General features: G+C 47.4%; 47 protein-coding genes, 1 pseudogene and 2 riboswitches (1 of these 50 running past the window's edge). Of the genes and pseudogenes, 44 read left to right on the top strand and 4 right to left on the bottom strand.

Going from position 1 to position 57,671, the window contains the following annotated elements:
* From plsX to D081_RS00130, 23 genes and pseudogenes are all read left to right on the top strand, one after another.
* A protein-coding gene (gene plsX, locus D081_RS00245) for a phosphate acyltransferase PlsX (RefSeq protein WP_085022133.1) crosses the window boundary here: on the top strand, positions 1-730 show its 3' portion. The gene continues 299 nt to the left of window position 1, outside the view; the window shows 730 of its 1,029 coding nt (coding positions 300-1,029); its start codon lies off the left edge, out of view; its stop codon occupies positions 728-730.
* On the top strand, positions 711-1,715 hold the full coding sequence (locus D081_RS00240) for a beta-ketoacyl-ACP synthase III (RefSeq protein WP_085022132.1): 1,005 nt from the start codon (positions 711-713) through the stop codon (positions 1,713-1,715). Before plsX ends, D081_RS00240 begins: the two co-directional genes overlap by 20 nt.
* A 1-nt stretch (position 1,716) precedes the next feature.
* Positions 1,717-2,664: an enoyl-[acyl-carrier-protein] reductase FabK gene (gene fabK / locus D081_RS00235; protein ID WP_085022131.1), complete on the top strand. Its 948-nt coding sequence runs from the start codon at positions 1,717-1,719 to the stop codon at positions 2,662-2,664.
* A gap of 42 nt (positions 2,665-2,706) precedes the next feature.
* Complete coding sequence (fabD, locus tag D081_RS00230; RefSeq protein ID WP_085022130.1) at positions 2,707-3,648, top strand: ACP S-malonyltransferase; 942 nt, start codon at positions 2,707-2,709, stop codon at positions 3,646-3,648.
* 1 nt (position 3,649) lies between these two features.
* On the top strand, positions 3,650-4,393 hold the full coding sequence (fabG, locus tag D081_RS00225; protein WP_085022129.1) for a 3-oxoacyl-[acyl-carrier-protein] reductase: 744 nt from the start codon (positions 3,650-3,652) through the stop codon (positions 4,391-4,393).
* A 42-nt stretch (positions 4,394-4,435) separates the two neighbouring features.
* Positions 4,436-4,666 carry an acyl carrier protein gene (locus D081_RS00220; RefSeq protein WP_085022128.1) on the top strand — a complete coding sequence of 77 codons (231 nt, stop codon included), beginning with the start codon at positions 4,436-4,438 and terminating at the stop codon, positions 4,664-4,666.
* A gap of 95 nt (positions 4,667-4,761) precedes the next feature.
* On the top strand, positions 4,762-5,706 hold the full coding sequence (locus D081_RS00215; RefSeq protein ID WP_085022127.1) for a nitronate monooxygenase family protein: 945 nt from the start codon (positions 4,762-4,764) through the stop codon (positions 5,704-5,706).
* 17 nt (positions 5,707-5,723) lie between these two features.
* On the top strand, positions 5,724-6,968 hold the full coding sequence (fabF, locus tag D081_RS00210) for a beta-ketoacyl-ACP synthase II (protein ID WP_085022126.1): 1,245 nt from the start codon (positions 5,724-5,726) through the stop codon (positions 6,966-6,968).
* Positions 6,969-6,986: 18 nt separating this feature from the next.
* Positions 6,987-7,703 carry a ribonuclease III gene (gene rnc, locus D081_RS00205; RefSeq protein ID WP_085022125.1) on the top strand — a complete coding sequence of 239 codons (717 nt, stop codon included), beginning with the start codon at positions 6,987-6,989 and terminating at the stop codon, positions 7,701-7,703.
* Positions 7,704-7,821: 118 nt separating this feature from the next.
* Positions 7,822-8,631 carry an MBL fold metallo-hydrolase gene (locus D081_RS00200; protein ID WP_085022124.1) on the top strand — a complete coding sequence of 270 codons (810 nt, stop codon included), beginning with the start codon at positions 7,822-7,824 and terminating at the stop codon, positions 8,629-8,631.
* Positions 8,632-8,987: 356 nt separating this feature from the next.
* A complete protein-coding gene (locus tag D081_RS00195; protein ID WP_233127371.1) occupies positions 8,988-10,157 on the top strand; it encodes an efflux RND transporter periplasmic adaptor subunit in 1,170 nt (389 codons plus the stop codon).
* Positions 10,158-10,169: 12 nt separating this feature from the next.
* Positions 10,170-13,376, top strand: coding sequence for an efflux RND transporter permease subunit (locus D081_RS00190; protein ID WP_085022122.1), 3,207 nt, complete (start codon positions 10,170-10,172; stop codon positions 13,374-13,376).
* 242 nt (positions 13,377-13,618) lie between these two features.
* A complete protein-coding gene (gene recA / locus D081_RS00185) occupies positions 13,619-14,662 on the top strand; it encodes a recombinase RecA (RefSeq protein ID WP_085022121.1) in 1,044 nt (347 codons plus the stop codon).
* Positions 14,655-15,125: a regulatory protein RecX gene (locus D081_RS00180; protein WP_085022120.1), complete on the top strand. Its 471-nt coding sequence runs from the start codon at positions 14,655-14,657 to the stop codon at positions 15,123-15,125. Before recA ends, D081_RS00180 begins: the two co-directional genes overlap by 8 nt.
* Positions 15,126-15,396: 271 nt before the next feature.
* Entirely contained in the window at positions 15,397-16,929 is a 1,533-nt protein-coding gene (guaA, locus tag D081_RS00175) for a glutamine-hydrolyzing GMP synthase (protein ID WP_085022394.1), read from the top strand.
* Between the two features lie 403 nt (positions 16,930-17,332).
* Positions 17,333-19,207: a hypothetical protein gene (locus D081_RS00170; RefSeq protein WP_143272043.1), complete on the top strand. Its 1,875-nt coding sequence runs from the start codon at positions 17,333-17,335 to the stop codon at positions 19,205-19,207.
* A 238-nt stretch (positions 19,208-19,445) separates the two neighbouring features.
* Positions 19,446-22,904: a hypothetical protein gene (locus tag D081_RS00165; protein ID WP_085022118.1), complete on the top strand. Its 3,459-nt coding sequence runs from the start codon at positions 19,446-19,448 to the stop codon at positions 22,902-22,904.
* 114 nt (positions 22,905-23,018) lie between these two features.
* Positions 23,019-23,249, top strand: coding sequence for a hypothetical protein (locus D081_RS00160; protein ID WP_085022117.1), 231 nt, complete (start codon positions 23,019-23,021; stop codon positions 23,247-23,249).
* Positions 23,224-23,649: a PIN domain-containing protein gene (locus D081_RS00155; protein WP_085022116.1), complete on the top strand. Its 426-nt coding sequence runs from the start codon at positions 23,224-23,226 to the stop codon at positions 23,647-23,649. Before D081_RS00160 ends, D081_RS00155 begins: the two co-directional genes overlap by 26 nt.
* A gap of 120 nt (positions 23,650-23,769) precedes the next feature.
* Entirely contained in the window at positions 23,770-24,438 is a 669-nt protein-coding gene (locus D081_RS00150; protein WP_233127370.1) for an alpha/beta hydrolase, read from the top strand.
* 122 nt (positions 24,439-24,560) lie between these two features.
* On the top strand, positions 24,561-25,409 hold the full coding sequence (gene fliD / locus D081_RS00145) for a flagellar filament capping protein FliD (RefSeq protein ID WP_085022114.1): 849 nt from the start codon (positions 24,561-24,563) through the stop codon (positions 25,407-25,409).
* Between the two features lie 83 nt (positions 25,410-25,492).
* The gene (gene fliB, locus D081_RS00140) at positions 25,493-26,353 is read left to right on the top strand and encodes a flagellin lysine-N-methylase (protein ID WP_085022113.1); all 861 of its coding nucleotides are present in this window, start codon (positions 25,493-25,495) and stop codon (positions 26,351-26,353) included.
* A gap of 134 nt (positions 26,354-26,487) precedes the next feature.
* Positions 26,488-28,074, top strand: a pseudogene (locus D081_RS00130) (C69 family dipeptidase).
* A 63-nt stretch (positions 28,075-28,137) separates the two neighbouring features.
* Here D081_RS00130 and D081_RS00125 read toward each other — a convergent pair.
* Positions 28,138-29,415 carry a serine dehydratase subunit alpha family protein gene (locus D081_RS00125; protein WP_085022110.1) on the bottom strand — a complete coding sequence of 426 codons (1,278 nt, stop codon included), beginning with the start codon at positions 29,413-29,415 and terminating at the stop codon, positions 28,138-28,140.
* Positions 29,416-29,611: 196 nt separating this feature from the next.
* Between D081_RS00125 and D081_RS00120 the strand changes: the two genes are divergently transcribed.
* The 10 genes from D081_RS00120 to thiC all read left to right on the top strand — a co-directional run bounded on the left by D081_RS00120 (position 29,612) and on the right by thiC (position 42,151).
* Positions 29,612-31,699, top strand: a complete 2,088-nt coding sequence (locus tag D081_RS00120) for a translation factor GTPase family protein (RefSeq protein ID WP_085022109.1) — start codon at positions 29,612-29,614, stop codon at positions 31,697-31,699.
* Positions 31,700-31,931: 232 nt separating this feature from the next.
* The gene (gene eat / locus D081_RS00115; RefSeq protein WP_085022108.1) at positions 31,932-33,311 is read left to right on the top strand and encodes an ethanolamine permease; all 1,380 of its coding nucleotides are present in this window, start codon (positions 31,932-31,934) and stop codon (positions 33,309-33,311) included.
* A gap of 3 nt (positions 33,312-33,314) precedes the next feature.
* Entirely contained in the window at positions 33,315-34,745 is a 1,431-nt protein-coding gene (locus D081_RS00110) for an ethanolamine ammonia-lyase reactivating factor EutA (RefSeq protein ID WP_085022107.1), read from the top strand.
* Positions 34,746-34,758: 13 nt separating this feature from the next.
* Complete coding sequence (locus D081_RS00105) at positions 34,759-36,156, top strand: ethanolamine ammonia-lyase subunit EutB (RefSeq protein ID WP_085022106.1); 1,398 nt, start codon at positions 34,759-34,761, stop codon at positions 36,154-36,156.
* Positions 36,153-36,926, top strand: a complete 774-nt coding sequence (eutC, locus tag D081_RS00100; RefSeq protein ID WP_233127369.1) for an ethanolamine ammonia-lyase subunit EutC — start codon at positions 36,153-36,155, stop codon at positions 36,924-36,926. Before D081_RS00105 ends, eutC begins: the two co-directional genes overlap by 4 nt.
* Positions 36,927-36,938: 12 nt before the next feature.
* The gene (locus D081_RS00095) at positions 36,939-37,970 is read left to right on the top strand and encodes a nicotinate-nucleotide--dimethylbenzimidazole phosphoribosyltransferase (protein WP_233127368.1); all 1,032 of its coding nucleotides are present in this window, start codon (positions 36,939-36,941) and stop codon (positions 37,968-37,970) included.
* Positions 37,971-38,006: 36 nt separating this feature from the next.
* On the top strand, positions 38,007-38,579 hold the full coding sequence (locus tag D081_RS00090) for a histidine phosphatase family protein (protein WP_085022105.1): 573 nt from the start codon (positions 38,007-38,009) through the stop codon (positions 38,577-38,579).
* Positions 38,540-39,193 (top strand): uridine kinase, encoded by a 654-nt coding sequence (locus D081_RS00085; RefSeq protein ID WP_143272041.1) that lies wholly within the window; start codon positions 38,540-38,542, stop codon positions 39,191-39,193. Before D081_RS00090 ends, D081_RS00085 begins: the two co-directional genes overlap by 40 nt.
* A 382-nt stretch (positions 39,194-39,575) precedes the next feature.
* Positions 39,576-40,598 carry an anthranilate phosphoribosyltransferase gene (trpD, locus tag D081_RS00080; protein ID WP_085022103.1) on the top strand — a complete coding sequence of 341 codons (1,023 nt, stop codon included), beginning with the start codon at positions 39,576-39,578 and terminating at the stop codon, positions 40,596-40,598.
* 46 nt (positions 40,599-40,644) lie between these two features.
* A riboswitch (TPP riboswitch) is annotated at positions 40,645-40,750 on the top strand.
* Between the two features lie 87 nt (positions 40,751-40,837).
* Positions 40,838-42,151, top strand: coding sequence for a phosphomethylpyrimidine synthase ThiC (thiC, locus tag D081_RS00075; protein WP_085022102.1), 1,314 nt, complete (start codon positions 40,838-40,840; stop codon positions 42,149-42,151).
* Between the two features lie 99 nt (positions 42,152-42,250).
* On the opposite strand, the gene D081_RS00070 is transcribed toward thiC, so the two are convergent.
* Positions 42,251-42,619, bottom strand: a complete 369-nt coding sequence (locus D081_RS00070; RefSeq protein WP_233127367.1) for a metalloregulator ArsR/SmtB family transcription factor — start codon at positions 42,617-42,619, stop codon at positions 42,251-42,253.
* Between the two features lie 191 nt (positions 42,620-42,810).
* Between D081_RS00070 and D081_RS00065 the strand changes: the two genes are divergently transcribed.
* Positions 42,811-43,032, top strand: coding sequence for a cation transporter (locus D081_RS00065; protein ID WP_085022101.1), 222 nt, complete (start codon positions 42,811-42,813; stop codon positions 43,030-43,032).
* Between the two features lie 39 nt (positions 43,033-43,071).
* On the top strand, positions 43,072-44,973 hold the full coding sequence (locus D081_RS00060) for a heavy metal translocating P-type ATPase (protein WP_085022100.1): 1,902 nt from the start codon (positions 43,072-43,074) through the stop codon (positions 44,971-44,973).
* Here D081_RS00060 and D081_RS00055 read toward each other — a convergent pair.
* Entirely contained in the window at positions 44,970-45,479 is a 510-nt protein-coding gene (locus D081_RS00055; protein WP_085022099.1) for a hypothetical protein, read from the bottom strand. The genes D081_RS00060 and D081_RS00055 overlap by 4 nt on opposite strands.
* A gap of 84 nt (positions 45,480-45,563) precedes the next feature.
* Entirely contained in the window at positions 45,564-47,663 is a 2,100-nt protein-coding gene (locus D081_RS13055) for a methyl-accepting chemotaxis protein (protein WP_085022098.1), read from the bottom strand.
* Between the two features lie 235 nt (positions 47,664-47,898).
* Here D081_RS13055 and D081_RS00045 point away from each other — a divergent pair, with 235 nt between their 5' ends.
* The 9 genes from D081_RS00045 to rpmB all read left to right on the top strand — a co-directional run bounded on the left by D081_RS00045 (position 47,899) and on the right by rpmB (position 57,629).
* Entirely contained in the window at positions 47,899-49,947 is a 2,049-nt protein-coding gene (locus D081_RS00045; RefSeq protein WP_085022097.1) for a methyl-accepting chemotaxis protein, read from the top strand.
* A 149-nt stretch (positions 49,948-50,096) separates the two neighbouring features.
* The gene (gene tsaA / locus D081_RS00040) at positions 50,097-50,780 is read left to right on the top strand and encodes a tRNA (N6-threonylcarbamoyladenosine(37)-N6)-methyltransferase TrmO (RefSeq protein ID WP_085022096.1); all 684 of its coding nucleotides are present in this window, start codon (positions 50,097-50,099) and stop codon (positions 50,778-50,780) included.
* Between the two features lie 220 nt (positions 50,781-51,000).
* Positions 51,001-52,350 carry a branched-chain amino acid transport system II carrier protein gene (brnQ, locus tag D081_RS00035; protein ID WP_085022095.1) on the top strand — a complete coding sequence of 450 codons (1,350 nt, stop codon included), beginning with the start codon at positions 51,001-51,003 and terminating at the stop codon, positions 52,348-52,350.
* Between the two features lie 109 nt (positions 52,351-52,459).
* Positions 52,460-52,575, top strand: a riboswitch (FMN riboswitch).
* Between the two features lie 48 nt (positions 52,576-52,623).
* Positions 52,624-53,778, top strand: a complete 1,155-nt coding sequence (gene ribD / locus D081_RS00030; RefSeq protein WP_085022094.1) for a bifunctional diaminohydroxyphosphoribosylaminopyrimidine deaminase/5-amino-6-(5-phosphoribosylamino)uracil reductase RibD — start codon at positions 52,624-52,626, stop codon at positions 53,776-53,778.
* 66 nt (positions 53,779-53,844) lie between these two features.
* On the top strand, positions 53,845-54,483 hold the full coding sequence (locus tag D081_RS00025; protein WP_085022093.1) for a riboflavin synthase: 639 nt from the start codon (positions 53,845-53,847) through the stop codon (positions 54,481-54,483).
* Positions 54,484-54,494: 11 nt separating this feature from the next.
* Complete coding sequence (locus tag D081_RS00020) at positions 54,495-55,700, top strand: bifunctional 3,4-dihydroxy-2-butanone-4-phosphate synthase/GTP cyclohydrolase II (RefSeq protein ID WP_085022092.1); 1,206 nt, start codon at positions 54,495-54,497, stop codon at positions 55,698-55,700.
* A 20-nt stretch (positions 55,701-55,720) separates the two neighbouring features.
* The gene (gene ribE / locus D081_RS00015) at positions 55,721-56,191 is read left to right on the top strand and encodes a 6,7-dimethyl-8-ribityllumazine synthase (protein ID WP_085022091.1); all 471 of its coding nucleotides are present in this window, start codon (positions 55,721-55,723) and stop codon (positions 56,189-56,191) included.
* Between the two features lie 16 nt (positions 56,192-56,207).
* On the top strand, positions 56,208-57,083 hold the full coding sequence (gene hslO, locus D081_RS00010) for an Hsp33 family molecular chaperone HslO (protein ID WP_085022090.1): 876 nt from the start codon (positions 56,208-56,210) through the stop codon (positions 57,081-57,083).
* A 354-nt stretch (positions 57,084-57,437) separates the two neighbouring features.
* Positions 57,438-57,629: a 50S ribosomal protein L28 gene (rpmB, locus tag D081_RS00005; RefSeq protein WP_027396446.1), complete on the top strand. Its 192-nt coding sequence runs from the start codon at positions 57,438-57,440 to the stop codon at positions 57,627-57,629.
* The last annotated feature ends 42 nt before the right edge of the window (positions 57,630-57,671 follow it).

Here is a 57,671-nt window from a genome sequence, read left to right as displayed (position 1 = left end):
AGCCGGCAGTACCGGGGCGGCCACAACAGCGGCAACCCTTTTCCTCCGTACCATAAAGGGCGTGGACAAGCCTTCCATTGCTACTCCGCTTCCTACAAAGGATGGTCTGGTACTTCTTTTGGATTCCGGTGCCATCGTGGACAGCAAGCCGAAGGATTTGACCGAGATGGCCCTCATGGGCTCCATCTACAGCCAGTATGTATATGGTATAGATAATCCAAAGGTCGGTCTCCTGAATGTTGGTGAAGAGGAGACCAAGGGCAACAAAAAGGTTCAGGCCACCTATCCGATGCTTAAGGGCATGAACTCCATAAACTTCATCGGAAACGTGGAAGGCCGTGATATTCCAACGGGTATGGCAGATGTTGTAATTTGCGATGGATTTGTTGGAAATATTGTGTTAAAATTTGCTGAGGGTTTGGCAGTAACATTATTGGAACTGATCAAGGACGCCATCAAAAATGGCGGTATCTTTGCCAAGCTGGGTGCGGTGCTGGTTATGCCGGCCCTTAAGAAGCTGGGCAAAAGACTTGATGTTACCGAGTATGGTGGAGCACCTTTACTTGGTGTTAATGGCTGCTGTATAATATGCCATGGTTCTTCCGATGCCAAGTCAATTTGCAGTGCAATTAATGTTGCCAACGAATATGTTAAACATAATGTAGTTGACCGTATTAGGGATAGCATAGAGAAGGAGGAGATGCTGGCGAATGACAACGAAGAAAACTAACGCAGGCATCCTGGGAACAGGATTTTACGTTCCTGAAAAGATACTGACCAATGATGATTTGGCCAAGATTGTTGATACCAGTGATGAGTGGATCACAGAACGCACTGGTATTAAGGAACGCCGCATAGCCGCCGATGATGAGGCAACCTCTGATTTGTCCTTGAAGGCAGCAGAGCAGGCCCTGGCGGATGCCGGTGTATCTCCTGAGGAGCTGGACCTTATTATCGTATGTACCCTTACATCCGATAGAATTATTCCATCTACAGCTTGTATGCTTCAGACCCGTTTGGGGGCCAAGAAAGCGGCTGCCTTTGATTTGTCAGCGGCATGCTCCGGCTTTGCCTATGGCCTCAGTGTGGCAGCTCAGTTTATTGAAAACGGTGCTTACAAGAAGGCACTGGTTGTAGGTGCAGAAACCCTTTCCAAGTATATTAACTGGGAAGACCGCAACACCTGTGTACTCTTTGGTGACGGTGCAGGGGCGGCAGTACTGGGACAGGTTGAAGAGGGCTATGGAATCCTTAGCTTTGATCTGGGCAGTGACGGCTCCGGCGGTGACGCAATTCAGATTCCTTCCAGCGGCAGCCGTTTGCCGGTGAGCAAGGAAACCATTGACCAGCGTTTGAATCTCATTCACATGAATGGCAAGGAAGTCTTTAAATTCGCTGTTAAGGCCATGGGCAATACTGTAAAGCATGCCCTTGAAAAGATTGACATGCCTCAGGAAGAGATTGATTGGCTGGTACCTCATCAGGCCAATATCCGCATTATCCAGTCCGCAGCCAAGCGATTGGCTATGCCTATGGATAAGGTAATATTGACCGTCGCAAAATATGGAAATATGTCAGCGGCTTGTATACCGATTGCATTGGCCGAGGCCGCTGCTGAGAAGCGCTTTAAAAAAGGCGATATAATAGCACTGTCTGGTTTTGGCGCAGGCCTGACCTGGGCATCATGCATAATCAGATGGTCTAAGGAGGATTAACATGTTTGAGGAAAATCCAATTTGTAAATTATTGAATATCAAGTACCCTATATTTCAGGGTGGTATGGCCTGGATAGGTACTGCTGAGCTGGCTTCTGCTGTATCTAACGCTGGCGGTCTTGGTATTATTGGTGCAGGCCACATGCCTCCGGATATCTTAAGAGCAGAGATTCAGAAGGCCAAGAAGTGGACTGACAAGCCATTTGGTGTGAATATAATGCTCATGTCTCCTTTCGTTAAGGAGGTTATGCAGGTAGTTGTTGACGAGCGTGTAGCTGTAGTTACCACTGGTGCCGGCAACCCTGCTGAATATCTGCCAGCCCTTAAAGAGGTTGGTACCAAGGTTATTCCTGTAGTTGCTTCTGTAGCTCTGGCTAAGCGTCTGGTTCGTTCCGGTGTTGATGCAGTCATTGCTGAGGGCACTGAGTCCGGCGGTCATATTGGTGATATTACCACTATGGCTCTGGTTCCACAGGTTGTGGATGCTGTTGATGTACCAGTTATTGCTGCCGGCGGTATTGGTGATTCCCGTGGTATTACTGCTGCCATTGCACTGGGTGCTTCCGGTGTTCAGATGGGTACCCGTTTCGTAGTATCTGAGGAGTGTATCGCTCATGAAAACTACAAGAATCTGGTATTGAAGGCAAAGGACCGTTCCACTGTTGTTACCGGCCGTTCCACTGGTCACCCTGTTCGTGTTATCAGCAACAAGATGACCCGTGAATATGCTGAGATGGAAGCAAGACAGGCCAGCATTGAAGAGCTGGAGAAGTTCGGTGCAGGCCGCCTGAACATGGCAACCCACAAGGGTGACGTGGACAATGGTTCCGTTATGATTGGCCAGATTTCCGGCATGATGGAGGACATCAAGCCAGTTGCTGTTATTATGGAAGAGCTGGTTTCCGGTCTGGCAGCAGTAAAGGAAAGAGTAGTGGCTTTTTCCAAGTAATGTAAGTAATATAGTACGAAGTTGAAAAATGGAGAATATAAAATGAGTAAACTTGCTTTTGTTTTCCCTGGACAGGGTGCACAGAAGGTTGGTATGGGCAAGGACTTCTACGACCACTATGATGTGGCCAAGAAGCTCTTCAAGGAAGCTGATGAGGCACTGGGTTATTCCATTATGAATATGTGCTTCGAGGGTCCTGAGGATGATTTGAAGCTGACTGCAAATACTCAGCCTGCTATTCTTACCATCAGCTGCATTGCCAACGAGATTTTGAAGGAAAATGGCATTCAGCCGGAGATTACCGGTGGTCACTCCCTTGGTGAGTATTCCGCTCTGGTAGCTGCCGGCGTGCTGAAGTTCCAGGATGCAGTAGCACTGGTACACAAGCGTGGCCAGTTCATGCAGGAGGCAGTTCCTGTAGGTGAAGGCGGCATGGCTGCCATCATCGGTGTTGACCGCGACGAGATCATTGAGATCTGTGAGTCCATCAACTCCGAGAGCCCAGTACAGGCTGTAAACCTTAACTGCCCTGGCCAGACCGTTATTGCCGGTGCAACCCTGGGTGTTGAGAAGGCAGTAGAGGAGCTGAAGGCAGCTGGTGCCAAGAAGGCAGTTATCCTGCCAGTAAGTGCACCATTCCACAGCACGCTCATGAAGCCTGCTGCTGAGAAGCTGGCAGTAGAGCTGGACAAGGTTACCATGTCCGATGCCAAGATTCCTGTAGTAGCAAATGTAAATGCTCATATTCTCACCAATGCGGATGAGATTAAGAATGCTCTGGTAGCACAGGCAGCCAGCCCTGTTCTTTGGGAGGACTGCGTAGCCCAGATGCAGGCATTTGGTGCTGATACCCTGCTGGAGGCTGGCCCTGGCAAGACCCTCTGTGGCTTTAACCGCAGAATTGACAAGGCCATCAAGAGCCTGAATGTTGAAGATGTTGAGTCACTGGAAAAAACGCTTGACTATTTCAAGGAGGTTCGCTAATATGCTTTTAGATGGAAAGTCTGCCCTTATTACAGGCGGTTCCCGCGGCATAGGCCGTGCCATTGCAATCAAGCTTGCGTCTGAGGGCGCTGCTGTTGCTATTAATTATGCAGGCAATGCAAAGGCTGCTGAAGAGGTAAAGTCCATTATTGAAGCAGCTGGCGGCAAGGCTATGATTGTCCAGGCCGATGTATCCAACGGTGAGGCCGTTGACGCTATGATCAAGGAAGTAGTTGATACATTCGGTGGTATTGATATTCTCGTAAATAATGCAGGCATCACCCGTGATGGTCTCCTCATGAGAATGAAGGAAGAGGACTGGGATGCAGTAATGAATACCAACCTTAAGGGCGTGTTCTACTGCACCAAGGCTGTTTCCAAGCTCATGATGAAGAAGCGGGCTGGCCGCATTGTTAATATGGCTTCTGTTGTAGGTCTTACCGGTAATGCCGGTCAGGCAAACTACTCCGCAGCCAAAGCCGGTGTTATTGGATTTTCCAAGACCATGGCCAAGGAGCTTGCCTCCCGTGGCATTACTGTAAACATGGTAGCACCGGGCTATATAGATACCGACATGACCTCCGTACTTCCAGATAATGTACGTGAGGCTATGGTAGCCGGTATTCCACTGGGCAGAGTTGGCGCTCCTGAGGATGTTGCCAATGCAGTTCTGTTCCTGGTGTCTGATAATGCATCTTATGTTACTGGCCAGGTCATCAATGTTGATGGCGGTATGGTTATGTAACATAGTCTATAGATGAAACTTGATGGAGGAGGTGAACCATTCATGTCTACTTTTGAGAAAGTAAGAGATATCGTTGTTGAACAGCTGAGTGTAGATGCAGATGATGTTGCAATCGAGTCCACTTTTATCGATGATTTAGGCGCTGATTCTCTTGATATTGTTGAGCTCATCATGGCTTTTGAGGAGGAGTTCGGCATCGAGATTCCAGATAGCGCAGCAGAAAAGATTAAGACCGTTCAGGACGTTGTAACTTTCATTGACCAGAACAAATAAGCTTTTTGCGTCTTACCTTTAAGAAAGTCCCGTGAAGTTACTTCGCGGGATTTTCTAAAGAAGGTAAGTACCACCCCATGAATGGAGGAGTAATTTTGAAGCTTCCTGAACTTAAGATTGGCGATAAGATTGCCAAGATGCCAATTATTCAAGGTGGCATGGCGATCCGTTTGTCTACGGGCAGACTGGCTGCAGCTGTTGCAAACCAAGGCGGTATCGGCCTGATTGCTGCATCTGGTATGACCAATGATGAGCTTCGTTATGAAATCAGGATGGCCCGTGCACTTTCCAAGGGCATTATCGGCATCAATATCATGTTTGCCGCAAAGAAATTTGCTGAAATCGTAAACACTGCTATTGATGAAGGCATTGACCTGGTTGTGGCTGGTGCAGGCTTTTCCCGTGATATATTTGGCCTTGGCCAGAAATCCGGAACCCCGGTTGTTCCAATCGTTTCGTCAGTAAAATTAGCGAAAATTTCTCAGCGTCTTGGCGCCGCAGCTATTATAGTTGAAGGCAAGGAGGCAGGCGGTCATCTGGGAACTGACCAGTCTATCAAGACTATCATTCCAGATATCGTTGATGCAGTAGACATCCCTGTAATTGCTGCAGGTGGTGTTCTCCACGGCCAGGATATTGCTGATTTAATAAAAATGGGCGTAAGTGGTGTCCAGATGGGCTCCCGCTTTGCTGCCAGCGTTGAGGCCAACAGTGCCCCAGCATTGAAAGAGTATTATCTTAAGGCAAAGCCTGAGGATGTTGTGGTTATTCACAGTCCTGTAGGTCTGCCGGGCCGTGCAGTAAGAAATCCATGGGCCGCAAGAATCATGGAGGGTCCTGTACCGCCAACCAAGTGCGATAACTGTCTGAAGGCTTGTAAGCATAACTTCTGTATTATCAGAGCCCTTAGCCGTGCTCAGCAGGGTGATGTGGAAACAGGTCTTGTGTTCACTGGTGAATATTTGCCGACTATAGATAAGATATTGACTGTAGAAGAAATTTTCCAGCAGCTTAAGGCAGAACTTGCTGCTATTAATTGAATTGTGAGGTGTTAATTTTGTCTAATCGTGTTGTAATTACCGGCCTTGGTGTAATCAGCCCAGTTGGTACCGGCAAGGATGTATTTTGGAAGTCCCTGCTGGAAGGCAAAAATGGTATTGATAAAATTACCCGTTTTGATGCTTCTGAGTACAAGTCTCAGATTGCCGGCGAGGTAAAGGATTTTGATCCTGCTGATTACATGGACAAGAAGGAGGCTAAGCGCATTGACCGCTATGCCCAGTTTGCAGTTGCTGCAGCCAAGATGGCTGTAGAGGATGCAAACCTTGATCTGGAGGCTGAGGATTGCGACCGTATCGGTACCTTCGTAGGTAGTGGTATTGGTGGTATTGAAACCATGCATGGTCAGTATGAGAAGCTGTTTGACAAGGGCCCAAGCAAAATCAGCCCTTTCTTTATTCCAATGATGATTGGTAACATGGCTGCCGGCCATGTGTCCATCGCTCTTGGCTTAAAGGGTCCAAGCAGCTGTGTTGTTACTGCATGTGCAACCGGTACTAACAACATCGGTGATGCATTCCGCGTACTTCAGCGCGGTGATGCTGATGTTATGGTTGCCGGTGGTACTGAGGCCAGCATTTCCCAGGCCGCAGTTGCCGGTTTCTGTTCCATGAAGGCTCTCTGCACTGACCACAATGATGATCCTGCCCACGCATCCCGTCCGTTCGATGCAAACCGCAGTGGCTTCATCATGGGTGAGGGCGCAGGCATTATCGTTATGGAAACCCTGGAGCATGCCGAGAAGCGCGGTGCCCATATCTATGCTGAAATCGTAGGCTATGGTGCAAATTCCGATGCTTATCATATTACCAGCCCGGCTCCACATGGTGCCCAGGCTGCCAAGTGCATGGCCAACGCTCTGAAGGATGCAGGTCTTGAGCCATCTGAGGTTGATTATATCAATGCTCATGGTACTTCCACTCATCTCAATGACTTGACTGAGACTGAGGCTATCAAGACTGTTTGGGGCGAGCATGCAAAGGATGTATCCGTAAGCTCCATTAAGTCCATGACCGGTCACCTTCTTGGTGCTGCCGGTGGTATTGAGTGTATCGCAACTGCTCTGGCTGTTGAAAATGATATGCTGCCACCTACCATCAATTATGAGACCCCTGATGAGGGCCTTGATCTGGACTACGTGCCTAACAAGGCAAAGGCAAAGACTGTCCGTGCAGCTCTGTCCAACAATCTGGGCTTCGGCGGACATAACGCCTGCATTGTATTAAAAAAATATTCTAAGTAAGAAGTTGAGTGATTTATTATGGTTGAGCGTGTGACTGTGGAACGCAGGAGGCGCTTGGAGGGACTTGCCAGTCAGCTTGGTGTGCGGTTCAAGCACATCGGCTGGCTTCATCAGGCCCTTACCCACACCTCCTATGCCAATGAGTCCCGTATTCGTGTAGAGCATAATGAACGCTTGGAGTTTTTAGGAGATGCGGTGCTGGAGCTTGCTATCAGCACCTATCTTTTTAAACATTTCCCAGAACTTCCTGAGGGAGATCTTACTAAATCCAGGGCAGCTGTTGTCTGCGAGGCCAGTCTTTCCAGCCGGGCCGCAGAGCTGAATCTGGGTGAGTATCTGTTACTGGGTCACGGTGAGCAGAGCTCCGGGGGCCGTAAACGGGCTTCCATATTGGAGGATGCCTTTGAAGCAGTAATCGGTGCAATTTATATGGACCAGGGCTGGGCATGTGCCCAGGCTTATGTAATCCGCCAGCTGGAGGACCATCTTGACCAGGTGCAAAGAGGCGTATCCAGTGTGAAGGACTACAAGACGATGCTCCAGGAGCTGGTGCAGCGTAACGGCGAGAACAAAATCTGCTATTGCATGATTGGTGCCGATGGTCCGGACCATGCCAAGATATTCAAGTTTGAAGTAAGGCTTAATGATGAAGTTTTAGGAATTGGAACGGGTCCAAGCAAGAAGGCCGCTGAACAGCAGGCCGCCAAGCAGGCTCTTGAAAAAATGGACAAATAAAACCAAAGGACTGTTGCGTAATTCGCAACAGTCCTTTATTATTAGAGGTAAGAGAACACGGTCAAGTTTTTCTTTGTGAACGGGATAAAAATAAGACTGTATTATGGGAGGTAATAATATGAGGAAGCTTATTTTTTTAGGTACTGGCAATGCCATGGTTACCAAGGTTTTCAACACCTGTTTTCTGATTGAGACATCAGACGGGCAGCTGTTTTTGACCGATGCCGGTGGTGGTAATGGAATACTGCGCCAGCTGGAGCTTGCAGAGGCTGATTATAATAAGCTGCATCACATGTATGTTACCCATGCCCATACTGACCACATCATGGGGGCAGTTTGGGTTATAAGGAAGATTGCCACCCTGATCAATAACGGCAAATACGAAGGAGAATTCCATATCTATTGCCACGATGAGGTGAAGGACATCCTTCTCAGCATGTGTGAAATGATGCTGAAGCGCAAGGATTATGAGACCATAGGCGATACCATCATCATTCATGAGATTTGGGATGGCCAGGTGATTGAGCTGCCGGCCTTTGATATCAACGTATTTGATATTTATTCCACCAAGGCAAAGCAGTTTGGCTATCAGCTCCAGTTCAAGGAGGACAATCTGCTGTTGACCTGTCTGGGGGACGAGCCGTTCAGCGAGGGCTGTGAGGAATATGCCAAGGGCTCTGACTGGATGCTTTCCGAGGCCTTCTGCAAATATGAGGACCGGGATATCTTCAAGCCTTATGAAAAGCATCACAGCACCTGCAAGGAAGCAGCGGAGCTGGCCAAGAAGCTGGAAATAAAGAATCTGGTGCTTTATCATACTGAGGACAAAACCATTGATACCCGCAAGGCAGCCTACAGTGCTGAGGCAAAGCAGTATTTCGATGGCAATGTATATGTTCCTGATGATTTGGAAGTCATCGAATTCTAATATACTTTTAATCTTATTTTAAGCATATCATTTAAGTAAAAAACATATAATAGAATAGTACAGCTAGGTACGAGTTATATAAAAGAAATATAGTTCGTACCTAGTTTGCGTTGACAATGTTTTTTTTCTGCTGTAGCATAATATATCGGCAGTTCTTTTTAATTAATATTATTGTTATAACGAGCTTTAAGATGTCCCCCACCTCTTTAGGTGGGGGGAAAACAAACTACAACAGCTGGCGAGCATATCTCCCAGCTCGTTGAAACGCTAATTGGAGGATTTTTCTTCTAAAGAAGAAAAATTTGAACAATGGCATTATAAAAGACTTTTATTTTTTATATGAGGAGGAATATGACTTGTTATCTAAAAAAGGTATTGTAATATGTGTCGTTGTTGTTATTGCAGCAGTTATCGGCGGCTACATGTTCCTTATGTCACAGATGGCCGGCCAGCGTCAGGGTGGGGGAGCACTTCCGGTCAAGGCCATGAATGTAATCAAACGTGATACTCCTGTTACTCTGGAATATCCGGGTACAGTAATTGGCAAGGACACCACCAAGGTGACTTCCAAGGTTTCCGGAACTATTGTGGAGAAGTACATTAAGGGTGGTGACCAGGTTCAGGCTGGCCAGGCCCTGTATCGCATCGACCCACGAACCTATCAGGCGGCCCTTTTGAATGCCCAGGCCAATCTGGCCCAGGCCCAGGCCAATCTCAACAACGCCAAGGTGGATTTGGCCAGAGATGAGCAGCTCTATGCTGCCGAGGCAATTTCCGAGCAGGTTCTCACCAGCCAGCGGGCTCAGGTGAATTCTCTGGCGGCAAATGTTTCCGCCATGGAGGCTCTTGTTCAGACTGCCCAGCAGAATCTGGATGATACAGTAGTTTATGCGCCTATGAGCGGCAAGCTGTCCGTAGACGATGTGGCTGTGGGTACTTACGCTGCTGCCGGTACTACATCCCTTGTTACCATTGGTACCAGCAATCCTATGATGGTACAGTTCAGTGTCAGCGAGGCGGAGTATCTTAAATATGTTGGTGAGTCTGTAGTTCCGGGACAGGCTCTGCCATCCAAGAATGTACGCATTGTGCTTTCCGATGGCAAGGAGTATCCTGGCCTCGGCAATGTTGTGGCTGTAGACCGGGCTATGGAAGGAAAGACCTCCTCACTGATGCTCAAGGCTGAGTTTGATAATTCCAAGGGCATTCTTATCCCTGGTATGTTTGCCCGTGCCCGTCTGGTGGGCGACACCATCAAGGGTGCTATTCTGGTTCCTCAGCGTGCAGTACAGCAGCTTTTGGGCAAGTCCTTTGTCATGGTTGTAGGTGAGGGCAACAAGTCCGCCGTAGTTCCTGTAGAGCTTGGTGAATCTGTGGGAAGTTATTATGTAATTAAGAGCGGCCTTAATGGCAGCGAGCAGGTAGTTGTTGAAGGACTTACCAATCTTACAGAGGGTGTAGAGATGGCAGTTACTACAGTATCTGCTGACGAAATGGGCTTCTCATTTATCGAAAAGCACGACTAAGGGGGTAGACTGGTGTCTAAATTTTTTATACATAGACCTATATTTGCGATAGTTATATCCCTTATTATCGTGATTGGCGGTCTGATTTCCGCTTTTCAGCTGCCTATTGCCCAGTATCCCCAGATTGCACCGCCAACCATATCGGTAAGTACCACCTATACTGGTGCCAATGCCAAGGTTGTAAATGAAACTGTGGCCCAGATTATTGAGCAGCAGGTTAACGGTGTTCAGGGTATGGATTACATGAATTCCAATGCTTCTGACTCCGGTTATTATTCACTGTCTGTAGTCTTTGAGCTGGGTACTGACGGTGATATGGATGCAGTAAAGGTGCAGAACTCTGTAGCCGTTGCAAATCCAAGTCTGCCGGACAGTGTTAAGTCCGTAGGTGTAGTAACCTCCAAGGCATCCAACAGTATGGCCCTGATGGCGGCTATTGTTTCTCCGGAGGGTACCTTTGACAGCACCTGGATCAAGAACTATTCCGATATCTATCTGATTGATCAGATTAAGCGTGTTGATGGCGTAGGCTCCGTACAGGCCTTCGGTGCTGACCATGCCCTGCGTATCTGGGTGAACCCGGATAGGCTGGCAGAGCTGAATTTGACAGTAAGTGATGTCACCAATGCCATCAATGAGCAGAATATTCAGGCACCGGCTGGTACAGTAGGTGCCTTGCCTATACGCAATCAGCAGGAAAAGCAGTTTACCGGCAAAATTGACGGTCGACTGGTAACTCCTGAGGAATTCGGCAATATCGTTATCAAGACTGACAGCAGTACCGGTACCATGGTTCATCTGAAGGATGTGGCCAGGGTGGAAAATGGTCCGAAGCAGTATGCTGTATTCTCTGATATGAACGGTGCCAAGAATACTGTGGCCTTCGGTGTACAGCTCACTGAGGACGCCAATGCCATGACCACAGTGGCAGAGGTCCGTAAAATTTTGGAGACTGCGGAGAAGGAATTCCCGCCGGACTTGAAGCTGCAGTATATTGTTGATACCACTGATTTCATCAGTACCTCCATCAAGGAAGTAGTGGAAACCTTCTTGGAGGCCCTTTTGCTGGTAGTGCTGGTTGTATTTATCTTCCTGCAGAACTGGCGGGCAACACTGATACCACTGCTGGCAGTACCGGTATCTCTGATTGGTACCTTTATCGCCTTCATAATTTTGGACTTCTCAATAAATACCCTGACCCTTTTCGCTATGGTATTGGCCATCGGTCTGGTAGTAGATGATGCTATCGTAGTTATTGAGAACGTAGAGCATCACATGAGTACCGGTCTTACCCCGATTGATGCTACCGAGCGGGCCATGGATGAGGTGCAGGGGCCGGTAGTGGCCATTGCCTTCGTATTGGCAGCGGTATTTGTGCCAGTAGCCTTCCTGGGTGGTATGATGGGCGTGCTTTATCGTCAGTTCGCCTTGACTATTGCTATTTCCATGGCATTGTCGGCCTTTGTGGCCCTGACTTTGACACCGGCCCTGTGTGCCATGATTCTGAAGCCGGTGGATTACGATGCCAAGCAGGAAAAGTCTGACAGCTGGTTAGACAGATTCTTTAATAAGTTCAATGATAAATTCAATGAGATGCGCATCAGCTATCAGGGCGTGGTAGGCTGGTTTATCGGCAACGCCAAGTATGCTGTTATTCTCATTGTGGTGGTAGTGGGCCTTACAGCTCTGCTGTACAAGATAGTACCAAGTACCTTCGTGCCGGATGAGGACCAGGGCTACTATGCTATCTCCGTATCCCTGCCGGAGGGTACCTCCATCAACCAGACCTCCACAACCATGGACAATGTGTCCAGTGCGGTGCGTGGCCTGCCGGGAGTAGAGAATGTTATTTCCATTACGGGCTTTGATATTTTCTCCTTCGGAACCAAGTCCAATGCCGGCACCATGTTCGTCGGCCTTGAAAGCTGGGATAAGCGTACCTCTTTTGATACCTCTATTAACGTAATTATCGGTAAAACCTTTGGTATTGGTGCCAAGGTGGCTCCGGAGGCCCAGGTTATTGCCTTCAATATGCCGGCTTTGCCAGGTCTTGGTAACGTCGGTGGTTGGCAGATGGAGCTTCAGGATCTGTCCGGCCATACTGATGAGGAGCTGAATGAGCTCTCCCAGAAGATTGTGGCAGCGGCTAATCAGCGGCCAGAGCTTCAGGGTGTTCGTTCCACCTTCAAGGTAAATTCACCGATTGTTCAGTATGATATTGACCGCGATAAGGTTAAGAGCCTTGATGTAAGGCTGTCGGATGTGTTCAATACCATGCAGATATTCTACGGTGGCAGCCAGGTTAATGACTTTAACCAGTTTGGACGCAGCTACAAGGTTGTTCTTCAGGCTGATAAGGAATATCGTACTGCTGCCAATGACATGCGGTTCATGTTCGTCCGCAACAACTCCGGTCAGATGATTCCGTTGGAGTCCCTGCTGACCCCGCGGATGAGTACGGCTCCTTCCATCGTTCATCGCTTTAACGCTTCCAAGGCAGTATCCTTCCAGGGTAATGCTGCCAGCGGTTATTCCTCCGGCCAGGCCATTGCCGCCATGGAGGAAATCGTTCATGAGGTGGCTCCGGCTGGCTACAATGTAGAGTGGTCCGGTCAGGCCCGTGAGGAAATTAAGAGCGGTGAATCAACTGGCCGGGTATTGGCTCTGGCCCTGGTGTTCGTATTCCTCTGTCTGGCAGCTCTCTATGAAAGCTGGAGTGTACCATTTGCCGTTATTCTCTGTGTACCGGTTGGTATCTTCGGTGCTCTGTTCTCAGAGCTGTTCATGAGCTTGGTGGAAACCCTGACAGTTGGTCCTAATGCCGGCCTGCAGAACAGCGTGTACATGCAGATTGGTGTTATTATGCTTATTGGTCTGTCGGCCAAGAATGCGATTCTGATTGTAGAATTTGCCAAGGCCCGTGCAGATATGGGCATGAATCCGCTTAAGGCTGCCATTGAAGCCGCTGGTCTGCGACTTCGTCCGATTCTCATGACCTCCTTCGCCTTCATCATCGGCTGTATTCCGTTGGCCATAGCCTCCGGTGCCGGTGCTGCAGCCCGTAATGGTATGGGTGTGGCCGTAGTAGGCGGCATGCTGTTTGCCACCTTTATCGGTATCTTCATTATTCCGGCCTTTTACATTATTACTGTTCGGTTCGCCGATATGGTAGGCTGGAACAAGAAGAAAAAGAAGGAACACGACAAGAAGTATGTATAAGTTTTAAGAAAATATATTTAATAAAAATGAAGCTATTTTATATAAATAGCTTCATTTTTTAATTTAAGAGTAGTATAATAAGAATATAATAAGTTGGTGACAAATAATTAGGCCAACCTAATAATGGGTATTGTAATAAAAACTTTTGTTTGGTATAATACTTAACAGTGATATGAAAATATCGAATACATATTCTAAAACAAAGAAATAAATATCCAATATAGAAGGGAGTATAACTATTAATGGAGAAGGAAGAAGCCTTAAAAAGTGCGTTAAAGCAGATTGAGAAGGATTACGGCAAGGGGGCCATCATGCGTCTGGGTGATGCGGCCAATAACATGAACGTGGAAGTTATCCCTACCGGTATCCTGCCTCTGGATATTGCCCTGGGTGTGGGCGGTATTCCACGGGGACGTATCATTGAGATTTACGGTCCAGAGTCCTCCGGTAAGACCACCGTTACTCTCCACATGATTGCGGAGGCACAGAAGAACGGCGGTATTGCGGCTTTTATTGATGCGGAGCATGCCCTTGACCCTGTTTATGCCAAGAAGCTGGGCGTAGATATTGACAACCTGCTGATTTCCCAGCCGGATACCGGTGAGCAGGCTCTGGAAATCGCCGAGGCACTGGTTCGCAGTGGTGCCATTGATATTATCGTAGTGGACTCTGTAGCGGCTCTGGTGCCAAAGGCAGAAATTGAAGGTGAGATGGGTGATGCCCATGTGGGGCTGCTGGCCCGCCTCATGAGCCAGGCCATGCGCAAGCTTACCGGTGTTATCAGCAAGTCCCGTACCACCGCTATTTTCATCAACCAGATTCGTGAGAAGGTTGGCGTTATGTATGGCAACCCAGAGGTTACCACCGGTGGCCGTGCCCTGAAGTTCTACGCCTCTGTCCGTCTGGATGTCCGCAAGTACGACCAGATTAAGCAGGGTACCAACGTGCTGGGTAACCGCACCCGTGTAAAGGTTGTTAAGAACAAGGTGGCTCCACCATTTAAGACAGCGGAATTTGATATCATGTATGGCGAGGGCGTATCCCGTGAAAGCAGTCTCATAGATATTGCCTCCGATTTGGAAATCCTCCAGAAGAGCGGCAGCTGGTATTCCTACAATGGAGAGCGTCTTGGCCAGGGCAAGGATACCGTAAAGGAAGCCCTGAGAAATCAGCCGGAGCTCTTCGATGAAATTGAGGGCAAGGTCCATGAAATGCTCAAGGATGATGCAGTAATGCAGAAGCTGACTTCACCAACCAAGAAGTCCAAGACCGGTAGCGATGAGTAATTATAAGCCATCAGCCAAGGCCAAGGCCGTGGATTTATTGTCCCGCAGTGATCAAAGCGTTCGCCGGCTGAAGGAAAAGCTGGCCCGCAAGGATTACAGCGAAGAGGAGATTCAGGAGACGGTGGAGTGGCTTCAGGAGAAGCACTTTATCGACGATGAGGCCGGCTGCCAACGAAGGTTTGAATATCTCTACGAGTCCTCCAGCTACAGTGTAAAGCAGATTTGCGCCAAGCTGATGCAAAAGGGCTATGACAGCTCTCTGGTCCGTTCCTGTGTGCCTGAGGAGATATATGACCGGGAGCTGGCAAAGGCCAGCCGGGTCCTGCGCAGCAAGTTCAGGCCGGGAGCAGATATGAGAAAAATGCAGCAATATCTGTACACCAGAGGCTATGACTTCAGTGCCGCCAGAGATGCCATTGAGGCTTATCGGCAGGAGTGGCCTGAGGAGGATTCCGGGGAATAAATCAAATAAATTGAATTGGATTCTTTGTAAAGGGATTGCGTAAAGCAGTCCCTTTTATTAATTATTCGGGTATGTTATAACTCGGCAAAAAGCTGTCTTATTCTTCTGCAAGTAAGAAAAAACAAATAACAGGCAGCGAGTAATTATCTCCCGCCTCGTTGAAACGCTAATAGAAATATTTTGCCTATGGCAAAATTTGAACAATTGCGTTATAATGACTTGTGACATTTTCGACTAATTTTGAAGGAGGCTATAACTCTTGGCAAATGAAATGATACTGGTATTGGATTTTGGTGGTCAGTATAATCAGCTGATTGCCCGTCGTGTCCGTGAATGTAATGTATACTGCGAGGTTCATCCGAATACCTTAAGCATTGAGAAGATTAAGGAAATGAATCCAAAGGGCATTATTTTTACTGGTGGTCCTAATAGCGTTTACAAGCCTGAATCCGCTACCATTAGCACTGAAATTTTTGAGCTGGGTGTGCCGGTTTTGGGTATTTGCTATGGTTCTCAGCTGATTGCCCATCTCCTGGGGGGCAAGGTAGATACCGCACCAGTCAGTGAGTATGGCAAGACCGAGGTTTCTATCAAGAGTTCCGCTTCCAAATTGTTTGCTGATGTTTCCAGCAAGACCATCTGCTGGATGAGCCATACAGATTATATTTCCAAGGCACCTGAGGGCTTCACAGTTACTGCTGATACCCCTGTTTGCCCTGTAGCCGGTATGGAGGACGAGTCCCGCAAGATTTATGCGGTACAGTTCCATCCGGAGGTGCTTCACTCCGTAGAGGGCTCCAAGATGCTCAGCAACTTTGTTTACAAGGTATGTGAGTGCTCCGGTGACTGGCGCATGGATTCCTTCGTGGCCACCACCATCCAGCAGCTGAAGGAGAAAATCGGTAATGGCAAGGCCCTGTGTGCCCTGTCCGGCGGTGTAGATTCCTCTGTAGCCGCAGTTCTTCTGTCCAAGGCTATCGGCAAGCAGCTGACCTGTGTATTTGTAGACCACGGCCTGCTCCGCAAGGATGAAGGTGATCAGGTTGAGGCCGTATTTGGTCCTGAGGGTCCTTATGATCTGAACTTTATCCGGGTTAATGCCCAGGAGCGCTTCTACGAAAAGCTCAAGGGTGTAACTGAGCCGGAGGCCAAGCGTAAGATTATCGGCGAGGAGTTTATCCGGGTATTCGAGGAAGAGGCCAAGAAAATTGGTGCCGTAGACTTTTTGGTACAGGGTACCATTTATCCGGATGTTATTGAGAGCGGTCTGGGCAAGTCCGCCGTTATCAAGTCCCATCATAATGTAGGCGGTCTGCCTGATTATGTGGACTTCAAGGAAATCGTGGAGCCACTGCGTCTGCTATTTAAGGACGAGGTTCGCAAGGCCGGCCGTGAGCTGGAGATTCCGGAGTATCTGGTAAATCGTCAGCCATTCCCGGGTCCTGGTCTGGGCATCCGCATTATCGGTGAGGTTACCGCAGAAAAGGTTAAGATTGTTCAGGATGCTGATGCAATTTACCGTGAGGAAATTGCCAAGGCCGGAGTAGACAAGAACCTGGGCCAGTATTTCGCAGCACTGACCAATATGCGTTCCGTAGGCGTTATGGGTGACTTCAGAACCTATGATTATGCCATTGCACTGCGTGCCGTAATGACCAGCGACTTTATGACCGCTGAAAGCGCCCAGATACCTTGGGAGGTTCTCCACAAGGTTACCAACCGTATCGTCAACGAGGTAAAGGGCGTAAACCGCGTAATGTACGACTGCACCTCCAAACCACCTGCAACTATTGAATTTGAATAATTAAAGCAACAAATAGAACATGTATTGGGGTATTCACTAAAATTATAACAGTATATAATCATTTTATTCATATAGGGAAAAGTGGTATGCAAGTTATATACTGCAATAATAGAGAAAACTGACAAGCTTTTTATAGCTTGTCAGTTTTTTTGCTAAATAATCGAGTTTAATACTTCTTTTAGTATTTGTGTGGAATTATTTTAGGATGGTGGGAGGAAAACTTTTTTTACAGGATAAGCTCGTTTTTATACATGTTAGAGATTGATTTTTAATTTGGTTGCAAGCAGGATAAGTAGTAATATAGTGCGAAATACTATTATGGAAATAATCAAAACTGACGTCTCAAAAACAATATCAAGTTTTAAGTAATACTGGATTCGTTATATTATTTATGGAGTTTATTATGATGGAAAAACATCCTCAAACAAAGTGGAATACAGATTCTTTTCGTAAAAAAATAAAAGAAATATCTCCTAATATTGATGTGGTTGGAGTATATAGCAAGCTTGGAGATGTTATTGAATGTCATTGCCTAATATGTAATAATATATGGTTTCCCGAAGCTGGCAATATTTTGCGTGGAACGAATTGTCCTGAGTGCGCTAAAGTTAAAATGAGTAGTTCACATAAAGGAAAAACATGCGTCAAAAGGGATTGGAATAATAAAAGTTTTGTGGAAAAAATTAGAGAAATAGATTCAACGATTAAAGTATTAGATGAGTATACGCGTTCATCTGCAAAGGTGAGATGCTGTTGCAACAAATGTGGTTTTGAATGGTTACCAACAGCAAATAATTTATTAATGGGAAAGAGCCACTGCCCAAATTGTTCTAAAAAAGCTGTTGCACGAAAGAGTGGAATGTCTCAAGAGGAATTCATTAAGAAAGTGTCGGCTATAAATGATAGTATCGAACTGATTGGAAAATATACTGGTACCAAAAATCGTATTGCTTGTAAGTGCAAGAAATGTGGTAATGTTTGGTCACCTATTGGTGACAGTTTGCTGCGTGGAAGATCTTGTAGAAAATGCTCTTATGAAGTAAGAGGTGAAAAACATAAGCGTGCGCATGATGAGTTCATTGCTGAATTGGCAGCTATTAATGATAATATATTCGTTTTAGGTGAGTACAAAGGTGTAAATGAAAAAATATTATGCAAATGTAAAATTTGCAGCTATGAATGGGAAGTAACTCCTCATATGTTATTACATAAAAGAGGATGCCCAAATTGTGCGCATGCTTCGACATCTTATGTTGAGCAATTTATCCTCCAATCGTTTATTTGGGTATTAGGGGAGGAAAATGTCATTTCAAGGGATAGGTCAGTCATTGGAAAAGAGCTAGATATTTTTATTCCGTCTAAAAATTTTGCAATTGAACCAGGGTCTTGGACGTGGCACTGTAAGAAATATAAAATGGATATACAAAAGCAATCACTGTGTAAGGCTAAAAATATAAAATTAATTATTATCTATTATGATTATGACGGGGGTTCTTTGGATAAGTCTAACATAGTTACATTAGAGTCAGATTTAGCGAATCAAAGAGAGTTTTCGAGATTGGTTATGCTCGTAAAAAGCTTGTTTGCGATGATAAATATTACAAACGATTTTACCGAACCAGTGTGGGAAAGAATAAGTAGATTAGCATATATTAAATCACGGAGAGTAACAACAGAACAATTTAAGGAGCGTCTTAGAGGGATAAATAAAACAATAGAAGTTATGGGGGAGTATGAATCTGTAGCTTCAAAACTCCTGTGTAGATGTATGGTTTGTGACAAAGAGTGGTATGTTTCCCCTGGCGATTTACTTGCTGGGAAAGGATGCCCTAAATGTGGAATCGAGATACGCAGAAAGAAGAGAATGTATTCACAGTCTGAGTTTATTCAAAAGCTACATTCTATTAATCCACATATAGAGGTTGAAAGTGAATATAGAGGTAGTAAAGAAAAGATTGCTTGTAAATGTAATAAGTGTGGTTACAGGTGGAAGCCAGCCGCAGGGCAGTTAATAAGTTCTAAACCAACCGGTTGTCCTGCATGTGGTGGAACAAGAAAATTATCAACAGAAGAATTTGTTTTTCAAATGAGTGTTGTGAACCCCAATATAGATATTATTGGAGAATATATTAGTACTGACACAAAAATTGAATGTCATTGTAAGCAATGTGGTAATAACTGGTATGCAACACCGCATATGCTTAAAGATGGTCATGGGTGCCCACGTTGTGCTAAAAAGAAGCGTCAAAAGACAAGAAATGGTGGAAGTAATGTTTAAGTAATTCGATTTTTTAATGGATGAACAATATTGTTACTGATTTTTTGTGGTGAAATAGATGTTTCGGGGACAAAAAATGGATGTTAAATTGTTATTGAAGATAGTAATGACAGATTTTTCGTTTTGGCATAATTGATTTTTTTATAATGGGGTAAGTTTTAATGAGAGTAATTCTTTTCTAAAAATACCATATAGAAAGATTATTACTTATTATTTTTCAATCTATGGAGATGCTTTTATGGGAAAAAACATGGTTAGTAAAATAAGTAATCCCTTTTCAACAGGGAATGGAGGGGGGAATTTTGAGCAGCGCATCCAGGCGATGTTCCTTTTATCTTTGTTGATAGATGGATTCTGCCCTGCATTGAATGAGAGGACAAAAAAAGTGTGCTTTCAAGCTAAACATTTGGGATATGATGTTGATGACTTGGTAGTATTTACTTATGGTAAAAATAAAGATAGAAAAATGCTCTGCCAAATAAAACATAGTGTAAAGGTAACTGAAAAAGATAAGACATTTCAGGAAGTTATTTGTGCAGCATGGAGTGATTTTTGTAAAGATTCTTTTGACAAAGAAAAAGACCAAATTGCTTTGTTAACAGCACAGATTCATCCTAGTAAACAAAAAGCATTAAGGTTTATACATGAGCAGGCCATTGTATCAAGTGATGAAAAAGATTTTAGGCGTAGAATAAGTCTTGTCAATTATGCTAGTTCAGATATCGACAAAACTTATAATACTATAGAAAATATTATTACATCCTATAAGGGGAGTAAGCCAGAACCATTTGCATTATGGCGTTTTTGTAAGGCATTTATTTTGTTGTTGTTTGATATGGATTGTAATGAAAGCGTAAATCGTACATTATCAGCTGCATTAATTAAGTGCAATTCTTCAATGGATGCCTATGGTGTTTGGGAAAGGCTTGTAGAATATGCGGGCTTCTGCAATCAGGCTGGTGCTTCTATTGACATGAATAATATTGATAAGGGTATACAGGATTTATTTTTAGTTAAAAAGTTAATAACCTTTATTCCTGCTCCAATTACAGGACTAGATTTTTTTGTTCCAACTATTGCTATGATTGGGGCTTGGAGGGAGGATAATGATTTTGATAGGCAGACTATTAAAAAAATCTCAGGCTTGAATTATTCAGATTTTGAACTAAAAGCAAAGAATATGATTTTGGGTAATTCTGCTTATTTGCAATTGACTAATGGAAGTTGGAAGGTACTTCATAAAGACGAAATATTGCTCCAGTGTAAAGAAATGTTATTTGATGCTTCTATTGAAAAATTAGTCAAAGCAACTAAAAATGTTTTATTGCAAAAAAGTAAAATGGTAATGAATCAAAATGATTACTGTTATTCTGTTTCAGATGAGTACGATAATTCTGTTGAACTGCGTAAGAGTTTAATTGAAAGTGTATGCTGGATCAAAAAAGCACTTCCTGATATATCTAATTGTAACCGTAATAAAATCGAAAATATGATTTCACTGTTGGTAAGAGAAACGTTGCAAAATGTTGAATGGACTAGATGGGCAAGTCTTAGTGATTGTTTGGAATATTTAGCAGAGTTGGATCCAGAATGCTTTTTGGATATGATTGAACAGGGAATAATAAATAAACCTCAAGAAATTTTGCGTTTATTCCCGCAAAAAAGTGGATTATTTGGCACAGCCAATTATATTACTCATCTGTTATGGTCCTTGGAAATATTGGCATGGTCGCCAGATTTTTTAGTTCGTTCTATACGAATATTGGGATTGTTGGAAACATTGTCATATACAAAAACTAATTGGTCTAATACACCCAAAAATTCTATCATTTCAATATTACTTCCTTGGTATCCACAGACAGTTGCAGGTTTTGCAAAAAGAAAGAATGCGTTATTAAGCCTAAAAAATGAAAACATGGATATTTATTGGGACGTGTTAAGTCAATTATTGCCGAGTTATGGATGTACAAGTATGAATAATCCTAGACCACGGTATCTATTATTAGATATTCCAGAAAAAATAAATGTTACGAGTGCAGAAATAAGTAACGAGTATGCTTATTTATTGGGGTTAGCGGTTGATGAGGCACAGTGTGATGTTAACAAAATTGTAGACTTGACTAGTAAAATAACATATATGAATGACCAAACATTAGATAATTACTTAGATCATATAGATACCTGTATTGAAAAAAATACGAAAGAGCATATCTTTTCTCTGTGGTTAAATTTGTGTGAGAGTATTGAACTGATAAAAACTACAGCAGGTAAAGTTTTGCAAAAAAAAATGGATAGATTTCAGAATTTGATTGAAAAGATGGAACCAGACGATATTAGGCTAAAGTATCGTGAGTTGTATTTGGGAACGAAGCGTTTTATTGATAAGGGTGACTATGTTAGTACATGGCAAAAGGTTGAGACTGAAAAGAGTGTGGCAGTAAGGGAAATTTTTGATCGTTATGGATATGAGGGAACTGAAGCGTTTGGCTATGCGGTGAAAAACATAGATGATGTTGCAAGAAGACTGGGTGGGTCGCTGAATGTTGGTGAGCAGTCAATGATAATTGATGCATGTTATTTGGAGACATTGTCAAAAGAGTTTACCATTTCCTGTCTTGCATCTTTTTTATATTGTCGTGGGGCATCAGAAGTCCTAGCCACTTCATTGAGTAGTAAGGATCAAGGGTTTATTTTAGAGATGCTCTCAAAGATACCATTATCACAAGAATTAATAAAAATAGTAAATATAGTTTTGACAGATGAGTATGCTTATTGGGAAAAAGCGGTGATGCCTTATTGCTGCAACGAGGCAGATATTAAATTTTTAAGTATTATTTTAGAAAAACTTAAGTCTTGCAAGCGATATATTACAGCCGTAAATTTGCTCGGACGTTCTGAATTTGAACCAGTCATTACGGCAAGTGACGTTTATAATCTATTAATACTTGCAGGAACAGAGGAATCTATAGGTAATGAGTCAATTGATAGTTTTGCTATAAAAAACATAATTAGTTGGTTCCAAAAACAGGAAAACGTAGATTTGCAATTGCGAAGTGATATAGATTTTATTTATTTACCTTTTATTGATATATATTCAGGAGAGCAGCCACGCGCATTAAATACAAGATTAAGTCTTGAGCCAGATTATTTTTGTAGTATGCTTGAGCATTTTTATAAGGGAAAATCTGGTGACCAAGATGAAGTTGATGTAAATAAAGGAGTTGCTGATAGACTGTTTAGTGTTTTGTTTCAATATAAGGTTACGCCAGGAATCAATTGGGATGGTGTTTTTGATGAAAATATTTTTAAAGCTTGGATGGATTCAGTGAAAAAATGGAGTAAAGAGCATGAGCGCTTTGAAGTAGCAATGTATACGGTCGGTTCAGGATTGTCGTATGCAACTTTAGACGCTGACAAATTTCCTCCAATGGCTATCGTTAAGGAACTAAATTTAGCCGAAAATGATGCACTTCGGCGTGGATATTATTTAGGTATTATTAATCAAAGAGGGGCACATTATGTTGACCCAGAGGGCAAGCCAGAATTGGAACTATCTGAAGATTATAACAATAGGGCGAATATTGTAGAAGCGAAGGGATATTCTCGGTATGCGGATATTCTTAGGAAAATTGCAGACGAATATAAACGTGAGGCTATGTATAATATAGAAGAAGCACAAAAAAGAATCGAATGCTAAGAGATTTACTACAATAGTTGTTTAAAGGGAACCTTATACGCAAAAAGTAAATAGCGAAAAGCAAGGAATAAATATGGTATAATAAAGCAAAGATGATGAGAGGATGTGACTACTATGATTGCTCTGCAGGGTGTTTACGATAATGGTAATTTATCGATTAAGGGGTATGTACCTGTAAAAAAAGCGAATGTTTTAGTGATATTTCCTAGTGAGGAATTTCATGAGAGTGCCAGCCCGGAAGATTTAGTGTTGTTTGAATCACTATCAGGTAGCATTTCTTCTAATCTCGATGTCAAGACAGAATTGATGGAGGCCCGTGATGAAAAGTATACGCGTGCTGATTGATACGAATATTGTTCTTGATTGGTTAATGCAACGTGAGCCATTTAATTCTGAAGCAAAGACGATTTTATATGCCTGTCTGCACGGTAAAATTCGAGGTTATTTGACGGCCCATTGTTTGACGGACTTGTTTTATATTTTGCGCAAAGATATGGAAGTGACAAAGCGCAAACAGGTTTTACTGTTATTGTGCCGATATTTTTATATTATTACGGAAGATTATAAAACAATAAAAGATACCTTGGAAAATCAGGCTTGGCTAGATTTGGAAGATGGGTTGCAAATGCAATGCGCATTTAATGAAAAGTTGGATTTTATTATTACAAGAAATATTAAAGATTTTGAGACTTCAAAGGTGCCGGCGTGTTTGCCTAATGAGTTTATTGAGGGGCATCTTGTATAAAATAATCACTCCTCATCTAATAGTAGTGTGAGACGTGAATGTGTTGTTGTCTAAATCCCTGCAACCACGGCTTGTGGTTTGCAGGGAATTTTGTTTAGAATTAATTAGGTGGTGATGAAGGTGGAGACAGAAGGGAAAAGGGTATATGTTTATGGTGGTGAGGAAAAGGGGGCACCGCTGGTTGTTGTCAATACCTTTCAGGGGGATGGCAGGGAGATCTATGGGGCGGCCACGGAAATGACCGATAGCTCCTTTACACTGGCAGTAGTTGGGGATATTGACTGGAATCACGAAATGGCTCCCTGGGAAAGTCCGCCTGTGTTTAAGGGGGAGTCGGCCTTCACTGCCGGAGCAGAGGAATATCTCAATAAACTGACCAATAGTATTATTCCAGCCATTAAGCAGGAGCATTCACTGGATCCGGAATATCTGGTCATTGCCGGGTATTCTCTGGCGGGGCTGTTTGCCCTGTATAGTCTGTATAGGACGGATGTATTTGCACGGGCGGTCAGTGCCTCCGGTTCCCTGTGGTTTCCGGGCTTCGAGGATTTTTCCAATGAAAATGCATTTTTAAAGATGCCGGACAAGGTATATTTCTCCTTGGGAGATAAGGAGAAAAACACGAAAAATAAATTGCTGGGACAGGTGGAAGATAGGACCAGGAATATATATAATAGCTATAAAGAGAATGGTATCGATACGGTGTTTGAGCTTAATCCCGGCAACCATTTCCAGAAACCGGATTGGCGTCTGGCCAAGGGTATTGTCTGGATATTACAGCGTAATTAATAACTATTATGAAAAAATAGACAAAACTGGTAAAATATGTTAAAATATCTTAGGGAAAATTGTGACGTTATGAGTTTTGAGAATAGGATATGCTTCGCTTCAAGGATGGAAGGTGATGACTTATGGCTATGACAATTAATTCAATGATAAACAACAATTACAGCTTCAGTCAGTTTACGCAAAATTATGGCATTTCGTCCAACAGCAAGAACGTAAATAGAAATACTGCAATATCCACTATGTGGAACAATTATGCCAGCAATCAGAACAGCAACTATGGCTTTAATGCTACTGATATCTATGGCATAAAGGAAAGTGCCCGGGAGCTTCTTTCCTCCTATGAAAGCACCAGAAAGGACTTCAACGAGGATTTCAGCTCCAAGATGGATGATCTTTCCAAGTCCTTAAAGAATCTTAAGGCCACTGATTTTAATGTGGGTAAGGATGCCTTGACCAAGAAAGAGGTTACTACCACTGATAAGGACGGCAAGACCACTACCAGCACCCAGACTGAGATGAGCGATGGCCTGAAGACTGCGTTGAAGAACGTAAAGGACTTCGTAAGCAGCTACAATGATTCTGTTAGCTTCATTAAGGACAATGCTTCCATTTCCAAGCGCATGGGTCGCGTAAATGAGATGTTTGCGGACACCACTTATCGTGCTTCAAATTACAACAGTATTGGTATCGGTGTGGGCAAGGATGGCAGCCTGTCAGTGGATGAGGATAAGCTGGCCAATGCAATTACCAATTCCCCGGATAAGGTTAGCCGTATCCTGGGTAAGGATGGACTGGCTGGTAAGACTGAGTCCCATATCAGTGCTGCAAATGCTCAGAAGGACAAGCTGTTCCCATCAGTTGAGTCCCTTTTTGGCAAGGAGCTGAAGACGGCTCAGGTTTATACCGGAAGTGCTATGCTCCGTATGAATGGCTATGCCAATATGGGTAATTTCTTAAATATGTATTGGTAACATTCTGGATTGGTAATAATGAACCATGGCGCCTTGCGAAAGCAGGGCGCTTTTTTAGGTAAAAGTAAGGTTTAGGTGATAGAGTGCACACAATATATCCATCTTTCTATGATAAATTCATCTGTGTGGCGGATAAATGCCACCATTCCTGCTGTAAGGGCTGGGAAATCGACATAGATAAAGCTACGGCCACAAAGTACCAGCAAATGTCGGGTCCTTTAGGAGATGAAATTCGGGCCAACATAACCAGTCAGAATGGCATTTTTTCTTTTGCGCTGACGAAGGAGGAGCATTGTCCCTTTTTGCAGGATAACGGCCTTTGTAAGCTGATTTTGTCCGCTGGTGAGGAAATATTATGCGATATTTGCACCAATCATCCCCGGTTTTATACTCTGCTAGATAACTATGAGCTGGCTGGTGTAGGGCTAAGCTGTGAGGTATCCTGTGAACTGCTGCTGTCAGATGACAAACCATTGGAATTCTATCTGGAGGGGCATAAGGAAACAATGGATTTTTCTGGACTCCTAAGTATGTTGGGCATCGATTTTACGCCGGAGCAGCTGGTATTTCAGCCGGGTCTGGAACAAAGAGATGCCCTGGAAGTGCTGGATATTATGGGGAGAACGGAACCTATAGATGACAGCTGGGAACTGGACATTAAGCGTTATGTGGAATATGCCCAAAGTAACCCGGATTTTTTGGCTGCCTACTGTAATGTAATGCCAAAAGGCTCATTTCAAAAAATCTATGAGTATATCATGTACCGTCAGCTGGAAAAGCTGGGGGAGTACAGCAAGGAGGATATACTGATTTATACGGATATTTCCGTGGAATATATTTTTATTGTGGCTGCCATTACGGGAGATATATCTGAAGCCCTGCGCCGCTGGTCGGAGCAGACAGAATACTGCCCGGAAAATGTGGCTATGCTTTTAAAAATGTAGTGAAAGAAAACTCAGTAATATTAAAATTATAATATTGTTTTTTAGCAGGATTACCACCTCCTGCGTAGAAGTTTACCCGTACAAGGTGTATGGAATCGGAAAACTTACAGGATTAATAGTTTTAGGAGGTGGCCATGTTGTTAAAGACTCTTGCTGCGGGAATGACGGCATTGATGCTCCTGGGAGCCAGCACTGAAGCATGTACGGTTATGGTGGTGACCAAGGGGGCTTCCACAGATGGGAGCATGATTGTATCTCACTCCAATGACGCCTTTGGTGGTGAGATGAATCCTGCCTTTATACCAGCCAAGGACCATCCTCGCGGAAGCATGCGGCCGGTATATCCATCACCGGCTGGGGTGGGGGAAATGCCAGACTATAACTGCTTTAACCAACCAAATCTGGTAGCCCCGGAGAGATGCGAAGATTATGATTATCCAGGACGTCCCCATACTAAACCCCTAGGCTATATACCAGAGGTGGAGCATACCTATGCTTATATGGACGCAGCCTATGGAATAGCCAATGAACACGGGCTGATGTTTGGAGAGTGTACTGATATGTCAGCCCATTTGCCGGAGGCACCATATCAGGAAGGCGGCGGTATTTTCTATGCCGCAGAGCTTAGTAGGGTGGCTTTGGAACGGTGCCGGACGTCCCGGGAAGCAATAGAATTAATGGGCAGTCTGATTGACGAGTATGGCCTGTGGGGCACTGCTGAAACATTGGCGGTGGCTGACCAAAATGAGTGTTGAGTGTTGGAAATGCAGCCGGCTCCTGGTGGCAAGGGAGGATTCTGGATAGCGGAGAGGATTCCTGACGGTGATTTTTTCATTGCTGCCAATCAGTTGAGAATTCGTGCTATCAAGGAAGGCAATCCTAACCAGATTTTTAATCCTCGTCTGCCTCAGATGATAAAGGATGCTGGCTGGGCCGCCTATGATGAAGATGGAAATCTTGATTGGGTAAGATCTATGGAGTCAAAGGAATTCCACCATCCATATTATTCTCAGCGTCGTGTATGGAGTGCCATGAATAATGTGGCCCCATCACAGAATCTGCCATCCAGGGTGGCAGATTGGGATGCCAAGACCTATCCTTTCTCCATTCACCCTGACAGAAAACTTGGTGTGGAAGACTTGGCTCGTTTGTATCGAAACTATTACGCGGGAACAGAATATGATAAGTCCAAGAGCCCTTTGTCCGGACTTTATGGTTCCCCTTATCATTATGGTGAGGAGCAGGGGCAGAGATCTATTCTTACGGCCAAGACCAGCTATTCTCACATTGTGCAGCTGAATGAATCCTTGCCGTCACCGGTGGTATGGTATTCCATTAGTTCCCCGTATGAAAATCCGTTCATACCGCTTATTGTAGGCAAGCTTCCAAGGGTTTATGAAAAGGCCCTGCGGGATACCTATAATCCGGATAAAATGTATTGGGCCTCCAATCAGGTTATGGCCTTGGATCAGGGATTCTTTAATATTATGTCACCAATAGTCAGCAAGGCAGTGGAGAATTCGGAACGGACTTCCTTGGATTTGGTTAAGTCCGCAGCGGGCTACAATAAGGCAAAGTTTGCTGCGTCTCTACAGGAAAACGCCATTAATAATTTCTACAAATGGCAGGAGCTGTCCCATGAGCTTTTGAAGAAATATAATGGCGGCCAGGGCGTCGAATTCGAAAGACAACCTGTTGCGGATACACCTGAAGAATATTAATACAAGCAATATAAAAAAACAGGGTTGCCGTTTTCGGCAGCCCTGCTTTTCTATACGAAAGCTTTATTGTCCTATCATCATCTTGATGATTTCCTTGTCGGTTTCCTTCATGCCGATGCGGCCTAGGCGGCTGATGTTGCGGATGGTGTTTTCCACGCCCTTTAATACAAGACCGTCACCACCGTAGAACTGCTGGCCATTGCGGTACATTTCAAAGCCCATGATGCCCGCGTCCACGGCGGCGGAAATCTTGGCGGCACAGGAGGCCTTGGCCCCATCACAGACAATGCCGGAGGTAATGGCCAGGGCATTGACAATGGTGTGAATCACAGTCTCATAGTCCTTGCTGCACAGCCAGGCGATACCGGCCCCGGCCCCGGCCCCGGCACTGATGGCCCCGCAGTAGGCGGAGAGGCGGCCGATACCCTCCTTTTCGTGGAGAGTGACCAGATTGGAGAGAAGCAGGGCCCGATACAGCTCCTCCTGAGTGCTGCCCAGCTCCTTGGCGTATTCGATAACAGGCAGGGAAACGGTCATGCCCTGATTGCCACTGCCGGAATTGATAACTACAGGCATTTCACAGCCGTTCATGCGGGCATCGGAGCCGGCGGCGGCCCTGGCCCGGGCCCGAATGTGAATGTCATTGCCGTAGGCCTTCAGCAGAGTCTTGCCAATATTGGCACCATAGTCATTCTTAAGGCCTTCGTCAGAAATGGCGGTGTTGTATTTTATCTGGCGGTCCAGCAGCTCCTTGACATCATCCAGATCGCAGGTCATGGCAAAGTCGAAAATATCCTCGATGGTCATACATTCGTAATCCGGCTTGCCGGTTTCCACTGTATCTATGATTTCTTTTTCAAAGAGGATGGTATCATTTTTCCGGATTTTTACGATGTTGGTGTGCTCGTTGACCACCTGAACCTGGGCAGTGTCATTGCCCCTGCTTACAGTAACGATAATATCCAGTACGTGGTCTGACTGGGCGGCCTCCACGGTGATGGTGGTATTGTCCATGTAATTGCCCAGCTTTTCCTTTTCCTCCGGCTTAACGTGGGCGATAACCTCCAGGGCGGCATTGGCATCACCGGCCAGCACCCCGATGGCGGCAGCGGCTTCAATGCCCTTGCGGCCGTTGGTGTTTGGCACAATAACGCTTTTTACGTTTTTTATTATATTGCCGCTGGCGGCCACCGTAATGTGATCAGGCAGCCCCCCCAGAGCCTCCCTGGCCTTGGCGGCACAGTAGGCAATGGCTATAGGCTCGGTACAGCCCATGGCCGGCACCAGCTCCCGCTTTAGTATTTCGATATAGGCCTTGTAGGTTTTGTTGCTTTTCTCCAAGTTGGTTCACCCTTCCCGTAATAATATGCAATTTAATTATAACATTTATTTCTAATTAGAGGAATTTACATAAAATTAGAGAATATTAAAAGCATAAGAGTTTTTAGATGAGGAGGCTTCGATAATCAGGGGAATAATTAAAGCTAATAAAATGAGGCATTGATAGAGGCTTCTAAAAGAATTTGGAGGGGTTAAAATGAAGGTTTATACTACTGACAAAATCCGTAATGTGGTTTTGCTTGGCCATGGTGGCTGTGGAAAGACAACCTTGGCTGAAGCAATGGCTTATCTTAGCGGTATAGTATCCAGACCGGGTAAGGTAGAGGATGGCTCCACTATTTCCGACTGCACCAAGGAAGAGACGAAGCGGCAGATTTCCATTTCCACTTCCGTTGTGCCTATTGAGTGGGATGATTTCAAGATTAATGTGCTGGATACGCCGGGTTTCTTTGATTTTGAAGGTGAGGTTGACCAGGCCATGAGCGTAGCGGACGGTGCTATTATCGTGGTATCCGGCAAGGCTGGTGTAGAGGCTGGTACGGAGCGGGCCTGGGACCTGTGCGAAAAGTTCCATCTGCCTAGAATTTTCTTTATCACCGACATGGATATTGACTCCGTTTCCTATCGTCAGGTGCTGGATGACCTTAATATCATGTTCGGCAAGAAGATTGCTCCTTTCAACATGCCATTGCGTGAGGAGGAGAAGCTGGCGGGCTATATCAATGTAATTCAGAAGAAGGCCTTCCGCTATCAGGGTGAAGAGGCAGTGGAGGAAGATGTGCCTGATTATTCCGTAAGCTATCTGAATCAGTACAATGATTCCCTTATGGAGGCAGTAGCTGAAACCTCCGAGGAATTCCTGGACCGCTATTTGTCCGGTGATTCCTTCTCCGAGGCAGAGATTCGTGCAGCAGTGCGCAGTGCCATTTCCGATGGCTCCATCATTCCTGTTGAGTCCGGCTCCGGTGTGGCCCAGCGTGGTGTGTATACCTTGCTGGATGATATTGTAAAATATATGCCATCGGCAGATAATCGGCAGATGTCCGGTATCAATGCCCAGACCAATGAGATTTTTGAGGCAAACTTTGATGTGCTGAAGCCAAAGACCGCTTTCGTATTCAAGACCATTGCAGATCCATTCATTGGTTTTTACAGTCTCATAAAGATTCGTTCCGGTGTTGTGAAGGCCGATGATATGATGTACGATGTACGCACCGGCAATGAGTTCAAGATTGGCAAGCTGTATGTGCTGCGGGGTAACAAGGCCACTGAGGTGCCGGAGCTTCATGCCGGTGATTTGGGTGCCTTGGCCAAGCAGACAGCCATCAAGACCGGTGATACCCTGTCCACCAAGAATAATCCTGTGGTCTATGCCAAGATGGATTTGCCTACACCTTATACCTGCATGAGATGGAAGCCGGTTAATAAGGGCGATGTGGACAAGATTGCCATGGCCATGCAGAAAATTGCCGCCGAGGACCAGACCTTTAAGTTTGAGCGGGATAATGCCAACCGTCAGTCTTTGATTTATGGCATGGGTGATTTGCATCTGGAGATTATTCAGTCCCGTCTGCTGAACGAATACAAGGCAGAGATTAAGACAGAAAAGCCGAAGGTGGCCTTCCGTGAGACCATCAAGAAGCGTTCTGATGTGGAATTCAAGTACAAGAAGCAGACAGGTGGTCATGGTCAGTATGGCCATGTAAAGATGCGCTTCGGTCCGTCTGGTACCAATGACCCTTATGTATTTGACGAGGAAGTAGTAGGCGGCGCTGTACCAAAGAACTTCTTCCCTGCTGTTGAAAAGGGTATTGCTGCCGGCTGTGAACGTGGACCGTTGGCCGGTTATCCGGTAGTAGGCGTTCATGCCACCCTTTATGATGGTTCCTATCATTCTGTGGATTCTTCCGAGAATTCCTTCAAGATTGCGGCAGAGCAGTGCTTCAAGAAGGGTATTATGGAGGCAGGGGCAGTGCTTCTGGAGCCATTTGTAATGCTGAAGGTAACGGTGCCTGATTCCTATATTGGTGATGTTATCGGTGACCTTAACAAGCGTCGGGGCAGTGTAATGGGCATGACTCCGATGAACGGTAAGCAGGTCATTGAGGCGGAGATTCCTCAGATGGAGCTCTTTGGCTACAGCACCGTGCTGCGGTCCATGACCGGCGGCCGTGGGGATTTCTCCTATGAGTTCTCCCGTTATGACCAGGCTCCTGAGGATGTACAGTCCAAGGCTATTGCGGCATATCAGGAGAAGCTGGCAGCCAGTGATGCCGAGGAATAAAATGTTTTGTATAAAATGTTGACAATATTTCAATAATAGGTTATAGTTATCCCATAATTTAATACTGAACAGCAACGAAGCTTCGCCTATGGCACTGATGGTGCCGGTAGGCGGAGCTTTTTTTCTGTCAGTGCAAGTATATTAGGTTTGGCAATGAGGCCGTCAAGGTGCGTAAAGGCACTTTGACGGCTTTTGTTGTTAAAGACCAGGTGCAAGTAAGGGAGGAATATGTATGAGCATGAATTATAGTGGCGCCGCCACCATGGAGGCACCGAGAAAAGAAGAGGACCTGACCCGGGTACTGAAGCCAATTCATCTTTGGTCTTTGGCCGTGGGGCTGGTAATATCCGGTAATTATTTTGGATGGAGCTACGGCTTTGCCGAGGGTGGTGTCATGGGTTTGGCCCTGGCTCTGATCCCGGTAACGATTTTCTATGTAACCTTTATTTTGTCCTATTCTGAGCTGGCAACTGCCATTCCTCACGCCGGCGGTCCATCGGCCTATGCCCGTCGGGCCATGGGAAAGTTTGGCGGCTATCTGAATGGTATCAGCTGTCTTATTGAGTTCGTTTTTGCACCACCAGCCATTGCTTTGGCCGTAGGTGGTTATGTACATGCCCTGCTGCCAGTGATTGACCCGATGGTGGCAACAGTAGCGGCCTTTTTCTTCTTCATTTTCCTGAACTATCTGGGCATGAAGACCTCGGCCACCTTTGAGCTGGCTGTGACAGTAATTGCCCTTTTGGGTCTGGTGGTTTATTGGGTATTGGCCGCACCTCATTTTGATGCAGCCAGAGTGTTGGCTGAGCCTATGCTGCCAAACGGTTTCAGCGGTGTGATGGCAGCAGTGCCATTTGCAATTTGGTTCTACCTGGCCATTGAGGGTGGTGCCATGAGTGCCGAGGAAATGGTTGACCCTCAGAAGGATATTCCAAAGGGCTTCCTCAGTGGTATGGCTACTTTGCTTGTTATGGCTGCCTTGACCCTGTTTTTGACTGCCGGCATTGGTGATGTGGAGACAATTTCCGCAGTGGATTTCCCATTGCCATTGGCCCTGAGTTCTGTATATGGTGATGGCTCCCTGCCTGTTCTTCTTATGAGTGGTATTGGTCTTTTCGGTTTGATTGCATCCCTTCATGGTATTATCGTGGGCTATTCCCGTCAGACCTATGCCATGGCCCGTACCGGTTATCTGCCAAAGTTTTTGGCTCACATTGATGAGAAGCACCATACCCCTGTATGGGCATTGATTCTGCCTGGTATTGTATGTCTGTTTACTGCACTTACCGGCTTGACTGACCTTGTAATTACCATTGCCTGCTATGGCTCAGTTATTATGTACGTTACCAGTCTGGTATCCCTGTTCATTTTGCGGAGCAAGGAACCAAATCTCAAGCGTCCATTCAAGGTATCCTATCCGATTATTCCAATTATCAGCATGATTACCGCTATTTTCTGCGTAGTAAGTCTTGTGATGGCGTCCAGTGATGCCCTGCCTTATGTGGTTGGTATTTATGCTGTGGCCATTGCTTATTACTTCATTCACGGCAACAAGCATATCCGTCCTTATGAGGAGGAATTTGGCGTAATGGATGATTTGGATCAGGAATAATTTATGGAACAGGAAATTTTAAGTGCGGGCATAGACTTGGGAACTACCACCTCACAGGTGATATTTAGCCGTATAAGCTTGGAGAATATCTCTTATACGGCTATTCCCGAGGTCCGCATAAAAAATAAGGAAATAATATATAAGAGCAGGATATATTTTACGCCATTGACCGACAGCAATCAGATAGACATTGGGGCCCTGCAGTCAATTTTGCAGGAGGAATATGAGCTGGCGGGAATTAAACGTCAGGATATTTCCACCGGAGCGGTCATTATTACGGGGGAAACCTCCCGGAAGGATAATGCCCAACAGGCTCTGCAGGGGCTGTCCAATGAGGCTGGTGACTTTGTGGTGGCTGAGGCCGGACCGGATCTGGAGGCTGTACTGGCTGGATTTGGTTCCGGGGCAGCAGCCGCATCCCGTGTATGGGAAGGCAATGTAATCAATTTTGATATTGGCGGTGGCACCACCAATGCGGCGGTGTTCTGCAATGAGGAGCTGAAGGATTCCTTTGCCCTGGATATTGGCGGACGGCTGGTGCGGTTGGATGAACAGGGGAAAATCCTCTATATTTCCGACCGAATTAAGCCGCTGATAAAATCCCTGTCCCTGCCCTTGGCAGAGGGGCAGCCCGCCACCATGGAGGGGCTGAAGCAATTAACGGATGCTTTGGCACGGGTGTTGCTGCATATCTGTCATGGTATGGAATTGGGGGAGGCAGAAGGAACCCTTTTTATTAATCATGGTATTGAGAACAGAAAATATTCCCGGGTGATGTTTTCCGGCGGGGTGGCTGAATGTATCTACAGTGATGCCGCTGCAGCGGAGGATATGGGCAAATTTGCCGATGGGGATATTTCCTCTGTTGGCCGTTTTGGTGATATGGGCCCCCTGCTGGGGGCTTCTATTCGTGAAGCCTTTGCTGAGGACGAGGATATTCTGGTGCTGGAGCCCAGGGAAAAAATCCGTGCCACTGTTATTGGGGCCGGCAGCTATTCCCTCAGTCTCAGCGGCAGTACAGTCATTATGGATGATGGGTGTGTGCCCCTAAAGAATATTCCGGTGCTTCGTCTGGACCATCCGGACCGGGTGCAGGAGCTGTCGGAGGAATATAGACGCAAGCGGCGGCTTTACCCCGATACTCAGCAGGTGGCCATTTCCTTTGCGGGAAGTCGGGCTCCTGAGTATGTTGCGGTAAGAGCGTTGGCTCAGAGTTTGGCAGAGGTTACCCGCAATGAGGGGGATATTCTGCTGGTTATTGTGGAGCATGACTTTGCCAAGGCTTTGGGCATGCTGCTGCGGCAGTTTGCCAGCCAACGGCACATTATCTGCCTTGACCGGATTCATGCGGTGGAGGGAGATTACGTGGATGTGGGGAAAACGGTGTCCGGCATCGTTCCCGTGGCAGTGAAAACATTGATTTTCAAGAGTTGAAGGTAGGTTCATTATGAAATTAAAAACAACATTGTTTGGCCAGACCTATTCCTTTAAGGACGTTAAAGAGGTATTGGCCAAGGCAAATGAGGAAAAATCAGGTGATATACTGGCCGGAGTGGCAGCGGAATCCAATATGGAGCGTATTGCGGCCAAGTCGGTGCTGGCGGATATGACCCTGGAGGATTTACGCAATAATCCGGTGGTGCCTTATGAAGAGGATGACATTACCAGAGTTGATCAGGATTCGGTGGATAAGGCGGTCTTTGACCGTATTAAGTCTATGCCGGTGGGAGATTTCCGTGAGCTTCTGCTGTCAGCTTCCGAGAAGGAGATAGCGGCAATACGCCCCGGGCTGACGGCGGAGATAATTGCGGCAGTGGCCAAGCTCATGTCCAATATGGATTTGGTGTACGCGGCAAAGAAAATGCACGTAGAGGCCACCTGCAATACCACTATTGGCAAGCCGGGGACCCTTTCCTCCCGCCTGCAGCCCAACCATGCAACTGATGATGTGGCCGGTATTATGGCCTCAGTGATGGAAGGACTCAGCTATGGCGTGGGGGATGCGGTTATCGGCCTTAATCCGGCGGTGGATGCCATTGACAGTGTGGCGGATATACTGCGGGAGTTTAAGGATTTCATGAACCGCTGGGATATCCCGACCCAGAATTGTGTATTGGCCCATGTTACTACCCAGATGAAGGTGCTGGAAAAAAATATGGCTCCTATGGACCTGATGTTCCAGAGCCTGGCCGGTTCCCAGGTGGCCAGCCGGGCCTTTGGCATTGATGTGGCCCTGATGGATGAGGCTTATGCCATCATGAAGGAGAAGAAAAGCTCCAAGGGGCCTAATTTCATGTATTTTGAGACAGGTCAGGGATCCGAGCTGTCGGCTGATGGTCACCATGGTGCAGACCAGCTGGTGATGGAGGCCCGTTGCTATGCCTTTGCCAAGCGGTATAATCCATTTTTGGTCAACACCGTTGTAGGCTTTATTGGCCCGGAATATTTATATGATGGGCGGCAGATGATAAGGGCTGGGCTGGAGGACCATTTCATGGGCAAGCTCACAGGAATTCCAATGGGTTGTGACGTGTGCTATACCAACCATATGCGGGCAGACCAGAACGATTTGGAAAATCTGGCCATGATGCTGACGCTGGCGGACTGCAATTACTTTATGGGCATTCCGGCCGGGGATGATGTAATGCTGATGTATCAGACCACCAGCTACCATGATGCGGCGGCTTTGCGCCGGTTGAGCGGCAAGCATACCATTGCTCCCTTTGAAAAGCGCATGAAGGAGCTGGGGATATTTGATGTCAAGGGCAACCTCACTGATGTTGCCGGGGACCCATCCCTGTTTATTTGGCGGGAGCAGGAAAGATATAGGGGGAGTGCCGTATGATGAAGGAAGAATTTGTAGCAGATATATCCTTGCCGGAGGTTAAGGACAAGGTGCTGATAGACCGCCCAAAGAGTCTGGAAATGGTGAAACGCCTGAAAAAGACTACCAATGCCCGCTTGGGTATCGGCCGGGCCGGGGACCGTTTTAAGACGGAGACCCTGCTGAAATTTCGGGCGGACCATGCCATTGCCCAGGATGCGGTTTGGACTGAGATTGATGAGTCACTGGTGGACGAGCTGGGCTTCTACAAGGTTCAGACAATGGTAAACAACAAGGAGGAATACGTGCGGCGTCCGGACTTGGGACGCATCTTTTCCGATGAAACCACGGAAGCCATAAAGCGGGATTGTATTCATAATCCGGATGTACAGATAATTGTGGCAGACGGCCTTAGCGGCTTTGCCATCAATGCAAATCTTCGGGATATGTACGCCATTATGCTGGATGGCTACAAGCAGAAGAACTATACCGTGGGTACCCCTATATTCGTACGCTACAGCCGGGTTGCCACCATGGACCGGATCAGTGAGGCTCTGGGAGCCAAGGTAACGGTTCAGCTTATTGGTGAGCGGCCGGGTCTGGCCACTGGTGAGAGCATGAGCGTGTATATGGCTTATGAGTCCAGCCCGAAAAAACCGGAATCCCAGCGGACAGTGGTATCCAACATTTACAGCAATGGCATACCGCCTATTGAAGCGGGAGCCCAGGTGGTTCATTTGACGGAAATCCTCATGAAGGAGAAGAAAAGCGGCGTTGAGCTGAAGATTTAAGGAGGTGCAGATATGGTGCAGATGGATGAGGTGGCCAGATTAACGGCCAGAATGGCAGTGCCGAAAAAGAGCCTGGGCTTGCTGGAGACCCAGCTGCAGAAGCTCATGCGGGCCTGGAAAAATATTCAGTTTGAACTAAAACCTTTTCATTATATTTTTGCGGCAGATAATGGTATTATAGAAGAAGGGGTTGTAAGGCAGCCTCAGGATATTACCTATCTGCAGGCCCGGAATATGATGAAGGGGCTGTCCACCATAAGCTGTTTCTGCATAGTTAACAATATTCCATTTCTGGTGGTGGATGTGGGGATTAACCGCAGTGAGTCGGTGGGGCTGAACCGCAAGGTGCGTCAGGGGACCCGGAATTTTCTCAAGGAGCCGGCCATGACGGAGGCGGAGTTCAATAAGGCCTATGAAGCCGGCCGGGAGCAGGTGTCTGCGGCCATTAATATCGGCTATAACATATTGTCCTTTGGTGAAATGGGCATAGGCAATACCACCACATCTTCAGCGGTGCTCCACGCCTTGTCCGGCACGTCGGCAGAATTTATTGTGGGCTATGGGGCCAATCCGGCCTTTCCGGAGGTTATCCAGCGCAAGCGTCAGGTGATTACTGAGGCGGTCCGGAAATATAAGGACCGTTTAAATACGCCTCAGGATATAATCCGCTATGTGGGAGGCTTTGATATAGCAGCCCTTTGCGGGGCCATGGTGCAGTGTGGGGAAAGCCGTGTTCCCTTTGTGTTGGATGGGTTTATTACGGCGGTGGCCTTTGCCTGTGCGGTGAAAATTTGTCCGGAGGTGGCCCGTGTGGCCTTGCCATCCCATCTTTCCAAGGAGCCGGGGATGAAATATGCCCTGTCTCTGGGCGGCATAAGTGAGGACGAGGTGCCTATCCGGGCTGGTCTGGCCCTGGGTGAGGGTACGGGTGCTATTCTTGAGCTTAATATATTAAAGACAATGCTGTACACTGTAGCCCATATTGACCAGATGGAGCATTTGGAGGCCCAGGCCAAGGGATGTTGCCGGAGCAAATCCTCATAATATAAAGTATACTTATTAAAATAAGGTGGCGATTATATGGCAACCTATTTGATACGTCATGGAGAATCAGAGGGAAATTGTCATGGTGGATACTATGGCAGAACTGATACCCTGTTGACGGAGGAAGGAAAAAGGCAGGCCTGTGAACGGGCTGCGGAGCTGACAAAATTATTAAAGGGACGGACTGGGGAGAGGCTGACAATTTTCTCCAGTCCTCTGCAGCGGGCCTTTAAAACGGCCTGTATCCTGGAGGAGCAGCTGGCTGTTCCCTGCAATATTGAAGTGCTTCCCGACTTGACGGAAATCAACTTTGGGGCCTGGGAGGGTCTGGCCTACGAGGATATTCAGCGGGATTATCCGGAGGAATGTGCCAGATGGCACGCAGACTGGATAAATTTTTCCTTTCCTGAGGGTGAGAGCTTCCGGCAGTTTTATGACCGCATTGAAGGTTGCTGGCAGATTCTGAAGAAAAAGATAGAGGCCTCGGACAGTGATGCGGTGGTGGTATCCCATGGCGGGGTGCTGAAGGTAATAAAGCTGATTGATGAGCAGCGGCCCATGGAGGATTTTTGGAAGCTGAAATTTTCCTTGGGGGAAATGCAGCTGTAGGTAGGGGGATTTCTTTGCTGGAACAGTATAGTGCATCTGAACAAGAGGTATTAAATACAATTGCTTCCCTTATGGAGAGGGAGACGAACAGGCGGATTATAATAGCCATTGATGGCCGCTGTGGGGCGGGTAAGACCACTCTGGCGGCCTATTTGCACGAGCAGACCGGGGCCACGGTTTTTCATCTGGACGATTTCTTTTTGCGGCCGGAGCAGCGGACTGCGGAACGGTTGAGCAAGCCGGGGGAAAATGTGGACCATGAGCGGTTTCTGGAGGAGGTTTTAAAGCCCTTGAATGAGGGAGCAACGGAATTTCCTTATCAGCGGTTTGACTGCAAAAGTCAGTCACTGCAGGAGCCTGTAACCATTCATCCGGGGAGGCTCTGCATTGTGGAGGGCTCCTACAGCTGCCATCCTGCCCTGCGGGATTATTACGATTATCGTATCTTTATGACGGTCGGAGCGGAGGACCAGATGGCGCGGATTATTCGGCGCAACGGCCCTATGGCGGCCAAAATGTTTGAGACCAGATGGATTCCCTTGGAAGAACAATATTTTAAAATGTGTACCACAGAAGGACAATGGGACTGCTCTATAGATACCAGCAGTAAGTAAATTGAACATTTTTCTTGACATTGGTGTAATATTATTGTTTAATACAAACAGGTTCAAAATTCAATATTGAACAAACCGATGATGTGGAGATCAAGCAAAAGGGGCACTCACAGAGAGTCCGGGCAGCTGAGAGCCGGGCAGAACGCTGATTTGTAAATGGACCACAGAGGGCATGGTGAAAGGAGGCCTTGGCCGCCGAGTACCTTATGACGTGAGGCATACGTTAGTTGCCGAGGATATGTTGGTATCCTGCTAAGTGTGTGTTTAATCGCAAATCTAGGTGGCACCACGGGAATGGTAAATTCTCGCCCTTGATGATAGTTTATATCGTCACGGGCGTTTTTTATTTCTTTCGGCAGGAATTTTGAAAGGAGAAGGTAACATGATTAGAGAGGCAATTGAAAAAATAGTAAGAAAAGAGGATTTGACCTATGATGAGGCCTACAAGGTTATGAATGAAATAATGAGCGGCCAGACCTCCCAGACCCAGAATGCGGCATTTTTGGCGGCCCTGTCCACCAAGAGCACCAGAGCGGAAACCATTGCAGAGATTTCCGGCTGTGCAGCGGCTATGCGGGAGCTGGCTACCCCGGTTCCTCATCCGGGCCTTAAGGTGCTGGAAATAGTGGGCACTGGCGGTGACCGTTCCAATACCTTTAATATTTCCACTACCTCCGCCTTTGTTATTGCAGCTGCCGGGGTAAAGGTGGCCAAGCACGGCAATCGGGCGGCTTCCTCCAAGTCCGGCACTGCTGATGTGCAGGAGGCATTGGGTGTAAATATTCAGCAGGACCCGGAAAAGGCTCTGGCCATGCTCAATGGCTGCGGCATGTGCTTCCTCTTTGCCCAGAAATATCACAGTGCCATGAAGTATGTGGGGCCTATCCGCAAGGAGCTGGGCTTTAGAACCGTATTCAACATCCTTGGCCCATTGACCAATCCTGCCAACCCGGATTATTTCCTGCTGGGTGTTTATGATGAATATCTGGTGGAGCCGGTGGCCAAGGTTTTGGATAAGCTGGGGGTAACCAATGCAGTGGTGGTTCATGGTCTGGACCGTCTGGACGAGGTATCTCCAAGCGCACCTACTACTGTGTGCGAGCTGAAGAACGGCTATTATCGGACCACGAGGATTTGTCCGGAGGATTTCGGCCTTGTGCGGGGCACCAAGGAGGAGCTGGTGGGGGGCCCTGCCGAGGAAAATGCCCAGATTACCAGGGATGTTTTGTCCGGAAAAATTCAGGGTACCAAGCGAAATGCTGTACTGATGAATGCGGGTCTGGCCCTTTATGTAGCCCAGAAGGCACCAACCATGCAGGCTGGTATCGAGCTGGCAGCCGAGATGATTGACAGCGGCAAGGCCTACAAGACCATGGAGGCATATATTGCCGAGTCCAACCAATAATAATTCTTGCAATAGCCTGTAAACAGTGCTATAGTCAAAACAGTAAGTTAATAGCAAGGGGAGCGGTAATGCTGAGAGGTGTGTCTGAAATGATGCACGACCCTTAACCTGATTTGGATAATGCCAACGTAGGAATGCTGACAGAGTCGTGAGCTTGATGACGTACTCATAAATAAAACTTATAAGTAAGGCAGTGTCCAAGCGGGCACTGTCTTTTTTGTATGGGGAGGGCAAATGAAATGAAAAGAGAGTATGCGACACAGATGGAGGCTGCCAGAAAGGGCATTGTGACACCGGAAATAGAGGCGGTGGCCCAAAAAGAGCAGCGGGATGTGGATTTTATCATGGATATGGTGGCTCAGGGGAAGGTAGCCATTCCAGCCAATAAACTGCATCAGTGCCTTGTGCCCAACGGGGTGGGCAGTATGCTGAGGACCAAAATAAACGTAAATCTTGGTGTATCAAGGGACTGCAAGGACTACGATGTGGAAATGCAGAAGGTTATGAGTGCAGTAAACCTGGGCGCCGAGGCCATTATGGACCTTTCCAGCCATGGCAATACCCAGCCCTTCAGACAGAAGCTGTGCCGGGAATGTCCGGCCATGGTGGGAACGGTGCCGGTGTATGATGCCGTGATTCATTATCAGCGGGATCTGGGGACCCTGACGGCCAAGGATTTTGTGGATGTGGTGCGGCTCCATGCCGAGGATGGTGTGGACTTCGTGACTCTTCACTGCGGGATTACCAGAAAAACCATAGAGCAGATCCGCAAGGGAGAGCGGAAGATGAATATCGTGTCCAGAGGCGGTTCGCTGGTGTTTGCCTGGATGTCCATGACGGGGGAGGAAAATCCTTTCTACGAGTATTACGATGAAATCCTTGATATTTGCCGGGAATACGATGTGACCGTGAGCCTGGGGGATGCCTGCCGGCCGGGCTGTCTGGCTGATGCCACTGACGGGGTGCAGATAGAGGAGCTCATTCGCCTGGGTGAGCTGACCCAGCAGGCATGGGACAAGGATGTGCAGGTTATGGTGGAAGGGCCTGGCCATGTGCCGATGGACCAGATAGCGGCCAATATGAAGGTGCAGCAGACCATCTGCAAGGGGGCGCCTTTCTATGTGCTGGGGCCGTTGGTGACGGATATTGCTCCGGGCTATGACCATATTACCTCGGCCATTGGTGGGGCCATAGCCGCCATGAGCGGGGCGGCCTTCCTGTGCTATGTGACTCCGGCGGAGCATTTGGCACTGCCAAACGTGGATGATGTACGGCAGGGGATTATTGCCAGCAAGATAGCAGCCCATGCCGCGGATATTGCCAAGGGGCTGCCGGGGGCCCGTGATCAGGATGACCGCATGGCCGATGCCCGCCGCAAATTGGATTGGGAGGCCCAGTACAGGGAAGCACTGGACCCGGAGACAGCCAAGGCTATCCGTGATTCCCGGGCTCCGGAGGAGGACCATGCCGACACCTGCAGCATGTGCGGCAAATTCTGTGCCGTCCGCTCCATGAACAAGGCTCTGGCCGGAGAGGTTATTGATATATTGTAGAAGCTGGCACGCCCATTGTATTTTACTTGGTGCTGCCAATAAAAAGGACCATGCAGGAGCTTCAGGCTCTTACATGGTCCTTGTTTATTTTTATGGTGCTTATTCCGGCGGACAGCAGTTGATTTGGGCAATGTCCTCAATGGTGTGGTGGAGCTTGTTGACCATAGGGGTGTCAGCGGCGGTGTAGTAGACCTCCTTGCCCTCACGACGGGTGGATACCAGGCCGGTGGCCTTCAGCACCCGCAAGTGATGGGATACGGCGGGGGAGGACATATTCATAAAGGCCGCAATGTCGATGACACATTCCTCCGTATGGCACAGGAGCCAGAAAATCCGGAGACGGGTAGGGTCCCCCAGCTGCTTCATGGCTTCGGCCACCGTGGCAATGGTGCACTCGGCTGGCATATTTTCAAATATAAATTGTTCTTCTTCCTCGCTGTGATGGCGATGGGGCAGATGCAAGGTCACGATATACACTCCCTGAATAAAGTAAGTTTATATTTATAAGTATATCAAAAATAACGATTAAGCAAAAGTTTAATTATTCCTTGACAACGATTAAACGATTGTTTAATATATAGTCAAAGAAAACGATTAAATGAATATTTAATTGTTATCACAATGTAGATAAACTATTGGCAAAATAGGGGGAAATCATTATGAAAAAGACTTATAAAATTGAAGTAGACTGTGCCAACTGTGCCGCCAAGATGGAGGAGGCTGCCAACAAGGTGGAGGGCATCAAGTCTGCTGCCGTAAATTTCATGGCCTTAAAGATGAAGGTGGAATTTGAGGATGGCGTGGAGCCAACTGAGGTAATGAACAAGGTTCTGGCAGATTGCCGCAAGGTAGAGCCGGATTGCGAAATTTTCTTTGAGTAATTGTAAGTAACGGGCGAAAACTCGCCCTGGGAGAAAGCCATGAACGCAAAACAGAAGCAGAACCTTATTCGAATAGCGATTACCACCTTGATTATGACAGCCTTGTATTTCATACCGGCGGAGGGGGTGTTCAGATTTACCCTGTATATAATCCCTTACTTTATTATCGGGCATGATATATTGCTGAAGGCTGCCAAGGGAATAAAGAACCGTCAGCCCTTTGATGAAAATCTGCTGATGGCAGTGGCTACCTTGGGAGCCATTGTGCTGGCCCTGTATCGTAGCGGTGACTACGTGGAGGCCATTGCCGTAATGCTGTTTTATCAGGTGGGGGAATGGTTCCAGAGCTATGCAGTGGGCAAAAGCCGCAAGGATATTGCTGATCTGATGGATATTGCGCCGGATTATGCCAATATTGAGGATGACCAGGGGCAGCTGGAGCAGGTTGACCCGGATGAGGTGGAAATCGGTTCTGTTATTGTGGTAAAGCCGGGGGAGCGGGTTCCTATTGACGGTATTGTGGTAGAGGGCAATTCTACCTTAAATACTGCGGCACTTACCGGTGAATCCCTGCCCCGTGACGTGGCAGAGCAGGATGAGATTATTTCCGGCAGTATAAATTTAAGTGGCGTGTTAAAGGTAAGAACTACCAAGGAATTTGGTGAGTCCACAGCCTCCAAAATATTGGAGCTGATTGAGGATGCCAGCTCCCGCAAGTCCAAGTCCGAGGAATTCATTACCCGCTTTGCCCGGGTGTATACGCCAATAGTGGTATATGCGGCTATTGCATTGGCGGTAATTCCGCCGGTTGTACTGACTGCTATGAACAGTGACCCCATGTGGGGGGAGTGGTTCTATCGGGCCCTGACCTTCCTGATTATCAGCTGTCCATGTGCTTTGGTTATATCCATTCCACTGTCCTTCTTTGCGGGGCTTGGGGCTGCCAGCCGTCATGGTGTTTTGGTCAAGGGCTCCAACTATATGGAAACCTTGTCTGAGGTGGGAACAGTGGTCTTTGACAAGACCGGCACCCTCACCAAGGGTACCTTCAGTGTGGTGGCGATTCACCCGGAAAAGCTGGACCAGAACCAGCTTCTGCACATGGCGGCCCATGTGGAGCGTTATTCCTCCCATCCTATCGCCTTGTCCTTGTTGGAGGCATATCCGGATGAACACGACGATTGCCGGATAGAGCAGACGGAGGAAATCGCCGGCCGGGGTATTAAGGCCCTGATTAATGGAGATACGGTTTATGTGGGCAATTCCCGCATGATGGAGGACTTGGGCATTCAGTGGAAGCCCTGCGAGCATTCCGGTACCATTGTCCATGTAGCCATCAATGGAGAATATGAAGGCCATATCGTTGTGTCTGATACCCTGAAGCCACACAGTAAAGAGGCCATCAAGGCACTTAGGGCCCAGGGCATTAAGGAAACAGTTATGCTCACTGGTGATACCAGGGCTGTAGCGGAAAAGGTGGCCGGCGAATTGGGGCTTAACAGAGTTATCAGTGACCTTTTGCCTCAGGATAAGGTGCGGGAAGTGGAGAAGCTGCTGGAAAAGAATTCCACAAAAAAATACCGTCTGGCCTTTGTAGGCGACGGTATCAATGATGCTCCGGTATTGTCCCGGGCGGATATTGGTATTGCCATGGGAGCCATGGGCAGTGATGCGGCCATTGAGGCGGCGGATGTGGTGCTCATGGACGATGACCCATATAAAATTGCCACGGCTATCCGGATTTCCCGCAAGTGTCTGCGGATAGTGAAGCAGAATATCTGGTTTGCCATTGGTGTAAAGGTTTTGGTACTGCTGGCTGGTGCCATAGGCTTTGCCAGCATGTGGGCAGCTATTTTTGCCGATGTGGGTGTGGCAGTGCTGGCTATTCTCAATTCCATGCGCTGTATGTATGTCAAGTCTGAAAGGCCTCAAGGCCTTTAGTTGACACGTACCCTAAAGGACAGGATAGGGTCCTTCAAATTGCCCAGTATTTCACCCTCAGGCAGCCATTCCTTGGACCAGCCCTGGCCCTTGATGCGGCCCTTGTAGGAAACGGACCAGATATCGCCCCGCCAGCTGCCCAGAGAAATCTGTATGCCATCAATAGGCTTGCCATAGATGCCGGCGGTGGAGCCGTTCATGCCCCAGCCGGTCCATTCACCATTCTGCACATGGACCCGATACATGACGTACATGTTGCGGCCTGTGAGGAACTGTACCCGTATGGCATCAATGGTCTGGGTACCATAAGGGTCTCCGGCGGCTTCACCGTCATTGGCCCGGTCGGACCAGCCCTTTTCCAGGGTGTGGGCGTAATACTGAATCAGGGGGCGGTCACCAATATCATCCAGATCACCCCAGCCCCAGCCAAAGCCCCAGGCGAAGCAGCTGCTTATGGAAAATAGCATAATGCCAATAGTTAATACGAAAATTTTGATTTTATCCATGGAAATCACTCCTTTCGTAGTAAATATCGAAGAAAACTGCCGGTCCCACAAGGAACCGGCAGTCTTTTTATGATTAAAAGTTGATTAAATACCCAGCTCGATGTTGCGGATGGTTTCCTGCAATGCTGAGAGCTTTTCAGTAACAGTGGCATTTACATTGTCCAAATCCTTGATAACCTGGGAGGACTTGGAAATCTGATCCAGACTGTGCTGGAGACTTTCATGAACGGAAGCCACCTGCTTGGAGAACCGCTGGTCAAATTCGTCTATCTTGGCTTCAAATTCCTTGTTCTTTGCCAGAATGGTGTCGATGGCCTTAACATCGTTTACCAGAGTGTTGATGGCTTCATCGGAGCTCTGTACACTTTCCTGGGTGCTCTTGGACAGCTTGCCTACCTCCTGGGCTACAACGGCAAAGCCACGGCCATGCTCACCGGCACGGGCAGCCTCGATGGCTGCGTTGAGGGCCAACAGGTTAATCTGGGAGGAAATATCCGTAATAATCTGCATTACGTCATTAATCTTTTCCGTACTGGAGCTTAAGAGCTTCAGCTTCGGCGTAATCTCCGAATTGCGTTCCAGCAGCTGGGTGAAGTAGGAGCCCTGTTCCTCAATACCACCGGACAGCTCCTGCATGGAATCCTTTACGTTATCCACGTCCTTGGACATCTGCATAATGGTCTTGATGATGGACGGCAGGCTCTGCTGATATTCATCAAAGAGGTCCAGAACCTGATCCTTCAAGGCACCAACACGGGCCTGACGGGCAATGACACGGGTAAGGAAGAACTCCTGACAGGCGGCATAATGCCCTGCAAAGAAGTCCAGATACTGGTCATGGAAGGAGGTGCCGTTTGGCTCATAGTAGAAGAAAATGGCTGTAAGGGTCTCATTCATGTGCAGGCCACTGATTTCACCGAAGCTGGAGAAGCCGGCCACCGGCAGATTGGAGAATGCATCAACATGCTTGATTTCCTCCGGATAACCAAGGCGGCGGAGAATACAGTCATTTAAAATGGCACCGATAGGGGCTGGTTTGCCCTGATTGAATTCCCGGATGGCTCTTTGCAGATCGCTTTCCAGTCCCACACGCCTCATCAGATGCAGACGCTCGCCGGATTCAATATCGCAGAAGAAATTAATGCGGTAGTTGGATTCGTCAATGCCGGAAATGGAACGGATAAAGTTCTCGCCCTTGATGTCGGTGGCGAAGGTGTATTCCTGCATTTTGCTGTTAAGCTCAGCCACGCTGGAGCAGCCCAGCTCGCTCATAAGAGCATCAATAAATGGAACAGCATCGCCGTTTCTGTCCTCAACTGTGGAAATATAGCGCAGGGCGGAGTTGGCATTTACTACGTCGAAATACTTGCCCACCCTTTCAACGGCCTGGGTCTTGAGAATACCATAGCGGTAATTCTTGCTGGTATGGACGATAACGGCCACGGCCACATTTTCCAGTACCTCGCTGTCATTGTAGATGTAAGTATGCTTGAAATCCAGCAGACCGGCGGAGCTGCCCCCGATAAATGGAATAGGGTACATGCCGTTCTGGTAGAAGGCCTGCATTACGAAGGACTCGCAGTTGGACAGACCGTCAATATATAACAAAGCAAAGGTATGGTTTACGTTCATGCGGAATGGAACATGGTGGCTGTCGATCTCGCGCTGCATACGGTTTACGCGGTCCTCAACACTCATGTTGACCTGACCCTGCCGCAGATCATCGTTTGGCAGCTTAATGGTCATGATATAGCTGTCGTCAATCATGCGGCGGGAGAATACCTGCAGGAGAACCTTGCTGCGGTTATCCGGGGCCTCACAATACAGGGTGCGGCTCCCAGGTGGACGGCACAGCTCACCAGAGGTGGTAACCAAAATAAGCTTGGCATTTGGCGGCAGGACACCCTTTATAGTGGAAGCAATGCTGCGTACATCATTATCCGGGGAAAGATAACCCATTACCAGGGCTGGCCCCTCCGGAACATCAAAGAGTGGAGTCAGGGTGTTGGAGCTTAACTCACTGGCAGACAAGTAGGCTACCTTTATATCAGCACTGGATGGTGCTGCGGGTGTGGCTGGAACGGACGGCCTGGCTGCCGGACGTTCAGCAGATGGAGCGATTCGTGAAGCTGGTGATGGCCTGTCAGCCTGTGGCTGCTTTGATTTGAATAAACTTTCAAACATAACATTAGACCTCCTATATTAATGTCTAGACACCTTTCATACACAATCACTTATATTAGATAAAATTCGTTATTGGTTTGTTAAATCCTTCTTTATTTTAAAAATATTCCCCAATTAGGTAAAAAATGATTATATATTTTTTTAGAAAAAGAGGATTTTGGTTACTGTTATAGAACTATTAACCTAGAGTGAAAAAAGGGTTTATTTATAACTCTGCTGGAAAGGAAGGGATAATATGTCAAATGGCAATTATTCAAAAAATGACAATGTCCGCACTGTCAAAACGGAAATTTTGATGTATGTGCTGCCAATTGTTATTATCGGTCTGCTGGTTATGTCCGGTATTATCTTTAAATACGTGGGTTCTACCTTTGAGGATCAGCTTACCCGCAGCTCATTGAACAATGCCCAGGAGGTATCCGACGGTGTATCCGCATGGCTGGAGGCCCGTATGCTGGAAACCCAGGCGTCGGCCAACATTCCGGCCGCCAAGGTGCTGAAGGATAATCCGGCTGGCATGAACGAGAACAACAAATATCGTCTTGCGCTCATGAACAAGATTTATCCGGGAGTATATGACTCCGTCAGCTGGGGACCTTTTGACGGCTCTGGTGTGCTGTACGGCGAAACCAAGGCTGGCTTTAAGGAAATGCACAATGCAGAAAAGGCCTGGTACAAGGAAACCATGACCGGGGCCAAGGACTCCTTTATGGCTTCCCCTGTTATTTCCCAGGCTACCGGCAAGATTATTGTTAACTCCATTGCTTTGGCCAAGGATAACAATGGCCAGAATGTAGGCATGGTATTGGCAGCCATCTATGTTGATGCCGTAATGGAAAAGGTAAGCGACTTCAAGCTGGGTGAGAAGGGCTACAGCCTCCTGGTATCCAAGGAAGGTACCTATATTGTAAATCCTGATGAAGACGCCATTATGAAAAAGAAGATTTCTGAGGATGACGACCCTGAAATCAAGGCCCTGGGTGAAAAAATGCTGTCCGGCCAGGCTGGTGTCTATAAGTTCACCAATAAAGCCGGCGACGACATGATAGCCTTCTATAACCCTATCAAGGCTACTGGCTGGGGTATGGCAACCATAGCTTACCAGGATGAGCTCTTTGCTCCGGTAAGCAATGTACTGAAAATCATGGTGGGTATCAGCTTACTGCTGCTGGTACTGATTTCCTTTGGTGTACTCATCACTGTCAACAGGGCAATGGCACCGCTGCAGGTGATGATGGACGAAATGCATATGCTGGCTTCCGGCGATTTCCGCAACCGCCCAAGCCGTATTACTGTTAATAACGAATTGGGTGCTTTGGCCTCTGCTGTACGGGAAATGCGTCAGGGCGTAAGCTCCGTAATGAAGCAGGTTCGTGAGTCTTCAGAGAGTCTGGCATCTTCAGCGGAGCAGCTGAATGTAACCACGGAGCAGTCGGCACAGGCCTCCAACCAGGTGGCTGATTCCATTGTAAATGTTGCCCAGGGTACCAGTGAGCAGCTGGATGCAGTGAACTCCACCAGTCAGGCTATTGAAGACCTTAATAACAGCATTCAGACTATTGCCAGCGAAGCAGATGCGGCAGCCAGTCATGGCCGGGAGGCAGCAGAGGTGGCTAGAGATGGTGGCCAGACTCTGGAGCAGGCTATTGGCCAGATCAAGCGTATTGAGCAGAGTACCAACGAGTCCACCAAGGTGGTAACTGCATTGGGTGAGCGTTCCGCTGAAATCGGTCAGATAGTAGATACTATTTCCAACATTTCCGCCCAGACCAATCTGTTGGCTCTCAACGCAGCCATCGAGGCAGCCCGTGCCGGTGAGCATGGCCGTGGCTTTGCCGTTGTAGCTGATGAGGTCCGTAAGCTGGCTGAGTCTTCTCAGGAGGCAGCCAACCAGATTGCCGAGCTTATCCAGCAGACCCGCAAGGATACTGACAATGCTGTGGCTGGTATGCAGGCCGGCAGTGAAGAGGTTCGTGTGGGTACCCAGAATATTATCAAAATGGGCGATAACTTCCGCCAGATTATAGAAATTGTAGAAACTGTATCCGGTCAGGTTCAGCATATTTCTTCCGCTATAACCGGTATGGCGGCCAATGGTGAAGAGGTTATGGGCCATATCCGTACCATTGGCGGTGCCAGCAGAAAGGCAGCTGAGGAAGCTGAAACCGTATCTGCGGCTACTGAGGAACAGAGTGCCAGCGTAACGGAGATTTCCAACGCCGCTGAAAGCCTGTCCAGGATGGCTACGGAGCTGCAAAGTGAAATCAGCAAGTTTAAGCTGTAAGGTGTGTGTAGAATATATAGGATTGGGCCTTCCCTTCGGGGAGGGCTTTTTCCTTTGCGTAAATATGGCTGCACTGGTTGTGAAAATTTGAATAATGGCAGTATAATTTGGTATAGTTTCTCTGACAGAAAAAAATAAGGATGATTAATATGACTGATACTATAGAAATGAAGATTATTGGCCGCATAAGGACGGAATTTCCCACCAAGTTTGGCATTCCCCGGCAGAGTGGGGTGGTGAAGGAGCTGAAGGGACGCATTGTCTTTGAGCCGGAATACCGCAATGAGGATGCCCTGCGGGGGATAGAGGGCTTTTCCTATCTCTGGCTTATTTGGCAATTTTCCGAAAATGTTCGCGAGGGCTGGTCACCAACAGTAAGACCACCTATTTTAGGTGGCAATACACGGGTTGGTGTCTTTGCTACCCGTTCCCCGTTTCGTCCTAATTCCATTGGTCTTTCCAGTGTTAAGCTGGAAAAGGTTGAGCTGGATTCCCATGATGGTCCGGTGCTTATAGTCAGCGGGGCAGATCTGATGGACGGCACACCAATTTTTGATATAAAGCCATATATTCCTTATGCTGACAGTCACCCGGAGGCCACTGAGGGCTTCCGCAGCGGTGGCTGGAACCGGATGCTGGAGGTGGAGTTCCCACCCGAATTATTTGAAAAAGTGCCGGAAAACCAGCGGGAGGCCCTGTTGGGAGTCCTGCAAAACGACCCGCGGCCATCCTATCACCACGACCCGGAGCGGGTATACGGCTTTCCATTTGGGGAGATGGAGATAAAATTCTCCGTGGATGAAAAGTGTCTTCGTGTACTGGACATCTTGTAATAATGTCCATCTTGTTTCATTCCTTTGACATCCCTGTATTGCGGTGGTAACATTTTATTTGCTGTGACTTTAAAAATATCCGATGCTAACTGGCACTAAGACTCCTTCCTTTTAGGTGGGAGTTAAGTGCCAGTAAAGCAATGGGTAAAATTCAACTAGATTCAGGTGGAGTTTAAAACTCCATCTGAATAAGTTATCATTTTATGAGGGGCGTTTAATTGTGAATGAAAATTTGAGTTGGAAAAATTATTTATTTGTTGCCAGCATGCTGTTTGGTATGTTTTTCGGTGCTGGTAACATTATCTTCCCGGTTCATTTGGGCCAGGCGGCGGGCAGCAATGTATGGCCGGCCATTGCAGGCTTCATTTTGACCGGTGTGGGTATTCCTATTTTGGCGGTGGCCGCCATCGGCATGTCCGGGGGCAACGGCCTGCAGGATCTGGCTTCCAGAGTCAATAAGAAGTATGCCATGTTCTTTACTTGCATGCTTTATCTGACCATCGGTCCTTGCTTTGCTATCCCACGCTGTGCCACTGTGCCATTTGCCATGGGCGTAGCACCAATGCTTACGGATTTTAGTCCGGAAATGGCATTGTTTGGCTTTTCTCTGGTGTTTTTTGCTATTGTCATGTTCTTTTCTCTCAGACCAAGTGGAATTGTGACCTGGGTAGGAAAGATTTTGACTCCTATCTTTTTGGTATTTCTGGGCAGCCTGCTGGTAGTGGCCTTTGCCAATCCAATGGTGGACAGCATTGCCAATATTGCACCATCAGCTGACTATGAATCCGGTGCCTTTGCCAAGGGCGTGCTGGAGGGCTACAACACCATGGATGCCATGGCGGGTCTGGCCTTCGGTATTATCGTTGTAAACAGCATGAAAAATCTTGGCCTCAGAACCAATGAGGCCATTGCTTCTTCTACCATCAAGGCTGGTGTTCTTAGCGGTATCATCATGTCCGTTATCTATGTGATGATTATCCTTATGGGTACCATGAGTATGGGTGTGTTCCCAATGGCAGAAAACGGCGGTATTGCACTGTCTGATATTTCCGGCCATTTCTTTGGGGCGGCTGGTGTGTTCGTGCTGGCTGGTATTGCCACCTTTGCCTGCCTTAAGACTGCTATTGGCCTTGTAACCAGCTGTTCCGAGACCTTCTGCGAAATGTTCCCAGGGGGGCCTGGCTATCGCACTTGGGCCTGCATTTTCGGTGCAGTATCCCTGCTGATTTCCAATGTGGGTCTTACTGCTATTATTGTTTATGCTATTCCTGTGCTGATGTTCCTGTATCCATTGACTATTACCCTTACTCTGCTGGGTCTGGTGGGTGACTTCTTTTACCAGTCCAAGTGGGTCTATGGCATGGTTACCCTGTTTACAGTGGTTGCCGCCATCTTTGACCTGCTGAATGCTCTGCCAAAGGAGCTGGGCAGCTCTGCCTTTGTTTCCTCCATGGTAGGCTTTGCAGGGGAGTATCTGCCATTCTTCACCCAGGGCTTTGGCTGGATAGTGCCGGCTTTGGTGGGTCTGGTAATCGGACTTATTTTGGCAAAAATAAATTCGGATATCTAAGGAACACCTCATCCGTCAGCCTATCGGCTGACACCTTCCCCTCAAGGGGAAGGCGTTTTATGTTGTCATACAACTGACAATATGGTAAAATAAGCGGTGGAAATACAGATACAGTCTTTGGGGCAGGGTGCAATTCCCTACCGGCGGTAAAGCCCGCGAGCCGTTGAGGCATGACCTGGTGTGATTCCAGGGCCGACAGTATAGTCTGGATGGGAAAAGACGTGTATGTACATTGTTTTTGTGTGCATTTAGGGCTGTTGAAGAGTTTCTTCAATGGCCTTTTTTATTGATATAGGCTGTTCTGTGTATCTCATTTTTCCATGGAAAGAGGTGATAGAATTGCAGGATGAGTTTTATATGAGTGAAGCCCTGCGGGTGGCAAAAAATGCCTTGGGCAGAACTTCGCCAAATCCTCTGGTGGGTGCGGTTATCGTCAAGGATGGCCGAATCATTGCCGAGGGCTGGCACCGCAAGGCTGGCACTCCCCATGCTGAAATTCATGCCCTGAACATGGCCGGCGAGCTGGCCAGGGGGGCAACAGTATATGTAACATTGGAGCCGTGCTCCCACTATGGCCGTACTGGTCCTTGTGCCAATGCACTGGTGGAGGCGGGAGTCTCCAGAGTAGTAGTGGCCATGCTGGACCCCAACCCAAAGGTGGCGGGCCGTGGTGTAAACATTCTTCGGGATGCGGGCATTGAAGTGGTGACCGGTGTTCTTGAAGATGAAGCCAAAAAGCTCAACGAGATATTTCTGAAATGGATTACCAAGGAGATGCCTTTTGTGGCGTTAAAGACGGCCATGTCCTTGGACGGAAAAATTGCTACTTCCACCGGGCAGTCCCAGTGGATTACCAATGAGGCCTCCCGTCGGCGGACCCATGAGCTGCGGGACTGCTATGATGGTATCATGGTGGGTATCAATACGGCCATAAAGGATAATCCAAGCCTCACCACCAGACTTCCGGACCGGGTGGGCCGTAATCCAATTCGTATCGTGGTGGACAGCAGGGCCAGATTGCCTCTGGATTCCCATCTGGTAACGGACGGAAAGGCCAAAACCATTGTGGCGGTATCCGGGGCGGCTGATGCAGGGGCTGTACAGGATCTGCGGGATGCCGGAGTTCAGGTGATTTCCGCAGGCAGTGAGCGGGTTGATTTGCCTCAGCTGTTAAAGAAGCTGGCAGAAATGGAAATTTCCTCCATATTGGTGGAGGGCGGCGGTCAGCTGAATTTCTCCATGCTAAAGGCCGGTCTTGTGGATAAGGTGTATGCCTTTATTGCTCCAAAGCTGATTGGCGGCCGTGAGGCCCTGACTCCTGTGGAGGGCGAGGGCTTTGAGGAGCTGAGTCAGGCCGTGGAGCTAAAGGATGCAACAACGGAGCTCATTGACGGGGATATTCTCATAACCGCCCGTGTGGATAAATAAAAGCCTTCCCCTTGAGGGGAAGGTGTCAACGTAGTGGACGGATGAGGTGTAAAAACAGGTGATTAGATGTTTACAGGTATAATTGAAGAAGTTGGCACGGTCCGCAGCATTGGGGGCGGCTGCCTGTCCATAAAGGCTTCAAGGGTGCTGGAGGACGTTCAGCTGGGAGACAGTATCGCCGTAAATGGTGTATGCCTTACAGTGACCCGCTTTGACGGCGGCAGCTTTGATGCTGATGTGATGCCGGAGACCATTCGCCGGACCTCTTTGGCGGAGCTGAAGAAGGGGAGCCCGGTGAATTTGGAGCGGGCCCTGACCCTGCAGAGCCGCCTGGGCGGCCATATAGTCAGCGGACATATTGATGGCGTTGGCCATATCCTTTCCTTGAAGGAGGACAAGAACGCTGTTCTCATGAAGATTTCTGCGGATAAGGATATACTGCGTCATATTGTGGAGAAGGGCTCTGTGGCCCTGGATGGCATCAGCCTGACAGTGGCGGCGGTTACGGACAGTGATTTTACGGTATCCTTGATACCCCACACCCGCCAGGTGACCAACTTATCCAGCAAAAAGGCTGGGTCGACAATTAATATAGAAAATGATGTTATTGGAAAGTACGTGGAAAAGCTGCTGCAGCCCAAGGAAACCCCAAAGGAAAATGTCAGCCGCATCACCATGGACTTTCTCAAAAATAATGGTTTTTAAGGAGCGAGATTATGTCAGATTTTGCAACAGTTGAAGAAGCAATAGAAGAAATTCGTAAGGGTAATATGGTCGTTGTAGTGGACGATGAGGACAGGGAAAACGAAGGTGACCTCATTGTAGCCGCTGAGACCTTGACCCCTGAGCACGTTAATTTCATGGCTACCTATGCCAAGGGGCTTATCTGTACCCCTATGGAGGCTGAGTATCTGGATCGGTTGGAGATTTTCCCAATGGTATCCAATAATACCGACAACCATGAGACCGCATTCACTGTATCCGTGGATGCTGATACCACTACTACCGGTATCTCCGCCTTTGAGCGCTGTGAAACCGTAAAACGTCTCATTGACCCAACGGCCAAGCCGGAGAATTTCCGCCGTCCGGGCCATGTATTCCCGCTTCGCAGTGTTCCGGGTGGTGTTCTCCGTCGTGCAGGTCACACCGAGACTACCACTGATTTGGCAAAGCTGGCTGGTTTGGCTCCTGCCGGCCTGTGCTGTGAGATTATGGACGATGACGGCCACATGATGCGGACCCCACGCCTTATCGAGTTCTCCAAGGAGCATGGCCTGAAGCTCATCACTGTCAAGGCTCTGATCGAGTACAGAAAGCGTACTGAGTGCTTCGTGGAAAAGATTGCAGAGGCAGATCTGCCAAGCAAGTATGGTCATTTCCGCATTCACGCCTATGAGAGCAAGCTGGACGGCAAGTGCCACCTGGCTATTGTGAAGGGTGATGTTAAGGGCAAGGAGAACGTGCTGGTTCGCGTTCATTCCGAGTGCCTCACCGGTGATGCGCTGGGTTCCCTGCGCTGTGACTGTGGTGATCAGCTGGCTACTGCCTTGAAGCGTATCGAGGCTGAGGGCCAGGGCATGGTTCTCTACATGCGTCAGGAGGGCCGTGGCATTGGCCTGGGCAACAAGATGCGTGCTTACGAGCTGCAGGACCATGGCAAGGATACTGTTGAGGCCAACGTATTGCTGGGCTTTGCTCCGGATGAGCGTGACTATGGTATCGGTGCCCAGATTTTGGCTGATATGGGCCTTACCACCATTCGCCTTATGACCAACAACCCTGCAAAGCGTGCCGGCCTTGAGGGCTATGGCCTGAAAATCGTGGACAGAGTGGCTCTGGAGGTACCGACCAACGAGTATAACCAGAACTACATGAAGGTAAAGAAGACCAAGATGGGTCATATTTTAGCTGAGAAAATCTGATTTTACGGAGGTATATTAAGATGAAAGAAGTTAAGGTTTTGGAAGGTATGCTTAATGCCCAGGGCATGAAGTTTGGTATTGTTGTAGCCCGTTTCAATGAGTTTTTGACCTCTAAGCTGCTGGGTGGTGCTTTGGACACTCTCCATCGCCATGGCGCAGCTGAGGATGATATTACCGTGGCTTGGGTTCCAGGTGCTTACGAGCTGCCATTGGTATCCAAGAAGATGGCAGAGTCCGGCAAGTATGATGCTATTATTGCCCTGGGCACTGTAATCCGTGGTTCCACTACCCATTATGATTATGTATGCAACGAGGCTGCCAAGGGTATTGCCCAGGCCAGCATGTCCACCGGCGTTCCTGTAACCTTCAGTGTGGTTACTACCGAGAATATTGAGCAGGCTATCGAGCGTGCCGGCACCAAGGCTGGCAACAAGGGGGCTGATGGTGCCATGACCGCCATTGAGATGGCCAACCTTTTGAAGCAGCTCTAAGATAGGAACTGATAAAATGAGTGATACTTTAGTAAAAGCAATTACCAAGGGTGTGCGCATTTACGCAGCGGTTACCACTGATCTGGTAAATGAGGCTATCCGTCGTCATGACTGCTCCCCGACTGCAGCAGCGGCTCTGGGACGGACTATGACGGGTGCTCTTTTGATGGCGGCCAACCTGAAAAATAAGGAAGCCATCACTGTCAGCTTTCAGGGTAACGGCCCATTGGGCTACATTACCGCTGACGCAACCCCTGAGGGATATGTGCGGGGCTATGTGGGCAATCCCCATGTGGATCTGCCATTAAAGGATAACGGTAAGCTGGATGTAGGCGGCGCAGTAGGCCAGGGCCTGATTCAGGTGACCCGTTTTACCGGCCTTGGTGACCCTATGCGGGGCAGCAGCGAGATTGTGTCCGGCGAAATTGCCGAGGACTTGACCAACTATCTCTTTGTGTCTGAGCAGACCCCTTCCAGTGTTGGTCTGGGTGTCCTGATTGGCACTGACTGCAAGGCCATGGCCTCCGGCGGCTTTATTCTTCAGATGATGCCGGATGCTGATGAGGAGATTATTACCAGAGTGGAGAATGCCCTGAAAAAGGTTCGCCCTGTGTCCAGCATGATTGCTGATGGGGTAGATGCCAAGGGCATTATTGCAGAGCTTATGGCTGACTTTGATGTGGATTATCTGACCACCACGGAGCTGGCCTTCAAGTGCAAGTGCAACAGGGAGCGCATTGAGGATGTGCTTCTCAGCCTTAGCCACAATGATATGCAGCAGCTGGTGGAAGACGGCCATGCTGAGGTATGCTGCCAGTTCTGCGGCGAGAAGTACCAGTTTGAAAAGGACGAGCTGGCCCATCTCATGAAGCTGGCAGACGGTGTTCGATAATCTTCTTGCATTTGAATTAGAAAAATGATAGTATAATTTGGCAATAGATTATACTGTACTGTGCGAAATCCTTTGGCGATATGGACAGTTCAATGAGACTTATTCAGTGATAGCTTTAGTTTTTTTCACTGAATTTAGTCGAATTAATCCAGAGCTTACAGGTGCTTATATTCCGTTTTATAGTGTGGAATATTAGCACCCGTTCGCGTGGGACAAAAAATATTTGCTGCCAAGGGGTTGCATTTGACAGAGCTGTTATGCTATAATCAGTATGTTGTGTGTATAGGACTATGTACATTTAGGAATTTACATATATGCGACTATGCGCCGATAAAAGTTAAGGAGGTGTGCTATATGGCAAGTTTATGTGAAGTATGCGGTAAGGGTGAGCTGTCCGGCAACAATGTCAGCCATTCCCATCTGAAGACCAAGCGCTCCTGGAAGCCAAATATCCAGCGCGTACGTGCCGTTGTAGAAGGCGAAATCAAGCGTGTAAATGTTTGCACTCGCTGCCTGCGTACCGGTAAGGTTGAAAGAGCCCTCTAATTTTGTGCAAAATATCGATGTGATATATCATAAGAAAAAGCG

This window comes from Anaerovibrio sp. JC8 (genome assembly GCF_002100115.1).
In the GTDB taxonomy this organism is placed as follows: Bacteria; Bacillota; Negativicutes; order Selenomonadales; family Selenomonadaceae; genus Anaerovibrio.
The sequence above is the reverse complement of the archived record's forward strand: the minus strand, read 5'-3'. Positions and strand labels throughout refer to the sequence as shown.

Coding starts and splice junctions, on each gene's coding strand:
- tsaA (WP_085022096.1), top strand. CDS start 50,097: ATGACTGATACTATAGAAATGAAGATTATTGGCCGCATAAGGACGGAA.
- D081_RS00160 (WP_085022117.1), top strand. CDS start 23,019: ATGATTGCTCTGCAGGGTGTTTACGATAATGGTAATTTATCGATTAAG.
- D081_RS00180 (WP_085022120.1), top strand. CDS start 14,655: ATGAGTAATTATAAGCCATCAGCCAAGGCCAAGGCCGTGGATTTATTG.
- D081_RS00110 (WP_085022107.1), top strand. CDS start 33,315: ATGGAACAGGAAATTTTAAGTGCGGGCATAGACTTGGGAACTACCACC.
- D081_RS00065 (WP_085022101.1), top strand. CDS start 42,811: ATGAAAAAGACTTATAAAATTGAAGTAGACTGTGCCAACTGTGCCGCC.
- D081_RS00165 (WP_085022118.1), top strand. CDS start 19,446: ATGGGAAAAAACATGGTTAGTAAAATAAGTAATCCCTTTTCAACAGGG.
- D081_RS00200 (WP_085022124.1), top strand. CDS start 7,822: ATGAGGAAGCTTATTTTTTTAGGTACTGGCAATGCCATGGTTACCAAG.
- fabD (WP_085022130.1), top strand. CDS start 2,707: ATGAGTAAACTTGCTTTTGTTTTCCCTGGACAGGGTGCACAGAAGGTT.
- D081_RS00095 (WP_233127368.1), top strand. CDS start 36,939: ATGGTGCAGATGGATGAGGTGGCCAGATTAACGGCCAGAATGGCAGTG.
- D081_RS00220 (WP_085022128.1), top strand. CDS start 4,436: ATGTCTACTTTTGAGAAAGTAAGAGATATCGTTGTTGAACAGCTGAGT.
- D081_RS00020 (WP_085022092.1), top strand. CDS start 54,495: ATGTCAGATTTTGCAACAGTTGAAGAAGCAATAGAAGAAATTCGTAAG.
- D081_RS00170 (WP_143272043.1), top strand. CDS start 17,333: ATGATGGAAAAACATCCTCAAACAAAGTGGAATACAGATTCTTTTCGT.
- D081_RS00090 (WP_085022105.1), top strand. CDS start 38,007: ATGGCAACCTATTTGATACGTCATGGAGAATCAGAGGGAAATTGTCAT.
- rpmB (WP_027396446.1), top strand. CDS start 57,438: ATGGCAAGTTTATGTGAAGTATGCGGTAAGGGTGAGCTGTCCGGCAAC.
- recA (WP_085022121.1), top strand. CDS start 13,619: ATGGAGAAGGAAGAAGCCTTAAAAAGTGCGTTAAAGCAGATTGAGAAG.
- D081_RS00155 (WP_085022116.1), top strand. CDS start 23,224: ATGAAAAGTATACGCGTGCTGATTGATACGAATATTGTTCTTGATTGG.
- D081_RS00060 (WP_085022100.1), top strand. CDS start 43,072: ATGAACGCAAAACAGAAGCAGAACCTTATTCGAATAGCGATTACCACC.
- D081_RS00055 (WP_085022099.1), bottom strand. CDS start 45,479: ATGGATAAAATCAAAATTTTCGTATTAACTATTGGCATTATGCTATTT.
- ribD (WP_085022094.1), top strand. CDS start 52,624: ATGGCCTTTTTTATTGATATAGGCTGTTCTGTGTATCTCATTTTTCCA.
- thiC (WP_085022102.1), top strand. CDS start 40,838: ATGAAAAGAGAGTATGCGACACAGATGGAGGCTGCCAGAAAGGGCATT.
- D081_RS00240 (WP_085022132.1), top strand. CDS start 711: ATGACAACGAAGAAAACTAACGCAGGCATCCTGGGAACAGGATTTTAC.
- D081_RS00045 (WP_085022097.1), top strand. CDS start 47,899: ATGTCAAATGGCAATTATTCAAAAAATGACAATGTCCGCACTGTCAAA.
- D081_RS13055 (WP_085022098.1), bottom strand. CDS start 47,663: ATGTTTGAAAGTTTATTCAAATCAAAGCAGCCACAGGCTGACAGGCCA.
- fliD (WP_085022114.1), top strand. CDS start 24,561: ATGGCTATGACAATTAATTCAATGATAAACAACAATTACAGCTTCAGT.
- fabK (WP_085022131.1), top strand. CDS start 1,717: ATGTTTGAGGAAAATCCAATTTGTAAATTATTGAATATCAAGTACCCT.
- trpD (WP_085022103.1), top strand. CDS start 39,576: ATGATTAGAGAGGCAATTGAAAAAATAGTAAGAAAAGAGGATTTGACC.
- hslO (WP_085022090.1), top strand. CDS start 56,208: ATGAGTGATACTTTAGTAAAAGCAATTACCAAGGGTGTGCGCATTTAC.
- D081_RS00025 (WP_085022093.1), top strand. CDS start 53,845: ATGTTTACAGGTATAATTGAAGAAGTTGGCACGGTCCGCAGCATTGGG.
- fabG (WP_085022129.1), top strand. CDS start 3,650: ATGCTTTTAGATGGAAAGTCTGCCCTTATTACAGGCGGTTCCCGCGGC.
- ribE (WP_085022091.1), top strand. CDS start 55,721: ATGAAAGAAGTTAAGGTTTTGGAAGGTATGCTTAATGCCCAGGGCATG.
- rnc (WP_085022125.1), top strand. CDS start 6,987: ATGGTTGAGCGTGTGACTGTGGAACGCAGGAGGCGCTTGGAGGGACTT.
- eat (WP_085022108.1), top strand. CDS start 31,932: ATGAGCATGAATTATAGTGGCGCCGCCACCATGGAGGCACCGAGAAAA.
- D081_RS00105 (WP_085022106.1), top strand. CDS start 34,759: ATGAAATTAAAAACAACATTGTTTGGCCAGACCTATTCCTTTAAGGAC.
- guaA (WP_085022394.1), top strand. CDS start 15,397: ATGATACTGGTATTGGATTTTGGTGGTCAGTATAATCAGCTGATTGCC.
- D081_RS00120 (WP_085022109.1), top strand. CDS start 29,612: ATGAAGGTTTATACTACTGACAAAATCCGTAATGTGGTTTTGCTTGGC.
- eutC (WP_233127369.1), top strand. CDS start 36,153: ATGATGAAGGAAGAATTTGTAGCAGATATATCCTTGCCGGAGGTTAAG.